Consider the following 55,856-nt stretch of genomic DNA (forward strand, 5'->3'; position numbering starts at 1 on the left):
AATCGACCATCTGAACGGCTATGTCTTGCGCCGTGGACGCGCGCTCGGTATTCCGACGCCGGTGAATCATCTGCTTCTGACGTCGATACAAGTGCTGGATAATCGGCAGGTCGCCGATAGGTAGGTCCGCACATGAAGGCTCGTTTCCGCATTCACCGCTCGATAGTCCGTCTCACTCGCCTGCCGCCTCGCGCTGTCGGCCGGGCGCGGATGCGATGAGCGCGCCGATCTACATGTGGCTGCTCGCCGTACCGCTTGCCGGGTTGATCGCGTATGGCGTCGCGATCGTGCTTCTGTTCTGGCTGCAAGGGCGCCTGATTTATCCGCCCGAGCGAGTGCGCCGCCCCTCGGGTGCGCCGCAGGGCGATGGGCGCATCGGCAACGTCCGCTTGCGAACCGTCGACGGTGTCGAGTTGATGTGCGGCTACGCAGCCCCCGCGCACGCGGATTCCGCCATCGTCGTTCTGTTTCATGGCAACGGCGAGGACATCTGGCAGCGCGAGCACATTGCTCATGATCTGCTCGACGCCGGATACGGCGTCCTGCTTGCCGAATACCGCGGCTACGGCGGCTCGGCGGGGCGGCCGCACGAGGCGGGTCTGTACGCGGACGGGCGTGCCGCGCTGGAGTTCGCCGCGCAACGCGCGCGCCGCGTCGTCGTGCACGGGTATTCGCTCGGCACGGGCGTGGCGGTGCAGATCGCGATCGAATACGCGCTTACGGCGCTGATTCTGGAGGCGCCGTTCACCAGCATCGCCGATGTCGCGGCGACGTGGTTTCGCTGGCTGCCGGTTCGGCGCCTCGTGCGCGACCGGTACGACAGTCTGTCGAAGATCGGCGCGGTGCGCGCACCGGTGCTGATCTACGGAGGGAGCGCGGACGGTGTGATTCCCCCCGCCCATTTTTCGCGGCTGCACGCGGCGCTCGACGCGCCAGGGCGGCTCGTGATGCTCGACGACGCAAACCATGTCGACGCATGGGAGCGCGGCGGCCGCGACCATGTATTGCGCTTCCTGCACGAACACCGTTCGCACAGCCCGCGCGCGCCGCGAACGTAATCGCGCCGCGGGTCGACCGGTCGACTCCCGACCTATGACCGCTGGCTATCACCCCATGCCATCTTTTGATTGGCGCGGTAAGTCTTCGTCGCCCACACTTGCGAAATTCGGCACACGAGCAAAAACGGCGGAACATCGTGAACAGGAAAGCGGGCATGTATCGCCCCGGCGGGGTTCGCGCATGACGCCGCGAGACACACAGCGAGCACACAGCGAGAAGCGCAATGCACGATGACACAACGATCCACGATGCACGCGCAACCGGCCTCGTGCCGGCGGGCGCGGCGTTGGAACGGCTTTGCACCGGCGCGCAATGGGGCGAGGGACCGGTATGGCTGCACGAGGACGCCTCGGTGCTGTGGAGCGACATTCCGAACAACCGCATCCTGCGTTGGAACGAGGCCGACGGCATGACGGTATGGCGCGATAACGCGGAATTCACCAACGGCCATGTTCGCGAGCAGGACGGCTCGATCCTGCATTGTTCGCATGGACAGCGGGCGATCGTGCGCACGCGTTTCGGCGCCGGCCTGTCGAATCCGCTCGACGAGATCGTGGTGGACCGCTACATGGGCAAGCGGCTGAATTCGCCGAACGACGTGGTGGTCAAGCGCGACGGCACGATCTGGTTCAGCGATCCGCCGTATGGCATCGTATCGGACCGCGAGGGACATCGGGCCGAGTCGGAGTTGGGCGACAACTACGTGTTCCGGTTCGATCCGCGCACCCGCGAACTGACGATTGCGACGGACTTCGTCGAGGAGCCCAATGGCCTCGCGTTCTCGCCCGACGAAACGGTGCTGTACGTCTCGGATACGTCGGCGGCGCTCAGAAGCGACGGCGGCGGCCACCATCACATTGTCGCGTTCGACGTCGTCGATGGATGCACGCTTCACCATCCACGGATTGTCGCGGTGGTGACGCCCGGCCTTGCCGACGGTTTCCGCGTCGACGAAAACGGCTGGATCTTTACGAGCAGCGCCGACAGCGTGCAGGTCTATCATCCCGACGGCACGAGGCTCGCGCGCATCGGCGTGCCGGAGAAAGTGGCGAATCTCACGTTCGGCGGAGCAAACGGCAACGTGCTTTATATCTGCGCATCCACTTCCCTATACCGCATACGCCTGAACACGCGAGGAGCGACGTGAGTACCAATAACACCCTGCTGCTGGTGGAAAAATGCAGTCATTGCATTAGCTGGTACGACATCGAATCCGGCCGCCGTGTGCATTCGGTGGCGCTGCCCGATTTCCCGCACGAATTCGTCACCGACCGCGACAATCGCCACGCCTGGGTCGGGCACTACGGCGTGGAGACGTCCGGCCATGCGGGCCCTGGAGGCCACGCGTTGCTGCAGATCGACATTGCCGCGGGCAAGCTGGTGCGCACCATCGACCTGTCGCCGTTCAATCGCATTCACGGCTTGCAAATGGACGAGGCGGACCGCCTTTATGCGCTGAGCGAGGAGAAGGCCGCGCTCGTCGTGCTCGATCACCCGGCCACGGACGAGGCGCCGAGGCGAGCCGTGCCCTCGGGCGGCATCAAGAGCCATCTGTTCGCACTCACGCGCGACGGCCGGACGGCCTATTGCATGAACCTGCTCTCGCATACGGTCACGAAGGTCAAGCCGTGGGACCCGCTGGCCGTTCCGCTCGCCTGTCATCCCGGACAAAAGCCCGAGGGTTACTGCCTGAGCGGCGATGAACGCACGCTGTATGTGAGCAACCGCTGGAGCCGTTCGCTAACGGCGATCGATACGGAGACGATGCAAGTGGTGCGCTCGGCGCCGTCGCGCGACGACCCCACACGCATTTACCGTTGGAGCGATACGTGTCTCGTCGTGACCAACTACGGAGAACGCAGCCTGTCGATCGTCGATCCGGCGACGCTAGCGGAGATCGATCACATTCCCCTGCAAGCGCGCGCGATTGCGCTGTCGTTCGATTTCGAAAGAGGCGTCGCATTCGTCTCGCAGGACGACGATCGCGTCGGCGTGTTCAACATGCATGCGCGACGCTTCGAACGGTATATCGCGACGCAGCGCGAGCCGGACGTCTCGAAGGTCGTGCGCACGGCGCTCTAGGTCGTTCGCGCAGACCTGCGGATCGCCGGCCGGCATTCGAAGCCGCCGGCGCGCGTTGCAACCGATCGGGCAACCGATCGGCCACCGATCCGCAACCGGTCGGCCACCGATCCGCAACCGATCAAAAACCGGCCTTGGCGGCGGCGCGGATCGCGTCGATGACGATTTGCGTGGCGGGCGTGGCGCGGCGATTGGACCGCAAGATCAGGCCATACGGCGCGAGGCGTCCGCGAAAGCGTGCGGGAACGACCGCCAGCGTGCCTTGCTCCTGATAGTAGCGGGCCACCGATGTCGGCAACACGGCGATCATGTCCGCCGCGAGCAACAGCGACAAGGTGGTGAGAATCGATGAGGTTTCGATCGTGTTTTCGGGCAGCGCGACGCGGCTATGACGAAAGGTTTGATCGATGATCTCGCGCATCGGGCTCGGATGCGGCTGAATGATCCACGGGTACTCCGCCAGCTCGCCGAGCCGAACCGGCGGCGTTCTCCCGCACACCGGATGCCGCGGCCGCGTGACGAGCGACAGCGGCTCTTCCCCCAGGGTCTCGAACGTCAGGTCGTCCGCCGGCCAGCCGTTGGGAACGCGCCCGACCACCAGATCCAGTTGATCTTCCTGTAACGCCTGCACCAGCACGTCGCTCGTATCGATCTGCACGGTGATATGCAGCTTCGGATGCGCTTCTTTCAACGCCACGATCGTGGTGGTCAACAGATCGGGCGACGGCGCCATCACCGCGCCGAGGCGGACCGCGCCGACATTGCCCGACTCGATCGCCACCAGTTCCTCGCGCAAGGTGCCGAGGTCGGCGAACACCACCCGCGCATAGCGGATGACCGCTTCACCGAAGATAGTCGGATCGATGCCTCGGGCGTGCCGCTCGAACAAGGTCACGCCCAGCAGGTCCTCGAGTTCGTGCAGGGCCTTGGTGGCGGCCGGCTGGGTCATGCCGATCTCGTCCGACGCGCGGCGCAGCGACCCGTGCTCCCACACCGCGAGAATCAGTTGAAGGTGGCGCAGGCGCAGCCGGGTTCGAATACTGGCGGTGGCTGGAATCATGGAGCGATAACTGGCATGAATCGGTATATAGCATTGTTTCATTGGTAAGTTATTGGGCATTCTCGCACACTACGAAGATGGCGCCACAGGGGACAACCCGTAAGCGCCCGCCAGCATGCGCTCTCACGAGCATGCAGCCGCTACCAACCCGGTTCCTCGAACCCCGGAGACTTCGCATGAAAATCAAACATATCCGCACTCGCGTATTCGAATGGAAAGGCAAGGTCGTGCCGCCGCAGGCGCATTTCTGCACCAATGCGGTCGACATCCTGTATGAGCGCGGCGACGCGATGGGCTCGTTCCGCTTCCACGGCTGGCTGGTGGTCGAAATCGAGACGGATACGGGTGTCGTCGGCATCGGCAATTGCGCGCTCGCGCCGCGCATCGCCAAGCAGATCGTCGACGAATACCTCGCGCCGATCGCGCTCGGCGAAGACCCGTTCGATACGGAATACATCTGGCAGAAAATGTATCGCCGCACGCTCGCGTGGGGCCGCAAGGGCATCGGCATGGCGGCGATCTCCGCCGTCGACATCGCCTTGTGGGACATCATGGGCAAGGTGGTCGGCAAGCCGGTGTTCAAGCTGCTCGGCGGACGGACCAAGGAAAAGATCTGGTGCTACGCGTCGAAGCTATACAACAACGACGACCGCGACGCCTTCCTCGGCGAGGCGCAGGGCTACCTCGACGAGGGCTTCACGGCCATGAAGATGCGCTTCGGCTATGGACCGAAAGACGGCCCCAAGGGCATCGCGAAGAACCTCGAACAGGTGCGCTTGCTGCGCGAACTGGTGGGCGACGAAGTCGACATCATGCTCGAGTGCTACATGGGCTGGACGCTCGAATACGCCCGGCGCATGTTGCCGCGCCTCGCGGAGTTCAATCCGCGCTGGATCGAGGAGACCGTGATCGCCGACGATGTCGAGGGTTACCAGGAACTGAAGAAGATGAACATCATCCCGATCTCGGGCGGCGAACACGAGTTCACCGTGTACGGCTTCAAGGATCTGCTGGAGCGGCGCGCGGTCGACGTGATCCAGTACGATACCAACCGGGTCGGCGGCATCACGGCGGCGCGCAAGATCAACGCAATGGCCGAGGCGTGGTCCGTACCGGTGATTCCGCACGCGGGCCAGATGCACAACTACCATCTGACGATGGCAAGCACGGCGAGCCCGATGGCCGAGTACTTTCCCGTATTCGACGTCGAGGTGGGCAATGAGCTGTTCTATTACATTTTCGAAGGCGAGCCGCAGCCGCAGCAAAGCTTCCTCCAATTGTCGGACGAGACGCCGGGGCTCGGTTTGCGCCTGAGCGACAAGTATCTGAACGACTTCAACATCATTGAATGAGCCGGCGCACGTGCCTATTGATATGACCGACCCGACCACGATTAGCGGCGAGATGCCGATTGGCGCACGCAGGGTGCGAGGCGAAGCCGGAAGTTTCCGCGCGCTCGATCCCGCCACCGGCGCGATGCTCGAACCGGCGTTCGGCTGCGCGACAGAAGCCGACGTGGCGCGCGCGTGCGAGTTGGCTCATGCGGCGTTCGACGCGTATCGCCGCACGCCGCCCGGCATACGGGCGGCTTTCCTCGAAACGATTGCCGCCAACATGCTCGCGTTGGGCGATGTGCTCATAGAGCGCGCCTGTGCGGAAACCGGCCTGCCGCGCGCGCGCATCGAAAGCGAACGCGGGCGCACGGTGGCGCAGTTGCGCCTGTTCGCGGCGCGAGCGCGTGAAGGCGATGGGATCGATGCGCGCATCGACGGCGCGCTGCCGGAGCGCAAGCCGCTGCCGCGCGTGGATATCGGCATGCGGCGCATTCCGCTCGGACCCGTCGCGGTGTTCGGCGCGAGCAACTTTCCGTTGGCGTTTTCGGTGGCCGGCGGCGATACCGCTTCCGCGCTCGCGGCCGGATGTCCGGTGGTGGTGAAGGCGCATGCCGCGCATCCGGGTATTTCCGAACTCGTCGGCCGGGCAGTGCAGGCGGCCGTGCTCGCGAACGGCTTGCCCGAGGGCGTGTTCTCGCTGCTGTTCGACGACGGCTTCGCCGCCGGCGCCGCGCTCGTCGCGCATCCCGCGATCAAGGCCGTCGGCTTTACCGGTTCGCGGCGCGGCGGCGTGGCGCTGATGAAAATCGCCGCCGCACGCGCGGAGCCGATTCCCGTCTACGCGGAGATGAGCAGCGTCAATCCGGTGTTTCTGTTGCCGGCTGCATTGGCCGCGCGCGGCAAGGCATTGGCGACCGGCTTTGTCGAATCGCTCACGCTAGGCGTCGGACAGCTCTGCACCAATCCGGGTGTCGTGCTGGCCGTGGCCGGCGTCGCGTTCGAGCAATTCAAGGACACCGCGGTCGCGCTGCTGGCCGCGAGGCACGCGGGCGTGATGCTGACGCCGGGCATTGCGGCTGCGTATGCAAGCGGCGTCGAGCGTCTGCACGAGCATCCGGCCGTGCGCGCGGCAGGGCGTGGCGAAGCCGAGGGCGAGGGCGCCGCGGGCAGCCGGGCCCAGGCGGCGCTGTATGCGGTCGACGCCGACGCGCTGCTCGCCGATGCATCGCTTGGCGAGGAAGTATTCGGGCCGTGTTCGCTTCTGGTCGCGTGCCGGGATCTCGCGCAGATGCGTGAAGTCGCCGAGCGCCTGGAAGGACAACTCACCGCGACGCTGCACTTCGACGCCGCCGATCATGACGCCGCGCAAACGCTGCTGCCGGTATTGGAGCGCAAGGCCGGCCGCATCGTTGGAAACGGCTGGCCGACCGGCGTGGAAGTGTGCGACGCAATGGTGCACGGCGGTCCGTTTCCCGCGACGTCGGATGGCCGCTCGACGTCGGTCGGCACCGCCGCCATCGAGCGGTTCCTGCGACCCGTCTGTTATCAGAACCTGCCGCAGCGCTTATTGCCCGATGCGTTGCACGATGCCAACCCGCTGGGCCTGCCGCGCCGCGTCGACGGCGTGCCGACGCAAGCGCCAATCAAATAACGCAATACCGTTCGAAGGAGCTTGAAATGAAACCACGCATTGCAGTGCTGCTGGGAGACCCGGCCGGCATCGGACCGGAACTGATCGCCAGGTTGCTGGCGCAGCCCGACAATCGCGAGCGCGCCGAGCTGCTGCTAATCGCGGACCGGCGCGAGCTGGACGAAGGCATGCGTATCGCCGGCGTCGAATTCCCGTACACGGTGGCCGCGGATGCGCAAAGCGCGCGCTTCGCCGAGGGCGTGCCCGCGCTGATCGATTTCCGTCTGCCCGACGACGCACCGTACGCGCGGGCCGAAGCGAGCGAGCGCGGCGGCCGCTACTGTCTGGAGGCGTTCAAGCTGGCGCTCTCGCTGACGCAGCGGAATGTCACCCAGGCCGTGCTGTTCGCGCCGCTCAACAAGACCTCGTTGCATCTTGGCGGCATGCGGGAGAGCGACGAACTGGAGTGGTTCGCGCATCAGTTGGCGTATCGCGGCAGGTATTGCGAGTTCAACGTGATCGACGAGCTATGGACTTCCCGCGTGACGTCGCACATGGCGCTCAAGGACGTCAGCGCGAGGCTGTCGGTCGAGCGCATCGTCGAGGCGATCGATCTGATCGACGGCGGGCTCAAGGGCGCGGGCATCGCGCGTCCGAGAATCGCCGTATGCGGCTTCAATCCGCACAACGGCGACAACGGCGCGTTCGGACGCGAGGAACTGGACGTGATCGCGCCGGCCGTGGAGTTGGCACGCATGCGCGGTTACGCGGCCGAGGGGCCGTACCCGGCGGACACGATCTTCGTGCGTGCGTTCGAGCAGCAAGCGTTCGACGGCGTGGTGACGATGTATCACGACCAAGGACAGATCGCGATGAAGCTGATGGGATTCTGGCGCGGCGTGACGGTTCATGGCGGCTTGCCGGTGCCGATCACGACGCCGGCGCACGGTACGGCGTTCGACATCCAGGGCCAGGGGCGCGCCAATGTCGGCGCGACGCAGAAGGCGTTCGATATCGCTTGCAGGATGGCTTCGCAACGTCTTTGATGTGCTCGGGGACGCTCGTCCCCGTTGTTCCCACGATTGCCGATCGGACCCGCGAGCGGATCAGTCGCCGATCCGATAGAAGGTGATCGCATTGTGAGCGAAGATCCGTGCGATCGCCGCATCGTCATAGTCGGCCAGCGCTTCGAGCACGGCCTCCACGATAGTCGGAAAGCTCGCGCTGAGCGACGACACGGGCAGGTTGCTCGCGAACATGGCACGCTCGGGGCCGAAGATCGCGACAGCGTCGCGAATCACGCGGCGATTGCTGTCGGCGTCCCATCGTCCGCCCGCGAGGCCGAACTCCGACAGCTTGACGTAGACGTTGGGGTTGGCCGCGAGTGCTTCGAGACCGCGACGCCACTCCGCCAGCCCCGCTTCCGATCGATCCAATGGCAGGCCGGTGTGATTGAGCGCCATGCGGATGCGTGGAAACGCCGCCGCGACTTCCGCGGCTTGCGCGAGATGCCAGAACGGTACGCGCAAATCCCACGACAGGTCGTACCGTTCCAGCGCGGCGAGTCCGTCGAGCCAGCGCGGGTCCTGCATCGTGCCCGCTTGTCCCGTCACGCGCTCTTGCGGCGAACGCGCGGTCACGGGCTTCGAACGGATGCCGCGCACTCGCGGCCAGGCCATGTGAGCGGCCAGCACCTCGTCACGATCGGGCTGCACGAACGACACATGCGGCACGACGACCGAGGGCGTTCCGCTGCGCTCATGCACCTCGTGCAGCCAGCGCGTTTCGTCGACCTGCTGCATGCGCGAGCGTTCCGCCTCGATATGCACGCTGGCGACGACGCGGTACGGGTACGTGTCGCGCTGGTAGTCGTCCGCGAGATAGTCGCGGCGCAGCTTCTCGTATTCGCCGAGAAAGAATGCCGGACCGTGATAGGCGTCCTGCAGCCAGGGATAGTGGCCGCTTGCGAGATCCCAGAGATGGTGATGCGCATCGACGATAGCCAGTTGCGTTCCGGCGCGATGCGAGGGTTGCGTTGACATGACGGGAGCCGACTGAATCGAAACGGGTTGGGCTGGGGTTGGCTTGCTGTTGACGCATTCGGCGCGCTTTCGCGCGCCGGGTTCGGGCTCCGATCTACTCGTCGCACTTCGCGGGCAGCGTTGCGGCAATCAATCCTGCCAGCACCAGCGCCGCCGCGAGACTGTAGACGCCGATGCTCGCGTTGTACTTCTGTATCAGCACGCCGACGAGGTAGGGTCCGCAGAAGCCGCCCAGATTGCCGAGTGCGTTGATCACGCCGCGCGCGCCGCCGGCCACCTCGGCGCTGAACAGTCGGGGTGGAATGGTCCAGAACACGCCGGCCGCGGCCTGAAGGCAAACACCGCTGCCGATCAGGAACGCGTACGAGACCCAGGGCGTGCCCTGAAACCAGACGGAACCGAACATGCACAGCGCGAATGCGACGATCGGCAAGGCGACGAACAGTTTCCGCTTGCCCAGGCGGTCGGACAGATTCGAGATCGCCAGCATGCCGATCATCGTGCCGACGTAAGGCAGGATCGCCAGCAAGCCGACCTTCGTCATGCTGCCGTGCGTGAGATTTTTGAGGATCGTGGGCAGCCAGAGCGTGTAACCGTAGATACCCATCTGGTAAAAGAAATTCAAGCCGATGAGCCGCCACATCACGCCGTCCGCGAGAACCTGGCGCAATGACGCGCTCTTTGCCGCGTGGCCCGCGGTGCGTTCCTGCTCCGCGCGCAATTCGCCGAGAATGTACGCGCGCTCCGCCTCGGAAATCCACTTGGCGTCGGCGGGGCGGTCGCTTGCGAAGGCCCACCACACGAACAGAAACAGCAGCGACAGAATGCCTTCCACGATGAACAGGTAACGCCAGTTCAACGTTGCGATCAGCATGCCGGAGAGCGGCGCGGTCACGATGCCCGCTATCGGCACGAACAGGATCACGAGGGCGTTGGCGCGTCCGCGCTCCTTGTCCGGGAACCAGTTGCTGACCATCGTCAGCACGACCGGCAGCATGCCGCCTTCGGCCACGCCGAGTAGAAAGCGCAAAATCAGAAGCTCGGTATTGCTGCGCACGAAACCCGTGAGTACGGAAATCACCGCCCACGACACCAGCGACCACGCGATGAATTTCTTGCCGCTGCCGTGCACCGCCAGCCGGCCTCCGGGAATCTGCAGGAACAGATAGCCGAGAAAGAAGATGCCGCCCGCCATGCCGACCATGCTCGCGCTGATGCCGAGTTCGGCGCTCATGCCGCCCGGCATCGCGAAGCCGATATTGACGCGGTCCATATAGGAAATGATGCAGGCCATCAGGATCGGTGGAATGATCCGTGCCCAGCGCCTGCTCGGAATGGCCTGCGCGTGTTCCATCGGTACAGCGCTGCTGAAAGCGTCCATGTTGTCTCCTCCTGCGCGCCGTCGTGATTTGATATCCGCGGCGCTGATTAGGGTTTTTACAGCGCGAGTATCGCGAGTCCGTCCGGTTCCTTGCCGACCGCGAAACCATGACGCAGCGTCAGCGTGGCGAGATCCAGCACGCCTACGCTGTTGTCGTTCAACGCGACGTAGGCGAGCCCGCCGTCCGGATGAAACGAGACGGCGATCGGCTTGGCCACCGTGTCGACACGGCCCAGCGCCTCCAGCGATTCGGGATCGAACACGCGGATGCTGCGCTCGCCGTAGTTGACGACCAGCAAGCGTCCATCGCGAGTGAGATAGAGGCGGGTCGGGTCTTCGCCGGTTGCCACGGTGCGCGTGACTTTCATGGTCGCGGCGTCGATCATCGAGAGCGTGTGATCGTCGCGGCTGGCGACGAACAGCACGGTTTCATCGCGGCTGAGACAGCATCCTTCGGGACGGCCGCCCGCATTGACCGCGAGCGGCGGCAGGCTGGCGTCGTAGGGATGCACGCGCGTCACCGTGTGCGACAGCAGGTTGCTGATGTAGGCCCGTTCGCCATCGCGCGACACGACGAACAGGTGACTCTTCACGCCGCCGCTCGGCACAGCGCGATCGGGCACCTGGCGCGCGTGCGGATCGGCGAACACCAGCAGCATATTGTCGTGCTCGCTCAACGCGTAGACGCGGTCGCGGCTGTCGATCTGCAAGCCGTGAATCCGCGAATACGGTTCGCAATCGAGTGTCAGCACGTGCTCGCCGCGTCGAATGTCGATCACGAATACCTGATGCCCGCCGCGGCCCGGATGCGCGAATGTCTGCACGCCATAGTGCCCGACGTAGCCGAAACGTCCTTCACGATCGACGACGAATTCATGGGGATACTCGGGAAGCGCGACGCTGAACCGCTGTTCGCCTGTTGTAAGGTCGTAGCCACCGAACGCGTGGCCGAATTTCTCCACCAGAACGGCGGTGAGTGTGTGCGGCATGCCTGTCTCCTGACGTTGCGCGTATTTCTCACCCCTCTTGCGTTGCCTGTTCAATGAGGGCATACGGCGGGGGTAATGGATGCAGGCAAAGTATCGCCAGTTTCGCAATGAGCGACCACTGAATAATTTGGATCGAGATAGTCGCGGAGGTTATCGCTCCCGAGATGGAGAGGAAGGAGGAATGAGCGCAAACCGACGATCGGCTCGCCACTCGCAAACCGGTCGCGGGTAGTCGGATCTTCGACAGCGAGATTGCAGCTACAGCCAGCGCCAGATGCCCGCGGGCCAGCCTGAAAGTGGAAGGTGAGCCCAGCTCGCCGCGAGCCAGACAACGAGGCCGCCTAACAGCGCGTGCAGGCCAAATCCGCCTAACCGCGCGCGGCCGGCAGCGATCGCCGCGAACGGCAGATAGCTCGTTTTCGCTTCCCACGCCGGCCAAAGATCGGGCTGGAGCCGCTGCTTCTTGCGGTCCTGTAATGCCGAGCCGACGAGCGCGAGCACGACGATCGCCACGGCAACGACGATGTTCTTCGCGACCGGGAACACCGCGACGTGACACACGCCCCAGAGCGCGAACGACCACATCATCGGATGGCGCGTCACCGCGTACACGCCGCGCGCCGCGTCAGGGAACGAACCGGGCCGGCCGCCGGTGGGAAACGCCGGGTTGCGGATAAAAGAGCCCATGAGCAGGATCGAGGCGATCAGCATGACCACGGTCACGACCGCCCACAGACCGTCTCCGACCGGCCAAAGCGGCGCCGTGAGCGGCGCCTTTCGATAGGCCACGACCAGCCAGGCGAACGTCAGGAGTGCAACCACCGAATAGACGCCCTGGAACGGCGCTTCGCCAATGGCATCGATCAGCCGCCGGCGCAGCAGATGCGATAAGACCAGATGACTGCCGACGAAGGCGGCTGCCGCCGCGACCACTGCATCGATGCTTCCCATTGACTCGGCTCCTCAAGTCAGTCACCAGCGGATCGTATTGCCCTGAAGAATACTAGTTGGTGCGCGGCAAAAGTCCACCCGCCGGTCACACCAGGGGCACCTGCTGACGACACACGCCGAGAACCAACTGCCGAAGCCAACGATGCACGGGGTCGTTCTCCAAACGCGGATGCCACATCTGGTAAATCGTGAAACCGTCGGTCGCCACCGGAAGCTCGAACGAATACGCGTCGACGGATGCGGCGTGTTGCCTGTTCATGAAGGAGGCGGGCAGGAGCGCCACCAGATCGGACGCGCGAGCCACTGCCAACGCGGCCGGAAAGCTCGGCACGATCGCCACGGTGGTTCGTTCCAACCCTAGCCGGGCAATCGCGGCGTCGAGAGAATCGATGACCTGGCGACCGTGCGGCGCGACTACGTGGCCGAACGCCGCGTATTGCTGCGGGGTCACGTGTCGTTTCGCTTCGAGCGGATGCCCCTTTCTGACCACCCCCAGGTAGCGGTCGCGAAACAATGCCTGAACGCGTATTTCAGGCCCGGCTTCCTCCAGCACGCCAATCTCGAGATCGGCGGAACCGTTGCGCAGATACTCCGCGTTTCTTTCCCATCGCGATGAAAAGTGCAAGCGCACGAGCGGCGCAATGGCGGTCACTTCGGCGATCAATGGCGCACCGAAGGCTTCCACGAAAGCTTCATTGGCGCGAATCGTCAGTGTTCTGCGCAACGTTGAAAAGTCCGGCGCAACCGGCGAAGGACGGAGCAGGGTCCGCGCCTCACGAACCATGTTTTCGGTTCGCTCGCGAATCTCCTCGGCATACGGCGTCAGCACCATCTGGCGCCCGGCGCGGACCAATAACGGATCGCCGGTTACAGCGCGAAGTCGAGTCAGCGTGCGACTCATGGCTGACGCACTCAAATGCAACGACCGTGCGGCGCGTGTCACGTTTTTTTCGCTGAGCAACGCATCGAGCGCGAAAAGCAGATTGAGGTCCGGTTCAGGCATGGGTTGATCGTAGTAAGCCGAGGGGGGATAGGGCGTCCGATGCATATCTTAGTTGCATTCGGCGCGGCTTCCGCCATTGCTCATGTACCGCTACATTGGCTTTGACGATTTGCTCAAGAGGACCCCATGCAAAACACACTTTCACGGAAAACCGTTCTTCTGATCGGCGCTTCCCGCGGCCTTGGATTGGCGATGGTTCAGGAATATTTGAAGCGCGGCTACCGGGTCATCGCCACCGGGCGAGCCGCGTCCACGGAAAGGCTTCGGCATATCGCGGAAGCCTCGGCCGGCGCGCTCGAAGTGGACACCGTCGATATCACGATTCCCGAGCAGGTCGCCGCTTTGCGCGCCCGCCTTGCGAATCGGCGCATCGACGTGCTGTTTGTGAACGCGGGCGTCAAGAACGACGATCGCGAAACGATAGCGGACGTCTCGACGGAAGAATTCATCCGGGTGATGGTAACGAACGCGCTGAGTCCGATGCGCGTGATCGACGCGTTTCAAGACCTTGTTCCGCCGACTGGAACCATCGGCGTGATGTCGTCGGGGCAGGGCAGTATCACCAATGCCGCCAACGCGAATTACGAAGTCTACCGAGGGAGCAAGGCCGCGCTCAATATGTTCATGCGCACCTTCGCGGCTCGCAGCGCCAGCTATTCGCGCAGCCTTCTGATCATGGCGCCGGGATGGGTCCAGACAGACATGGGTGGTCCGACCGCGCGCTTGACCATCGAGGAAAGCATTCCGAACCTGGTCAATACGATCGAGGCTTATGAAGGGCGCTCCGGCTTGCATTATCTCGACTATCTCGGGAGAACCGTTCCATGGTGACGAGCCACATAACGGAAAAGCGTGCGCTGATTGCGGGCCTGTCTTTGCCCGTTGCAATGATGTGCGCCTGTCGCGGTGCTGCTGCTTCTGTTTTCGCTTGCGCGCTTAATGTTTCGTCAGCATCCGCGGTGAGCCACGCGGCACGCTGATAGCGTGGGGTCTTTCCTGGATTCCACGGCTATGACGCGAATCTCCGGCACTGGCGGCTCTCCGCATGGACCCGCTTCCTCCCGCGACGAACAGCGGCCGCAGTCGACGTCCGCCTCGGGTTCTCGCAGGCTCGCGTCCGCCGCGTCGTCCGCTTTACCCGCGAGGCGTGTCGCGCGCGCGCAGGCCGGCGCGTCGCAGCCCGCAACGGCGAACCTGCCGCCGCGCGGACGTGCGCCCGCAAAACGCAGCCGCGACGAAAGCGGGCTCGAAGCCGGGGCGGGCGCGAGCGGTTCGGGGCCCGCTGGCGCGAAGACGCGCCGCCGCATGGGCTGCGACGTGCTGGCCGCGTCGCTCAAGATGCTGGCCGACAATCCGCTGAACGGACTGGCCAAGGTCGCGAAACAACTCGAAGTACCGGCTAATTTCATCGCGCGTTACGTCGGACGCGACGGGCTGAGAAAGGGTCCCGAAGTGTTTCAGGCATTTCCCGACTATCCGGAGTACGCCGCGTCGATCCAGGATTCGTTGCGGCGCATGGGTCGTCCCGAGGACGCCGAAGCGCTCGCGGCCGAACCCGCAACGGAGGGCCGAGGCCGTGAGCGCAAGCAGGTTACCGCGCAAATGGTGTTCGACGCCTTGTCGGCCTCGCAGCGCGACGGCGGCCGCAAACCGGCCGGCACGATGCGCGAATGGGTCACGGTGGAAGGCTGGCAGCAGCGCAATCTCGCCGACCGCCTTGCGAAAACAGCCGACTACCCCGAGTGGCGCGAGCAAATTCAGGCTTGCGCGCGGGCCCTGGGCATCCTGCCCGCCGACCATCAACTGCCCGAACCGGCGGCCAAAGCCCGGCGAGGGTTCGGCGCGGATCAACTGGTCCGCGCGCTGCGTCTCGTGCTGGAACGCAGGCAGGCGGCAGCCGGAGGCGAGCCTCGTCTGCCGGCGTGGAAGCAGCATCTGCGCGACAGTCTCGGCCTCGATACGGACACCGTGTTCAACTGGATCACCTCCGAAGGCCGGTTGCGCCGACCGGCGTCCAGCGTGTCGCAACTGCCGGGCTACGAGCAGGCCAGTGCCCGGATTCGCCAATTGTTGACCGAGCTGGGCCACGCCGACCTCGTCACGGCGCTGCCCGAAGGGGCGGGACAGCGGCAACGCATGTGCGCTTCGAAGATCGTGGAGGGGCTGGCGGCACTGGCCGACAACCCCGGCATATCGATGAAGGCCCTCGAACTGACGCTGGGCATTACCTATACGCAACTGGTCCGTTACCTCGGCATCGACGGCGCTCCGATGCCGCTCGAGCGGATCGCCGATATGCCGGACTACGCGTCCAACGTGGGAGCGCTTCGCGATGGCCTGCTGCGGCTCGGCCGCCCGGAAGTGGCGGCCGCCTTGCCCACGCCGCGAAGAGTCGCCGACGTCGCGAGTTCTTCCGGCATGTCCGCGCACGAACTGCTTAGCGTGGCCGACGCGCGTCTGCACGACGTCGTGGACGTCGCGCGAGCGCTGCGCGCCGAACCCGGCAAGCCGTTGGAGGACATCACGCGCGCGGGCGGCAGCATCAGGCCGCTCGCGCGCATCCTGCTCGACGAACAGGGGATGGTGCGTGAGGTCCCCCATATCGAGCCGATGCTGACGGGCGCCGACGCCGGCACGCGCATGCGTCTTAACCGTCTGCTCGACCGGCTCGCCGCGGCTATCGCGCCTGCCGCCGCGGCGTCCCCGGCCCAGCATGCGCCGATGAAGCCGGTCCTGCTCACGGCCTGGGGCAATGCGCCGGATCGCATGCTGATCGTGGACCGCGAGACCACTCAGCCGACGGCCGGCTCGCGCGCCCGGCTCAGGGGAATCTACGCGGCGAACCCTGGCTTGATCCAGGCACAGCGCAGCTATGAAGGCGAGCGCGTTCCCCAGGTGTTGCGTTGGCTCAGCACGGTACTCAAGCGGAGATTCCCCGAGGGTCATGAGATCCAGTGTTTTTTCCGGCCCGCCACCGGGAGCGGGCCGGGGACGATCGTCGTGTCGTCGAATCTGCGGGACGTCAATGAGCGGCTTCAGGCCTTTCTCCAAAGCGAGGATCTGGAGGTGCTGCTCGACGAAGCAGGCGCGCAGGGTCCCGCGGATCAGACGGATCGCGGATGGCGTCATCGCACGAAGCTCGCGGCCCGTATCAATCCGGCGGCGGACCCGCATCCCACGCCGGAATCCGACGAAGTTTTCGCGGCGATCGCGGCCCGCCATTTCCATGTGCCGTTGCGCGGTGAAGTATTCAACGGCATGTCGGTCAATCTGCACGCCGAGCGGCGCATTCAGAACGAGCTTGGCAAAACGTTTCAGGAGTCGGTCGACCTGAAGCGGCTGGCGGGCACCATGCGGCCTTGCGGCAGTTGCGCGGACGAACTGGGCGCCGCGCCGGAGGTTCATCGCGGGCCTTACTGGATGAACCGCTCCGCTCGGGCCGGCACGTCGAGCGACGAAGCGATGGCGCGTGACGCGCAGGCAGGCGCGGGCACGTCGATCACGCTTGCGCGCAACGGCCGGCTGACCTTCGAACACGACACCGACAGCGATTCGGATGCCGAGCCGGCCGAGTGACTGGCGAGGTTCGTCGCCGCTCGCCGACGTGGCCGAACTGGATGCACGACAGAACCCGCTTGGGGCAAATACATCAAAACAAGCTCGGGACAAACTCAGGACAAGCGCAACCGACAGCGGCATCACCGCCGCGCCGCGCCTTCACGGCCGCGCGGCAACTTCGTCCAGGTGCTCCAGCAAATCGGCGGGATCGTCATAGACGCGCAGCGCGCCGGCGCGCTCCAGTTCATCGGTGCCGTATCCGCCCGACAGCAATCCGACGCCTAGCGCGCGGCACCGCTGGGCGGCGAGCATGTCCCAGATGCTGTCGCCCACCACCACCGCTTGCTCGATCGGTACGCCGAGGCGCGCCGCGGCGGCGATGAACAGGTCCGGGTCCGGCTTCGCGTATTTGACGTCGTCGCGCGTGACGACAACCGCCTTCGCCGGATCGACGCCCAGCGCCTCCAGATTGATCGCCGCGGTTTCCATGCGGCCGCTGGTCGCCACGGCCCACGGCGTGCCGGCCTGCGTCAGCGCGGCGAGCAACTCGCGCGCCCCCGGCAGCGGACACACCTGGGCGCGCAGCCGTTGATAGGCGTCGGCGTGAGCGCGGCGCAGCCGTTCGCCCAGTTCGGCGCTGATTTCGTGGTGCGTTTCCCGCAAGAGCTGGTTGGTGAAGAGGCCGCCGCTCATGCCGATCTTGCGATGAATCCGCCACACGGACAGCGGAATGCCTTCGCTGTCGAGTGCTTCCTTCCAGGCCAGCACGTGCTGATAAACACTATCGACGAGCGTTCCGTCGAGATCGAACAGAAACGATGTCTGAATTCGCATGATGGACTCCGTGGGTAACCGTTTGCGCCAATAATAGTGCAGCATTCCGGCTGAAGCATACAGGCTCCCTTCGGCGACACGTCGCCGCCGGTGTCGATTCGCGCGCGCAGGCTGCGCTGGTTTTCATGCAAGAGGACATCCGTTCATGGACAACGACGCACATGCCTTTAACGGGCTGCGCCCGCGACTGCAAAAGATTGCGTATCGAATGCTGGGGTCGGTCGCCGAGGCCGAGGATATCGTGCAGGACGTCTGGCTGCGTTGGCATGCCGCGGCGCGAGAACATATCGAAAACGCGGAAGCGTGGCTGGTCGCCGTCACCACGCGCATGTCGATCGACCGGCTGCGCGCGGCGAAGATTCAGCGCGAACACTACACGGGCATCTGGTTGCCCGAGCCGCTGTTGACCGACCCCCCGGCTACGCCCGAGGAAGCCACCGAGCGCGCCGACGAGGTCTCCGTGGCTTTTCTCGCGCTGCTCGAGCGGCTGACGCCGGAAGCACGGGCGGCCTTTCTGCTGCGCGAGGTTTTCGACGCCGACTACGACGAAGTCGCGCAAGCCATCGGCAAAACGGAGGCGGCGTGCCGTCAACTGGTGAGCCGTGCCAAGGCGCAACTGCGCGACGAACGTCCGCGTCACATGGTGCCGCGCGAAACGCATCTTCGCCTGTTGCGCATGTTCGCGCAGGCGCTGGAGCGCGGCGAGTTTCCGGCGATCAACGCATTGCTGGCCGAGGACGCGACGCTGTTCGGCGACGGCGGCGGCAAAGTCCAGAGTTTCCCGAAACCGCTGGCGGGCGGCCGGCGCATCGCGCAGCTTTTCTACGCGTCGTCGCGGCGTTATGGCAGCGAACTGAGCGTCAAGCTCGTGGTGCTCAACGGCCAATGGGCGCTGCTGCGCTTTATCGAAGGCCAACTCGAATCGGCACAGTCGTTCGAAACGGACGGCGAGCGCATCGTTCGCATCGACGTGCAGCGCAACCCCGAGAAGCTCGCGCGCATCGCGGCGGTCCACGCCGGCGGCTGAGCGCCGGGTGTCCCGTGAACGCGCGTTTATGTCGATATTGGTGCCTGGCGGACAACACTGTGAGCCCGCCCGCCCGCCTACCGCGATGCCCCGCGGCCACCTACGATGACCTCGTGCGGCTCATCGCCGCTCAGGTCACCCGCCATGCAGGGTGTTCGCTCATCGTCGCCGGGAGAAAATCATGTCGCAGCGCCTCAACTATATTCAGCAATCGCCCGAACTGTTCAAGAAGTTTTTCGAAGTTAGCAATCTGCTCAAAGATTGCGCGATCGAAGAATCGATCCGCGATCTGGTATCGATCCGCGCATCGCAACTCAATGGCTGCGCCTTTTGCCTCGACATGCACGTGAAGGAAGCGCATATCCACGGCGAGCGCGAACTGCGCCTCCATCACATCGCGGCGTGGCGCGAGTCCACGCTTTTCGCACCGCGCGAACGCGCCGCGCTCGCGTGGACGGAAGTGCTGACCAGGCTGCCCGAACACGGCGTGCCCGACGAAGTCTACGAGCGCGTGCGCACCCAGTTTTCCGAAAAGGAACTCTCGGACCTGACGTTCGAAGTGATGGCGATCAACGGCTGGAACCGCGCCAACGTCGCGTTCAGGACGGTGCCGGGTTCGTCCGACAAGCTCCTCGGTCTGGACAAGGCGAATCTCGCCTGAGCGGACGCGCTTCGCCGTCTCCGCCGCTCTTTCCCTGGTTCAGGCCCCCAGGCCCGCATGGGCGGGCCGCGTCGTTCAGGAACAACCATCATGCGAAATTTGAAACATACCGCTCTGGCAGCGCTCGTCGTCGCGGGCTTGTCGATGGGCGTGGCCCGCGCCGAGGCGCCTCACGCCATCGTCACGCCGTTGACGACGCAGCCGCTTGCCGACTATCCCGGCAAGGAAGTCACGATGATCACCGTCGAATATCCGCCGGGTTCCGTGGACCCGGTCCATCGGCATCATGCGCACGCCTTCGTGTACGTGCTGGAAGGGTCGATCGTGATGCAGGTGAAGGGCGGCAAGGAAGTCACGCTGACGCCCGGCCAGACCTTCTATGAAGGTCCGAACGACGTGCACACGGTCGGACGCAACGCAAGCGCGACACAGCCGGCCAAATTCGTCGTCGTGTTGCTCAAGGACAAGGGCGCGCCTATCCTCGTTCCCGAAAAGTGAGCACATCGGCGAGCCGCATTAAAACCGGCGGCGTTTTTCACCGGGTCTGTCACAAACAGTAGCGCTGATACGTCTAGTCGCTATGGACTTCACGACTCGCGCTCCCATGCCAGATCAATCACCACGCCGCCCTCTTGTCGGCGCCGACGACCCGTTCGCAAGCAGCTTCGCGACCAGCTATGCCGGCGTCGTTTCCTTCCTGGCCGTTGCCAACGAAGGCAGCTTCGCCCGCGCGGGCGACCGGCTCGGCATCGGCCGCTCGTCGGTTAGCCGCAACGTGCAGAAACTCGAGGCCCAACTCGACGCGCGCCTTTTTCTGCGCACCACGCGCAGCACGTCGCTGACGCGCGAGGGCGAACTGTTCTACGAGAACTGTCAGCCAGGCATAGCGCGCATCGCACAAGCGCTGGAGGACATGCGCGAACTGCGCAACGGGCCGCCGCGCGGCCATCTGCGGATCGCCTCGACGCCGGGCTTCGGCCGCAAGATCGTCGCGCCGCTGTTGCGGGGCTTTCATGCGGGCTATCCTGAGATCGCGCTGGAATTGTTGCTCAACGATCGGCCCGCCGACTTCACCGCCGATCGCGTCGACGTGTCGTTTCGCGACGGGCGCATGGAAGACAGCGGAATCGTCGCGCGCCAGTTGATTCCGATGCAGATGCTCGTCTGCGCGTCGCCCGCTTATGCACGCGTACACGGCTTGCCGCGGCATATCGACGAACTGGACAAGCATCGTTGCATCAATTTCCGGGCCGCGTCCGGTCGTATCAGGGAATGGGCGTTCAAGGTCGACGGCCTGTCGCAGCGGCGCCAACTCGCCGCGCAGCACACGTTCAACGACCCGGATCTGATCGTGCAAGCGGTGCTGGATGGACTGGGCATCGCGCAGTTGCCCGCGTATCAGGTGTGCGACCTGCTGCGCGACGGACAGTTGCTTAGCTGTCTCGCGCAGCATGCGCCGGACGACGGCGGCCATTACCTCTGCTATCTCAGCCGAAAGCAGCTTCCGGCGCGCGTTCGCGTGTTCATCGACTACATGACGGAACACACGCGAGCGCTCGACTTGCAGTGCCTGACGACGATGGCAATGACAACGGCAACCACAACCACGTTATCGACGGTCGAATGACGGCGCCTCGCCCGCGATGCCTGGATTGATGCGCCCGATGCAACACGGTGCGTGCCTCGGCGGCGCTACCGCATGACGCAATACATGCCTACGATGCTTGATGTACGGATGAGACGCGCGTCGCGGACCATCCGGCAAAGCACCGGCAGGCGCATCGCGTAAGGCGCTGTGAAGCCGGAGTCGACAAGTTGGCGGCGGCGCAAGAGCCGCGCGCAAGCGCATGGAGAAGCATCATGAAGATCGTCGTGATCGGTGGAACCGGGCTCATCGGCAGCAAAGTCGTCAAGAACCTTCGCGCGCGCGGTCATACCGTCGTCGCGGCGTCGCCCGCATCGGGCGTGAACACCATCACTGGCGAAGGGCTAAACGAGGCGTTGACCGGCGCGAATGTGGTGGTCGATCTGGCCAACTCGCCGTCGTTCGAAGATGCCGCCGTGCTCGCATTCTTCGAGACGTCCGGGCGCAATCTGTTTGCGGCGGAACTTGCCGCGGGCGTACAGCACCACGTCGCACTCTCGATCGTCGGCGCGGACAAGCTGCCGCAAAGCGGCTATATGCGCGCCAAGGTCGCTCAGGAAACGCTGGTCCGCGAATCGGGCGTGCCCTATACGATCGTCCGTTCAACCCAGTTCTTCGAATTCCTTGGCGGCATCGCGCAAGCGGGCAGCGAGGGCGAGACCATACGGCTGTCGTCCGCCTTGTTTCAGCCGATCGCATCGGACGACGTGGCCGCGGCCGTCGCGGACTTCGCCGCCGGCGAACCGAACAACGGCATCGCGGAGATCGCCGGCCCGGAACGCGCTCGAATGGCCGACATGGTGCAGCGTTTTCTTTCGGCGACGCACGATTCGCGCAAGGTCGTCGCCGATGCGCACGCCCGGTATTTCGGCGCCGAGTTGCAGGACGACTCGCTCGTGCCAGGCGCCAACCCGCGTCTCGGCAAGCTGAATTTCGACGCGTGGTTCAAAGAGGCGCAAGCCACGCAATAAGCCATGAGCCGACGAGGCGCGCCATGACCACCTTGCGTCCACCGCCGCTGTCGCTGCTAGACAAATATCACGGGCAAGACACGCAAACGCTCTATTCGACCACGGTCACCGTGACGGGCGGCGACGCGGGGCACGGGCGCGCGTCGGGCATCGCCCGTTCCGACGACGGCAATCTCGCCGTCCACTTGCGATTGCCGAGGGCGCTGGGCGGGCCTGGCGGCGGCACCAATCCCGAGCAACTGTTCGCGGCGGGTTACGCCGCCTGCTTTCACGGCGCGCTGAGCTTGCTGGCGGCGCGGGCGGGCATTCCGATTCCCGACGCCTCGGTGGACGTCACCGTCGATTTCGGCCGCGATCCGATGGACGGCCTGTTCATCCTGACCGCGCGCACCCTGATTCGCCTGCCCGGTGTCGAGCGCGCCGTCGCGGAGGAACTGGTGCGCAACACCGAACGCTTTTGCCCTTACACCAAGATGGCGCGCCAGGGAATCGAGAATGTCGTCGCGCTCGCGCAGCCGGACGACGCCGGCCAATCATGACGCCAGCGCCGCTGGAGCGGCTTGGTTCAACGTTCGGGCTTCACCCGAGCGAGGGCAAAGGCCGATGCCGCCGCCGCTTACGCCGCGCATGAACCGAATTCCATCGGGTCTGGACGCGGCTACAATGCGCCTGAGTTCAGTCCTCCTCGTCGCTCGCCGAGGACATAGGACAGTGCGCAACAATGCGTCGAATGGCGTATCGGGTTAACACGCGATGCCTTCACGCGACCGTCCGGGAATAAAAATCACATGCCGGCGGTTGTAGTCACTGTCGGTCACGGATTGCGGTTACTGCGGGAATTCATTTCACAATGGCCGATCCCCTCATCGCGAAGCGCTTCGAAACGCTCGTATTGCCTCATATGAATTCGGCCTTCAACGTCGCGCGATGGCTGACGCATGACGACCAGGACGCTCAGGACGTGGTCCAGGAGGCGTATCTGCGCGCGTTCAGGTTTTTCGGCGGATTCCGCGGCGACGATGCCCGCGCATGGCTGTTGAGCATCGTGCGCAACACCTTCTACACGTGGTATCAGCAGAACCGGGGTCATGCGCCGGACACGCTGGAGTTCGAGGAAGACATGCACAGCCTCGAGGCCGGCACGGCCAACCACGACGACGGCCCCGAAGCCATGCTGATACGCAGCCAGAGTCAGAAGCGCGTGCATCAGGCGTTGCGGGGCTTGCGTCTGGAGTACCGTGAGGTGATCGTGTTGCGGGAGCTGGAAGAATTGTCGTACAAGGAAATCGCCACCATCGTGGGCATCCCGATGGGGACGGTGATGTCTCGCCTCGGGCGCGGCCGTCAGCAACTCGCGGCGCTGCTCGCGCCGACGGACCAGGAGGCGTGATGGATCACGAACAGGCGGTCGAACTGCTGCCCGGCTATCTCGATCAGGAATTGAGCCTCTCGGAGGCGCTCGAATTCGAGCGTCATCTGGCCGGCTGCGAACAGTGTCAACGGGAATGTGAACGTCACCGTCAGGTGAGTGCGCGACTCAGGCAGGCCGACTTGCGCGTCGAGGCGCCGGCGGAACTGGTCAAGCGCGTCAAGGCGTCGTTGCCGGGACGGCCGACGCCGTGGCAAAGGCTGGTTGAGCGTTTCGGTTGGCGCAGTGGCGATGGCGCCGTGCAATGGGCGCCGCTCGGCGCGATGGCGATCAGTCTGATCGCGTTGAGCTGGAGCGCGGGTTTGTATCTTTCGGTGCCCTCGGGCGAGACGCGTTTTACCCAGGAACTCGTGAACAACCATATTCGCTCGCTTCAGTTCGACCACCTCTCCGATGTGATTTCAACCGACCGGCATACCGTCAAGCCGTGGTTCGACGGCAAGCTGGATTTTGCGCCGCCTGTCGTCGATCTGGCGCAGCAAGGGTATCCGCTCGTCGGTGGGCGGCTCGATTATCTGAACGGGCGGCCGGTCGCGGTGATGGTCTATCGCTACAAGCTGCATCCGATCAATCTTTATGTGTGGCCGGGCAACGACGCGGGCGCGGCGCCTCGCGTCTACCAGCAGCGGGGCTATCATCTCGCGCACTGGAGCGCGGCGGGCATGAATTACTGGGCGATTACCGATGCCGGCGACGCGGAACTGAACGGCTTCGTCACCGACTTGCGTGCGCATCCTGCTTCGTAGCCGTTGCATCCGGCGTGCTTCCTGGTCGCGGAATAAAACGAACGAGGCGGCAGTCTACCTCTTGCAAGCAGACAGGAAGTGCCGTTGGATGATCCGGCGGTCAACCTCCTGACTTTCAGCCAGGAGGACATCATGTCGTCAGATTCGCCGTTCGATCCGTCGCGCCGCGGCGCGTTGAAATGCCTCGCCTTCGGTGGCGTGGGCACGCTGTTCGTTTTAGCCGGCGGTGTGCTCACGCCGGTCGAGCTAGCGCTCGCCGCGGACGCGAAGGATTCGCCCGCCGCTTCGGGTGTTCCGCTGTTTCTGCAAATCAGCGACACGCACATAGGCTTCAGGAAGGAAGCGAATCCGGACGTTGCGGGCACGCTCAGGCAGACGATCGACTTCGTCAACGCGATGCCGGTGAAGCCGGCGCTGACGATTCACACCGGCGACATCACGCATCTTTCCAGGCCCGAGGAGTTCGACCTGGCGGCCCAGTTGCTAGCGGGTTTGAATATCACCGAGTTGCATACGGTGCCGGGCGAGCACGATGTCACCGACGGCCCCGGGACCGAATACTTCAAGCGTTTCGGTCAAGCCTCCGACAACAAGGGTTATTACAGCTTCGACCACCAGGGCGTGCACTTCGTCGGTCTCGTCAACGTGATGCATTTCAAGCCTAACGGTCTGGGCGGGCTCGGCGGCGACCAACTCGCCTGGCTGGAAAACGATCTGAAGGGCCGCTCGTCCAGCACACCGGTTGTGGTCTTCGCGCACATGCCGATGTGGACGATCTACGAGCCGTGGGGGTGGGGCACCGGCGATGCCGGCGAGGCGATGAGCCACCTGAAGCGCTTCGGTTCGGTCACGGTGCTGAACGGCCATATTCACCAGATCGTTTCGAAGGTGGAAGGCAATATCACTTTCCATACGGCGCGTTCGACGGCCTTTCCGCAACCCACCGCCGGCAACGGCCCTGGACCCATGCCGCTGACCGTGTCGAGCGATCAGCTTCCCAGGATGCTCGGCGTGACCAGCATCAGGATCACGCGTCATCCGCTCAAGGCCGCGCTCGCCGATACGACGCTCGTCTGATTCCCGATACCTCGCTGACAGGATTCGCTCATGTTCAAGACTATCTTTCGCCGCGCCGCCGTGGCCGTGGCCGTGCCCGGGATTGCGGTGCTCATCGTGGGGCTGGCTTTCGGCTCCACTGTCGCCCAAGCCCAGGACACCGATACGGTGGTCATCAAGAATTTCATGTTTTCGCCGATGTCGATCACGGTCAAGGCCGGGTCGACGGTGACCTGGAAAAATCTCGATGGCGAACCGCATACGGTGGTCAACGATGCCGGCATCTTCCGTTCCGCCGCGCTCGATCAGGACGACACGTATCAGTTCAAGTTCGACAAGCCAGGTGTGTACAAGGTGTTTTGCGGCATACACCCGAATATGAAAGAGACGATCACCGTGCAATAGCGGCGTGTGGTCGAACGGCGCGCGGCTGCCGGCGGCACATCGACGCCGGTAGCCGGGCATAGCGCTCGATCACTGCTTCTCGTACCACGAGTAGGTAGCCAGCGTGCTAACCGGCGTGCCGATCTGCAAGGTGACGTCGCGCAGCGAGGTCAACTCGATGTCGCGCACGTCGCCCATGTAGCGGCGCGAGTCGCCATTGTCGTTGAGGTAGGCGACCACCGTTCCGCTCACGCCCGCCACGTTCGTGCTGGTCAGCGGCTGGCCCCAGATGTCGAAGAACTGGCCGAGCGTGAAGGTCTTGAAAGTGGGCGTTTCGATATGGATGATGCCGGTCTGGTCGTGCGTATGCATCTCATAGTTGCACTGCGACAGGACGCCCACGTTCATGGGCAAGGCGAGCCACTTGCCGTCCTTGAAGATCGCGAGATGAGCATGCACGTGATACAGCGCGCTCATGTTGGGCGCGCAGGTCAGACCGTCCACCGGCGCTCCCGTGCCGCCCGTCGACGTGTTGCCGTTCGGCCAGAAGGCGTCGCCCAACACACCGCCGAAGGCGAGCGTGATCGGCTTCGGATCGATCGGCGGCGGATCGGTCCATGCGTAGGTGGGAATCTGGGTCAACGGCGTGCCGATTTCAATGGTCACTTCGCCATGCGCGGGTAGCACGAGGCCGGCAAGGTCGCCCGTGTATTGCGTGAGGGTGCCGCCATCGTTCACATGGACCGTGACGGGCGAGCCGCTTACTCCGGCAACGTCGGACGTGCCGAGCGTTTCGCCCCAGATCGAGAAGAACTGACCGAGCGTGTACGATGCGCCGCCGCTTGCGTCCATGCGAATCTTGCCGCTCGAATCGTCCGTGTGCAGCGGATACACGCAGCCCGTCTGCGCCGACATGGTCGGCTTGACCACGCCGATGTTGGCCGGCAGCGCGAGCAGGCGGCCGTTCTGATAGATGGACAGATGCGTGTAGGTATAGGCATTGCCGGGCAGGGCGCAGTTGAGTCCGCTCACGCTTTGGCCGAGTCCGCCCGATGAGGTGGACCCCGAAGGCCAGAAGGCGTCGCCGAGCGTCGTGCCGTCGATCGCCGGTGTGGCGGCGGCCAGCTTCGGCTGGCTAGTGTCGGGACTGGATGCGCCTGAGGCGGGAGCGGACGCGCCCGTCATACTGCCCGCGCCGCCGCCGCCGCCACCGCCGCCGCAAGCCGTCAGTATCAGGAAGACGCCGATAGCGAGGAATCGTGAACCCAGCCCTGCCAACATGTCGTACTCCGCCTTGTTGGTTAAAAGAGGAATTCGTACAAGCCGATTTATTCGGAAGCTGGCGCCCCGCGAGTAACGATGGGTTGACCGGGACGACCCACGGTCACGCGTCGCGGACGGCAATCGAATGCCGCCAGAGGGGTCACGCATTCACGCGAAATTGCGTGACACATGCGGGCTTAGCGTAACAGATGCGCTCACGAACCGAACCAACTGAACCACAACGTTTCGCGCCTTTTCATGTCGCATTTACGCGTGTCGGAGGTGGGTTCGCTGCGAGGCGGTGAAATACGATGGGTGTGACTGAACATATGCCCGGCGCGCCTCGATGGCGGCCGGCATTTTCTACTGGCTGGCGTGCGTGGAATATTCCACGGCGCGCAAACGCTCCGCCGACGAAGGCATGCCGGAGCAACGGCTTTGCGCGCGCGTGGCGGCGTGGTGGTCAGTCGGGAATCTCAGGCTCGACCAGTCTTGCCAACTGAACCAGCGACTCCTGCCAGCCGAGATAGCACATCTCCACGGGAATGACCTCGGGCACGCCCTCCTGCACGATGGTCAAGTCGGTGCCGCACGACACCTGCCGCAATGAAACGGTGACCTGCATCTGGCCGGGCAGGTTCGCGTCGTCGAAGCGGTCCGAGTAGCGGATTTTCTCGAACGGCACCAGTTCGAGGTACTCGCCGCCGAACGAGTGGCCGTGGCCGGTGCTGAAGTTACGGAAGGACATCTTGTGCGTGCCGCCCACGCGCGCATCCATGTGATGGACCTGACAGGTGAACCCATAGGGAGGCAGCCACTTCGCTATCGCATCGGGTTCGAGAAAGGCCCGATAGATGCGTTCGGGAGTGGCGCGCAAGACGCGATGCAGATGGATGGTTCCGGTAGTCATGGTGAGATCGCCTTTCACTGGAGAAGTTGGACACACTCCTACGACGATTCATCTACACCGATATCGACATGGATCGAGATCGGGAGAAACCCGCAGGCGCCGCCACGCTACCTCGGCGCTGCGATGCAGCACATGGCATACCGGTCGCGCGGAGCGGACAGCGAACAAGGACGCCGCTGTCCGCGCGCGATCTTACTTGCGCTTGAGCTGCGAGAGATCCCGCACCGCGCCGCGGTCGGCCGAAGTCGCCAGCGCGGCGTAGGCCTGCAACGCCTGCGACACCACGCGCTCACGGTTCAGCGGCAGCCAGGCCTGGTCGCCGCGTGCCTCCATGGCTTGCCGGCGGCGCGCCAATTCCTCGTCCGGCACCGCGAGGTGCATCTTGCGGCTGGGAATGTCGATCTCGATCACATCGCCGTCTTCCACCAGACCGATCGTGCCGCCTTCGGCCGCTTCCGGCGACGCATGCCCGATCACGAGCCCCGACGACCCGCCCGAGAAACGGCCGTCGGTAAACAGCGCGCAGGTCTTGCCCAAGCCCTTGGATTTCAGATACGACGTGGGGTACAGCATCTCCTGCATGCCGGGGCCGCCCTTGGGGCCCTCGTAACGGATCACGACCACGTCGCCCGCCACCACCTTGTCGCCGAGAATGGCTTCGACGGCGTCGTCCTGGCTCTCGAACACGCGCGCGCGTCCGGAGAAAATCCATTGCGATTCGTCGACACCCGCGGTCTTGACGATGCAGCCCTTCTCCGCGAGGTTGCCGTAGAGCACGGCGAGGCCGCCGTCTTTCGAATAGGCGTTCTGCTTGCTGCGGATGCAGCCGCTCTTGCGGTCGGTATCGAGCGACGCGAAGGTGGCTTCCTGGCTGAACGCGACCGTGGTCGGAATGCCGCCCGGCGCCGCGCGGAAAAAGGTCCGCGCTTCGTCGCTCGCGTCGCCGGCGACGTCCCATTTGGCGATGGCGTTGCCCAGCGTGCCGCTATGCACGTTGCCGCACGACAGATCGAGCAGATCCGCGCGTGCGAGTTCGCCGAGAATGCCGAGAATGCCGCCGGCGCGATGCACGTCCTCGATATGGTATTTGTCGGTGGCGGGCGCCGCTTTACACAAGCACGGCACTTTGCGCGAGATGCGGTCGATGTCGGACATCGTGAAATCCACGCCGGCTTCCTGCGCCGCCGCCAGCAGATGCAGCACGGTATTGGTCGAGCCGCCCATCGCCACGTCGAGCGCCATCGCGTTCTCGAAGGCCTGCTTGCTGGCGATGCTGCGCGGCAGCACCGAACTGTCCTCTTCCTGATAGTAGCGGCGGCACAGGTCCACCACCAGGCGGCCGGCCTGTTCGAACAGGCCCTTGCGCCATGCATGCGTGGCGACGATCGTGCCGTTGCCGGGCAGCGCCAGGCCGATCGCTTCGGTCAGGCAGTTCATCGAGTTTGCGGTGAACATGCCCGAGCAGGAGCCGCAGGTGGGGCACGCGCTGCGCTCGACTTCGGCCACTTCGGCGTCGCTGATCCTGGGGTCGGCCGCCTTGATCATCGCGTCGATCAGGTCGATCTTGGCGATCACCTGGCCGTCGGTCGGCGATTTGACCTTGCCCGCTTCCATCGGACCGCCGGAAACGAACACGACGGGAATGTTCAGGCGCATGGCTGCCATCAGCATGCCCGGCGTGATCTTGTCGCAGTTGGAGATGCAGACCATCGCGTCGGCGCAGTGCGCGTTGACCATGTATTCGACCGAGTCGGCGATCAACTCGCGCGAGGGCAGCGAATACAGCATGCCGCCGTGACCCATGGCGATGCCGTCGTCCACTGCGATGGTGTTGAATTCCTTGGCGACGCCGCCGGCCGCTTCGATCTCCTTCGCCACCAGCGCGCCCAGGTCGCGCAGATGCACATGGCCCGGCACGAACTGGGTGAACGAGTTCACCACCGCGATGATGGGCTTGCCGAAATCGCCGTCCTTCATGCCGGTGGCGCGCCACAAGGCGCGGGCGCCGGCCATGTTGCGGCCGTGCGTCGAAGTTCGTGATCGGTAATCAGGCATCCAGGTTCTCGCGTATTGGGGTGATTGGAATGGGTATCGCACTCGACTCAGCCAACGCGCCGTTTTGAGCGCTGCCGAGGGCTCGCGGCCCGGAACGGCGTGCGGGGCGTGCGTTGGGAAAGTACGAATAGTGCGAGAGTACCGTTAAGACGTCCAATATCTTTTTCGGGGGCGATTAGGTCGAAAAAGGTATTAATTGGCCGCTGCGACCCGCGCGAGCGCAAACCTCTCGTTCATGTGAGCGCCGGCGTGAAGGCGGTGTAGCGCGGATCGAGGTCGCGCGCCGGACTCAATGCGTCCAGATGTGCCCCAGCGCGGCGGCATGGTCGGCGGCATGTTCCGCGAGCAGCCGGCGCATGGTCGCCAGCAGTTCCGGCACCTCGACGGGCTTGCGCAGAAAGCCGTCGTACCGCACGAACGCGGGCGGGCTCGGCTCGGCCGACACCAGGATAAACACCGTGTCGGCGAGACCGGGCGTGTTGCGGATTTGCTGGCACAGCGCACTGCCGGACATCACGGGCATGCGCCAGTCGGCAACGACGACATCGACGTTGGCCGAGCGCAGGATATCGAGCGCGGCCCTGCCATCCGGCGCGGCTTTCACATCGAATCCGTCATGCTCGCAGCAGATTTCCCAGGCTGCCAGCGTCTCGGGTTCGTCGTCGACCAATAGCACCGTCGTCATGTTTCACTCCGTCCTGGGCGGTATCCGCGTGGACGTCAGGAAGGGTTCCTGGCTGCTGCGATCCGTGGCTGCGATACCTTTGTACATACTAATAAATCCAGCATGTTTTTGAAGCGAAATTTTTCGCGCGACGACGGCTCGAACAATCGGAACGGGGCGCGGAACCGCGCCACGATGCGCGCATAATGCAGAGATTCCTTTCTTTGGAGAGGTGGAGGCACATATGGCTACGTTTGCTATCGACGGCGTGCGCATCAACCCTGCAACCGACCGTGTCACACACGTGCGCTGGGCTCCCATCGACCTGAAGACGCACGACTCGCTATCTCCGAGCGCGGTGGTCGAGGTGGCTGAGGTGGTCAGGGCGATTCAGGCGGGGAACATTTGCTGGTCCCTTTTCACGCTTGGCGGCGCGAGATTTCTGGGTCCCAAGATCAAGATCGTCGCGCATACCAACGGCCCTGACGGGATCGACACCGAGGTCCCCGATGGGAGCATCGAAAAGTCCATCGACGATCTTCCGCAGGTCTGACGCGGCGCCGATACCGGCAGCCGGTCCGTAGGGAAGTCACGCAAGCGCGGGTTGAGGAGGAGGCCGGCTCAAGCCGGGCCGCTTCCTTGATCCGCCGATTGACGCGGCCGGCTCCGCCGGCGGTGTCGATCCGTCGCGGCATGCCGTTCCGGCGGGGCGATCAAACCTCGAATTTCAAGCGGGTTTTCGTGCTGGCGGTACGCCGGTTTGCGCCGGCTGCCGGACGACGAGCACCGGGATCTGACTGTGCGTCAGGACCTTCTGCGTCTCGCTGCCGAGCAGGAACGCGCGCATGCCGCTTCGACCGTGGGACGCCATGACGATGAGATCGCAGTTTTGCCGCGCTGCAACGCTGATGATTCCCTCGTAGGGATGCGCGCGGTTCATCGCCACGGTATCGCACTCGACGCCGGCATGCGCAGCCGCTTCCGCGACGACCGCGAGGTAGCCGTCCGCCTGCTGCCGGGCGATCTGAATGATGCGCTCCTCGTTGTCGGCGATCATTTCGGTGCCGTAGGCGAGGACGTGAAATTCAGGAATGACATGAAGCCCCGTGAGCTTGGCTCCATTTTCCACGGCGAGCGACACCGCCATGCGAATGGCGGCCTCGGAGAGCGCCGAGCCGTCGGTCGGCACCAGCAGATGCTTGAACATACGTTTTCTCCCCGCGCCTGGACCCTTCGCATTGACAGCGTGTTTCCGGCCCTAGCTACTGCTTCAACTGTAGTTCGTCCGCGCGCGAAAACAAGGCGGCACGCGCGCTCGCTAACGGTCGTGCTCGAGCGCTTTCAGATAGGCGTCGCCGGCGTCCTGAGCAGCAGCGCGCATCGCGTAGGTCTCGTTCGACACCAGCGAACGCTTGACCTGTTCGGCGCCGAAGTCGACCAGTGTGATGACCCACACATAGGCGCCGGACTGCTCGGCCGTTTGCACGAAAGCACGCACCTGCTTGCTGTCGTTTGCCTTCATTTTCATGGTGAGCTCCTGAGCAAGAACCGCGCAACGAAAGCGGCTCTCGCAACGTGTGCCCGCTGGATTTACGGGAGTTTGCCGATAACCGCGCCGATTTCGCTCTTCGTGAAGGCACGCAGCGTTTGCGTGCGGACGTTGCCCGCGGAGCCGAGCGCGAAGCCGAACGCGGCGAAGTTTTGCTCATCCTGTGCCTCGACGATGGTGACAATGTCGTATTGCCCCAGCGTCCAGAAGACCTCTTTCATTTCGCAGCCAAAGCTTTTGGCCAGCTCCGCCACCTGGCCGGCGCGCTGCGGGCTGTTCTTGATGGTGCGGATACCCTGATCGGTGAACTGTGCAAGAACCACATACGTTGCCATGACGATTCCCCTTACGATTAGTACGAGTCGGGATTCATACGCGCAAGCACGCCCGATCGTCATACTCGAAAGCGTTCCGCGCGTAACCTGATTTTAGGCAATCGAAGCGTGTGTCACGGCGGTTTGGCTTGCCTCGCAGTGGGGAAGGCGTGAAGCGCAGACACAGGGCCCGCGCGATGCTGCCGGCGCAGCGGGAACGTTCGCCGCGCCCTCGCATCGGTTCATGGCGCGATGCCGAAGCCGAAGTAAGCTCGCTGCGAACTCACACGGTCGACGTTGCCGGAATCAGGGCGGCCTGGCCGCGATGCGCGCCGGTCTCATCGCGCAGTTGCCAGACCACCGCGTTTTCGATCCAGAAGCGCTTGCCCGACCTGGTCACGCGCATGCCGCGATAGGCGGCGACGAATCCATCGCGTTGCACCTGTTCGAGAAAGGCTCGACGTTCGTCGCGATCGGGTGCTTCCGCCGATAAGCGCGACGGCAGCGCCGTCAATTCGTCCCAGCCGTATTCGAACAGTCTCTGAGCCGTCAGGTTGCCGTACACGAACACCGGGTCCGCTTCGGTGTTGTGCGCGAGCACGCCGAATGGCGCACTTTCGTAAAGCCATCGTGCCGCGTCTTCGATCGGCACCTGCGCGGGAACAAGCGGCTTGCCGAGGAGGCGTGCGTAGCTATGGGAAAGCAGGTTAAAAAATTCGCGATCAGTCTGTAGGTTCATGTTCGTCGTTCGCTGCGTGGCGGTCATATGCATCTTCTCCTTGAGGCGCTCCAGGCCGACGGCAGTATAACGGCGTGCCCGTGCGCTCGCGCGGCATCCGATTCGCATAGGTCATGAGGATGGAACCCCACGCTTTCGACTAGGGGTTTCCGCTTATCGCGTGAGCCGCCCAACGCGTCGTTAACCGAAGTATGCGTAGGGCCGGCCAGATATCGGATGTGCCCGCGCGCAGCAACAGGAGAGATGTCATGAGCTTGCCCGTTCGTACCGCCGCCGTCGCTCAGTCGACCCATTCCAATGCGCGTGAAGCCGTTCGGGAAGTGCACGCCGCGCTCAATGCGTGCGAGGGCGCATTGGTTTTATTCTTCTGCTCGAGTCATTTCGACCTCGAATCGCTCGCGGATGAAATCGGCCATTGCTTCGAAGGCACCGAGGTCATCGGTTGCACGACGGCCGGAGAAATCGGCCCGGCCGGTTATCTCGACCACAGTCTCGTCGCGGCCGTGTTGCCGCGCGCCTCGTTCACCGCCGTGACCGGGCGTCTGGACAATCTGCGCGACTTCACGATCGCACGCGGCCAGGCCTGCGCGCTCGACGCGCTGCATGACCTCGAAGGCCGGGCGCCCGAAGCCGACAGCACCAATACGTTCGCGCTACTGCTGATCGATGGGCTTTCCGTGCGCGAAGAACCGGTGACGCGCACGCTGCAAAGCGCGTTGGGTGATATTCCGCTGGTCGGCGGCTCGGCGGGCGACGATCTGAAGTTCGAACAAACGCGCATATTCCACGACGGGCGGTTCCATCGCGACTGCGCGGTGCTGGTTCTCGGGTCGACGCCGCTGCCGTTCAGGATCTTCAAGACGCAGCATTTCCGTTCCGGCGATGAACGGCTCGTCGTGACGGGCGCGAATGCGGAGTTGCGCACCGTAAGCGAAATCAACGGACTGCCGGCCGCGGCGGAATACGCGCGGCTGATCGGCGCACGCGTGGAGGATCTCTGCCCCGGCCACTTCGCGGCGGCGCCCGTTGTCGTGCTGATCGACGGAACCGACTATGTGCGTTCGATCCAGAAACTGAACGCCGACGGCAGCCTCACTTTCTATTGCGCGATCGAAGAAGGTCTCGTCCTGCGCGTCGCTCGTGGGCTCGATCTCACGGAAAATCTGCGCACCATGTTCTCGGGGCTTCGCAGCGAACTCGGCGAGCCTCAACTCGTGCTCGCGTGGGACTGCATTCTGCGACATCTGGAAATGGTGCAACAGGGTACGCGCGATGTGGCCGGGCGTTTGTTCCAGGACAATCGATCGGTGGGCTTCAGCACGTATGGCGAGCAATACGGCGGCGTGCACGTCAACCAGACCTTGACCGGCATCGCGTTCGGTGGCGGAGGGGAGGTTGAACGTGCCTGACGCCTCGGCTGTCGCCGCCGTATCGGATGAATGCGTTGCCCTGCAAGCGGAAATCGTGCGCTTGAACAAGATGGTCCGATCGTTGATGGACCGCGCGGAGCGCAGCACGATTGTTTGCGGGTCGGACTTCAGCCTGTTCCAGATGGCCGTCACGCTCGAGGACCAGGTCCGGCATCGCACCCGCGAACTCGAGGACGCCCTGCGCGACAACAAGAAGATCACGCATGCGCTGGAACGCACCCAGCTTCTGATGAAGCAGGAAATCGAGGAACGCCGGCGCGGCCAGGTCGAACTGGAGCGGGAAAAAGAGGCGCAACGGCGCCTGATCGACCAGTTGGCCGACGCGCATGTCAAATTGCTGCAATCGGAGAAGCTTGCGTCGATCGGACAGCTCGCTGCCGGCGTCGCGCATGAAATCAACAATCCGATCGGCTTTGTCGATTCGAATCTTGGAACGTTGAAGAAGTGGGTGCGCAGTCTGCTCGACGTCATGGCGCTGCAAGATTCGCTGCTGACCGGGCTCGATCCCGAGAGCCGGGCTCGCCTCGATAAAGCGCGCAAGGATGCCGATCTCGAGTACCTGATCGAGGACATCAGCGTGTTGATCGATGAATCGATCGAGGGCACCTCGCGCGTGAGGCGGATCGTGCAGGATCTGCGCGATTTTTCCAGGGCGGGCAGCGAGGACTGGTGCGTCGTCGACTTGCATGCGGGTCTGGAGGCAACGTTGAATGTCGTGCGCAACGAGATGAAGTACAAGGCGGAGGTCGTCAAGGATTACGGGGACTTGCCTTCGATCGAATGCATGCCCTCGCAGATCAACCAGGTGCTGATGAACCTGCTCGTCAATGCGACGCAGGCGATTTCCGAGCGCGGCACCATCATGATCCGCACGCGTCGCGATGGGGACGGTGTGTCGATCGCCATCGCGGATACCGGCATAGGCATGTCCGCCGAAGTGCAGGCCAAAATATTCGATCCGTTCTACACCACGAAACCGGTTGGACAGGGCACCGGGCTCGGTCTCTCGGTTTCGTATGGCATCGTGGAAAAGCACGGCGGCAGGATCGCCGTTGAAAGCAAGCCGGGGGAGGGAGCGTGCTTCACGGTGTGGCTTCCGCTCACGCAGAACCGCGAGACCACCGGGCAGCCTCGACCCCTTTAGCGGGATGTTTGGCAAGATCCCTAGCCAAACCCGGATGGTAGAATCATGTCCCACTCCGCCGATCACTCGCGAGAGGAATTCTCTTCCCATTCGACTTGCCGCGACCCGCCAGGAATGCGATGAGTGACACCCTGCAAGCGCCGTTTGCCGTTCTCTTCGTGGACGACGATGAGATGTCGCGCCAGCACTTCACCCGCGCGGTGAGCGAAGACTATCGCGTGCATATCGCCCGTGGCGCCGACGAGGCGATGGCGGTGCTGAAAGAGCACGCGGCGGAGATTGCGGTATTGGTCACCGACTTCCGCATGCCGGGCCGCGACGGCGACGATCTGCTGCGGCAGGTGGCGCAGGACTATCCGCAAATCGTGCGCATACTCGTGACCGCCTACGCCGACAAGCACATGTTGTTGCAGACGGTCAACAGCGGCGATGTATTCCGCATTCTCGAAAAGCCGCTGCGAACGGAAACCGTGTGCGAGGTCCTGCAATTGGCAATGGCGCGCTACACCGAGCGCGAAACGCGTCAACAGCGGCTATCGGCGATGGACGAGACGCTTGCCTTCCTCGCTCACGAACTGAATACGCCGTTGGCGACGATCTCGCTTTTTGCGCGCGCCGTCGAAGCCGATGTTGCCGAGCAGTACGACCCGGAACGGCAAAAAGAAATCGCCCACGCGGCGAGATCGATGCTCAGCAACGCGCAGTACTGCCTCACGCTGATCTCGTCTTTCTGGGCGACGGTGCATAAAAGCGGCGGCCAGCAGTCCTCGGCGGGCGGTGGAGTCCGCGAGGTGAAAGCGACGCGATTGATCGCCACCTTGCTCGATACCTATCCGTTCGTCGCGTCGCAGCGGGAGTGGGTACAGGTCGACGTGCAAGGCGATTTCGTCGTGCACGCGATGCCCAACTGCGTGGCGCTCGTGCTCTCCTCGTTGTTGTCCAACGCGCTGCGCGCACTCGACGGAACAAGCGCGGCTTCGTTGCGCCTCGAAGTCGTGGCGAGCCCCGAACCGGAGATCCGCATTCGCGACAATGGGCCGGGAATCGCACCGGAAATCAAGGCGCGTCTTCTGCTGGACCCCGTCACGACGTATGCAGGAGCCGGCGGGCACGGCATGGGCATGATCTTTTGCAACCGCATCATGCGATCCTTCGGCGGCAGTCTGCGAATCGAATCCACCTTGGGCGCGGGCACCACGGTCACGATGGTTTTTCCCGCTTCGAAAAGCCGGGCGCGGGCCGCTGACGAAAAGCAATCATCCGGCAGCGAGATTGCGTCGCCATGAGATCGAAGTGACGGGCATCAGCTATCCGTCGCTCAACACGTCGCGCTGACCGCCGCGTGCTCTCGCCGAAACGAAATACGCATGCAGCGCGTCGGCCGAGCGCTCGCCCAACATCGAAATCCGCGCGAGCCAGTCGGCCTCGACGGGCCATTCGCCTTCAATCATCCTCGGATAAATCTGCCGCGCGAATTGGTGCAGCGCCTTTGCGCCGATATTGCCGCTGACGCCAAGAAGAAGATGCAAGGCTTCGTGTGTCGATTTGAGATCGTGGGCCGCGGCGCTCGTGGCAAGCCGCGCCACCAGCAGGCGAATCTGTTCGATGCCGTTGACGAAGGTTTGATCCAGCAAATCGAGCGCCACCAGTTCGTCGAGATGTTTCTCGTCGAGCAGCGCGCTGTCCGCGATTGTCTCGCGCTTGCCGATCGGCATGATTGGCGGTTGCGAAGGATCGGCCCGCGTCGGCGCCTTCAATGCGCGTTGCCGGGCAAACTGCCTTGCAAGCGAGGCATACAGGGAACCGACCTGCACGGGCTTGACCATGACCTCGTTCATGCCCGCGGCGAGGCATGTCTGCACGGCCTCGATATCCGATTGGCTGGTCAACGCGATGATGGGAACCTCGGCATACGAGTCGGCGCGAACGCGAATCAGCGCGGTGGTTTCCACGCCGCCCATTCCCGGCATGTTCATATCCATCACGATGGCGTCGATGCTGCTGTGCTGCTGCAATCGAGCCAGCACGGCCTGTCCATGTTCGGCTTCGACGACGGTCGCGCCGCATCGCTCCAGATACGCTTTGGCAACGAGCCTGCTGTAGGTGTCGTCGTCCGCCACCAGGATCGACTTGCCGGCGAAGCCGTCGAAGCGCTGGCTCAACGGGTACTTTCGACTGCCGTTTTCGAACAGCGTGTGCAAGGAGGTGATCAGTTCGGGCACGCTGCTGGATTTGCTGATGACTTCGTCCATGCCCGCTCGGCGGGCGAGGGCCCGTGCCACGTTTCCGGGCTCGGCCGTATAGGCGGCGATCAGCACATTCCAGTTCGGATACGCATGCCCGGCGCGAATCTTCTCGGTGGTCGTGTAGCCATCCGGAACCGGCATGTTGATGTCCATCAACACGAGGTCGTAGTGCGAGGGCTGCCGAAGCGTGGTCAATGCCGCTTCACCGTTTTCGGCCTCGCTCACGTGGGCGCCCACTTTCGACAATGCGCGCGCGGTTTTCGCCCGCTGGGCGGCGTCGTCGTCCACGACCAGAATGCGCTTGCCGGTAAAAACCGGCTCGGCGCGTTCAAAGATCTTGCGCTCGTAGTCCGCGACTTCGCTTTCGGAGACGACGGGAAATCGCAGCGTGAATTCGGTGAATTCCCCGACTTCGGACCGGCAGCCGATCGAGCCGCCGAAAGCGCGCATCGCACGCTGACAATAGGCGAGTCCCAACCCCGTCCCCGCGGAATTGCCCGCCGTGCGGAAAGGCTCGAAAAGATGCGGCATGATCTCGGGCGAAATGCCGGGGCCCGTGTCGCGAACCATGACCGTCTGCCTGTCGACCGTGAGCGTGAGCGTGGCCGTTGGATGCGTGGCGATGTGATGCAGGGCGTTCTTGATCAGATTGAACAGCGTGAACAGATAAACGGTTTCATCGACCTTGAAGGTGAAGTCTTCCAGCACCACGAGCCTGACCTTGCGGCGCTCCTTGTCATCGCCGAAACCATATTCGTCCAGCGCTTTACGTGTCGTGGCCGCGGCGCTCAAATAGGTGAGGTGATCCGAGCGGATGGGTTTTGCGCTGACTTCGTCCAGCGTCATGGCGATAATGCGCAGGCCCCGCTCGATCGACAATTGGCCGTGGGCCAGATGACGATAAAGCGCGGCCGCATTGTCTTGCGACGACACCGGCGAGTGGTTGGACTCGGTCGCCGCGGGCAGCGCCTCTTCCACGCGATCCAGAACGTGCCTCAACTGGCTGAGGGGATTGCGCATTTCATGGGCAATCGAGCCCGCGAGGGTCTGCAATGCCCGGTTCTTTTCGACAAAGATGCGTCCCTTGCTGATCGCATGACTGAAGGCCATGCTGCACAAGACCACGACCGGCAGCAGTGCGAGGTCGGACTGATTGGCCGCGGTGAGAACGATCGGCGCGGGAGAGGTGAGCACCGCGGCGAGCGAGCCGGCAAATACGCCTATGCCGATGCAGGCCATCAGCAAAAATGGGCTATCGATGCACAGCGCCATGATGAAGATCATCATGACCTCGGTCATCATCCACATGGTGGAGAATGAGTTTCGGATCGCGAGGAACGTGCAAACGAATGGCAGGACGTAGATCAGACAGCAATGCCAATAGATCAGCAGGTAGTGGTTGAACCGCCTCGGCCAATGCGCCTGGAAAATCAGGGGAATGCAGATGAGCGCCGCGCTTAGTCGAAGGAAGAGGTTATCGTAAGGCTGCGGCAGGACATAGGTCCAGACGAGGTAATAGATGGGATGGCACAGGAGGCCCAGTGCGCCGCCCCATCGAATTGCAAACCGGCTTCGTTCCAGCACATCCCGCATGCTCTCGCGCGATATCACCATCAGGCCTCCAATGACACTCACGATCCCATCAGTTCATGCTTGCCGCGATGTTGGACGTCCAGGACGATCGGCGAACCGTCTTTGCCGTGAAAAGGCCCGACCGAAAACCCGTACTTCTTCAGAAGACCGTGCGTATAGGAAACCGACCACACGGGAGGGCTGCCGATAATGAAATCGGAAGCGATGCCTTCCTGCCAGGCGGCGTAGCCTTCGGCGAAACAGGTGTAGCAATCGCGGGTGGTCGGCAGTCTGAACGGGAACGTGGTGTCGAGTCCGGCGGGGCCACGCGCGAAGCACTCAATATATAGCGTATGGTCGCGTGACGCGAGTTCCGCTTCGACGCTCGCGGCCCGCGGATGCGAATCGTCGATCCAGAACTGCGCCCGCTTGAGATCGGCGGCGGTGAGGTAGGGCACGCTGGTACTGCTGGCGAGGATCGCGCCGTCGAAATGCGGCAATGGAGTGTCGGGACTGAAGGTGTGCACCGAAACCCGGGTTTTACCGAGCAGATCCGCTGCCAGCAGCTCCCTGGCTTGTTCCGCGAGCAGGTTCGCCTTGTCCGGCAAGTCGATCAGAACGAGTTCTTTCGGCGCGTCCTTGTAAAGCATGTATTTGGCCACGGTAGTGCCGAGCCGCCCGGCCGCGCCGAATAGCGCGAGCTTCGTTTTGCCGAATTCGAGGTCGAGTTCATTGCAGCAGTGAACCGCCCAGTCTTTCAGCATCGCCGCGGTGGCCGCATGGCCCGTCGTGATGTGAGGCGGCTTGGTATGGCGGGGAAGCGCGCCGTAGTTGCAGGCATAAGGCGTGGAGGCGCCCATCGCCACCATGTTCAATCCCGCCTGCTTCGCCAGTTCCAGAGCCGGAAAAAATTGCGTCTCCCGAAACCGCTTGATGCCGCGCGGGCTTCCAAGCCACAACTCGAGCGGAACCGGACACGCAATATTCGCCCCTATGACTTGCGATGCCGAATAGATGGGCGATGCAATAAAAGGCTCGGTTCTCCAAAGCTCTTCTTCGAACGACGCGTTTCGGTGTTTTACGTTGTGAAATGAAAACGACAGCGTATCCCAGTCTGTAGCGTGAAATAGAAACCCGACGCCGCCTTGTCCGGCCGGCAGATTCTCTCGTATCTCTTCCGGGCGAATGACGCGTTTCAGCGCCAGCGGTGCACTACTCGAGTGCGGATCGGAGCCGGCCCGTTGAGCGGAATCGGTCGGCGCTTCTTTGTAAAGAGAAGTTCTCATTTGGTTTTCCCGTGGGTTGAACTCGCGCTGGAAAATCAGCGCAGCGGCGCCGGTCAAGATGGACCGGCGCTCCTTCAACTTTAGAGAAATCCGCTACTGTGTGTCCGTTTGTTCGTTCGCGAGCATGCCGGCGCCGATATCCCGCTGCCGACCGCCGTGCCCGCCGGCCTGCGGATCGCGACAGAGGCCGTCGCGCTCGCGGACGTGGGCGCTTATTGGACAGATATCGACAGTCTGCGGCGCACCGTTTTCATTCCCCGCCGCGACGATTGACGGCAGGGCCGCACGCTCATGGATTCCCGTTCGACTGGACTCGCGGTCCGGCATTCGCGCTTGCCTGCTCCTCCAGCCACTCGTGCCACACGGCCATCAGGACCGCCAGGATGACGGGCCCCATGAACAGGCCGACCAGGCCGAAGGCCGCAAGCCCGCCCAGTACGCCGAACACGACCAGCAGAAACGGGATCTGGGTCGCGCTGCTGATTACGAGCGGACGGATCAGGTTGTCCACCCAGCTCACCACCAGCGCGCCCCACAGCAAAAGGCCCACGCCGGCGATTGTTTTTCCGGTGACGAGGAGCCATACGCCGATCGCCCCCCAGACGAACGGCGTGCCGAACGGTATCAACGCGATCAGCACGGTAAACGCGGCCAGCAACACCGGCGCCTCCATCCCGGCAACCCAGTAGCCGAGGCCGGCAAGCGCGCCCTGCGCCAAGGCCGTCAGCACGAGCCCGTAGACAACCGCCTTGGTCGTGCCGCCGATGGAGGCGAGGTAGGCGTCGAGACGGTTGCCGAGAAAATGCCGTAATACGCGGCGCACCTGGTCCAATGCGCTTTCGCCGTCCCGATACATGAAAAACAGCGTCAACAGCGCAAAGCCCAATTTGGTCGCATTGCGGCCCACGCCGCCGACCAGTTGGCCGGCCTCGCCGGTCCACTGCCCGGCCCACTCCGCGACTTGTGCGCGAAACGCCGCAGGATCGGTCGATACCTGGTTCAGTAGCTCCTGGAGCCACTGCCCGAGCCACGGAATGCGAGCAATCAGTTCCGGCAGTTGGTGCGGACCGTGAGCGAGGAATACCGCGACGGCCTGATAGGCGGCGACCAGTTCGCCTCGCAACAGCACGATCAGCCAGATCAACGGCACGACGCACGCCGCCGTGAGCACGACGGTCATCAGCAGCGCGCTGGCGTTGGCGTTGCCACGCATCAGCGAGCGCAAGCGGCGATAGGCGGGCCAGGTCACGTAGGCCAGAATGGTGGCCCATGCGGCGGGCACGAGGAACAGGTGCAGCACCACGTAGCTCAACACCACGAGCCCGCCGAGAAGAAACGCGAGGATGATGCGCTTGACCAGCGGCATCGGATGACTTTCGTCCATGAAACGCCTTTGCTGTATGTCCGTTCTCATCACGTGCGGATGAGAGCGAACCTGTGTCCGGCAACGAGCAGCCGCAAATGGAGCGGCATCCCATTTCTTCGATGTCGTTGATGAAAGGTTATCGTAATGACAGTGGGCCGGGAAGGGGCGACGCTCAGGGACGATTCAAGCGTTGAACAATTCGCTGCGCGCCGCGTCGATGATCATCGCGACCGCCGGATGACTGATGCGGCGCTCGATCGAGATCGCAAAGAATTCTTCGACGATGGTGTTGATCTGCCCGACCATCGTCAGCTTATGTTCCGCCTGTAACTGGTTCTCCAGCACGGTTGGCGCGAACAGCAGGCCGCGGCCCTCGCGGCCGAACGCCATCGCCATTGCCCCGTCGTCGAATTCGCCGACGATGCGCGGCGAAATCGCGCGCGACGCCAGCCAGTGATCCAGCTTGCGGCGCACCGCCGATTCCGTGCCGGGCAGCAGCAGCGGCAACTGGCCGAGCGACATCGGAAAGCGTTTGCGGCCGCCTTGCAGCAGCGCCTTGGCGCCGAAGCAGCTAAGCGTCGAACGGCCGAGCCGGTGATTGAACGCCTTGATGTTGACGTCGGCGGGAATGGGCGCGTCCGCGATGATCAGGTCGAGGCGGTGCACGGCCAGTTGCGCGAGCAGCGCATGCAATTTGCCTTCATGACAGATCACACGCAGCGAAGCGGGCGCGCTCAGCGCCGGTTCCAGCAGCCGGTACGCGATCGCCTTCGGCACCGAATCCGCGATGCCGACGCGGAACCGCGATTGCGTGCCGACCTCCTTTTCGCGCCGCACCGCGCTTTCGAGTTCCGAGCCCAGCGAGAAGATCTCATCGGCGTAATCGAGCGCGAGCCGGCCCGCGTCGGTGAGTTCGATCGAGCGGCCGCTCTTCTTGAAGAGCTTTTTATCCAGCGCTTCCTCGAGCAGTTTGATCTGGCCGCTAAGCGTCTGCGGCGTGATGTGCAACTGCTCGCCGGCGCGGACGATTCCGCCCGCATGCGCCGCGACCCAGAAGTAATACAGATGCTTGAAGTTCACACGTGCCTCCCTTGACCACGCCACGTTACGTTTTTCTCGAAGCATCAGCAACAAAAATACGAATTTTCCGTTGTCTCGGATTCGGTTAGATTCAAGCCTCGCCCCGAGGCGTCAGCGGGCGGCTAATGACAGATGACAGAGGTGACATATGGCATCGGTTGCACAATTTCTGCGGTCGAAGGCTTCCCAGACCGTGTGGTCGACCCAGGCATCGGCGTCGGTGTACGACGCGATAGCAATCATGGCTCACCGCCAGGTCGGCGCGCTCATCGTGGCGCACGAGGGGCGCATAGCCGGCATCGTCACGGAGCGGGACTACGCGCGAAAAATCGTGCTGATGGACCGTTCATCGCGCAATACGCCGGTGCGCGACATCATGTCGACGGCGGTGCGCTACGTCAGCCCGGAGCAGACAACGGAGGAATGCATGGCGCTCATGACGGCGCACCGCATACGTTATTTGCCGGTGATCGCGGCGGGGCAGGTGATCGGCATGGTGTCGATCGGCGACCTGATCAAGAACCAGATGTCGGAACAGGAACACACGATCCGGGAACTGGAGCATTACATCCACGGCAATGGTTTGCAGACCGCGCATGGCGGATTGCAGGCCAACCGGCTGCAAGTTTAACGACCGAAAAAATATTACTGTCCGTAAGGTCGTCGCGAGGAAGGATGACGCGCAATGCGGGCAGCCCACAGGCACATCAAGAGAGGTTTTATATGTACACGCATACCATCGATCAACTGCGACGAGTTGCCAGTAAGGTGACGCGCGGGACCGCGGCGCTCGGTCTCGCGGGCGTGCTCGCACTCGGCGCGGTGGCGTCGAACGACGCCGAAGCGAAGCGGGTGGGCGGAAGCCAAAGTATCGGGCGCCAGTCGCAAATGGCGTCGCCGTCTGGTCAAGGGCAACGAAGCCAGCAGGCTCAACCGGCGCAGCAGTCCGCTGCGCAGGCGCCTGCCGCCGCGCCGGCGCGTAATCGCTGGATGGGCCCGCTCGCCGGCCTCGCCGCCGGCTTGGGCATTGCCGCGTTGCTGTCGTCGCTCGGCCTGGGTGAGGGGCTCGCGCAAATGCTGTCGAATGCGCTGCTGATCGGCGCGGTGATTTTCGCCGGCGTCATGCTATTCCGCTTCATCGCCAATCGGCGTCGTCCGGATCTGGCGTACGGGCACGGCGCGGGACATGGCGCAGGGCAAAGCGCCGCGAACCGGCAGCAGACCAACGGCTCGCCGTTTCTGAATCGAACCGGTGAGACGCAGCCCGACACGAACTTTTTCGGCTCGCAACGCGCCTCGACGGGAGCGATTGGAATGGCGGGGGCGGTGAATGCGCCGGCGACTTCGCTCCAGTTGGATCAGGCCGAGTTGCTGGTTTCGGCAAAGACCATGTTCATGCGCCTGCAAAGCGCATGGGACCGCAACGAGCAGGGCGATCTGTTCGAGCTGACCACGCCGGAGATGTTCGCGCGAATCAAGCAGGATCTGGAAAGCCGCGGTAGCCAGCCGAACCGTACCGAGGTGCCGCAACTCGACGCCGAAGTGCTGGGTGTGGAGAACAATGCGGATGAGACTTTGGTCAGCGTGCGCTTTCACGGCCAGATGCGCGAAGACGGCGCTCAGAACGCCGAGCCGTTCCAGGAGGTTTGGAACATTGTTCGCGGCACGCATGGCGACCAGGCGTGGCGACTGGCCGGCATCCAGCAGTTGGATCGCTAACGGCGGCATTGCGCTCGATAGCAGGTGACGGATCGAACGCGGCGGCGGGCGTGCATCAATGGATGGACGCCCGCCGCTTAACTAAAAGACTGGCCAGCGAAATGGCCGCATTCCTGATGAACCGCGCTCATTCGTGACGCGCTCCCGCCGGTGGGTAACCGAACTCGCGCGAATACGCTCGCGAGAACGCCGCCGCGCTGCCAAATCCCACACGCAGAGCCACCGACTTGACGCGGGCGCCTTCCGCGAGCGCCCGATGCGCGAGCTTCAAACGCCACGCGCTCAGATAAGCGGCGGGCGTCGTCCCCACGGTTTCACGGAACGAAACCATGAAGCGGCTGCGGGACATACCCGCGATTTCCGCGAGTTCCTCGATCCGCCAGATGCGCGCAGGCGCGTCATGCAGGGCGACCAGCGCCCGATGAAGCGCAGGATGCGAGAGTCCCGCGAGGAGTCCCGGTTGCGTCGCGCCATTGTCGATCGCGCGTCTGAGGATCATCAATACGATCACCTCGCATAGACGGCCAAGGGCGGCCGTTCGTCCGCAGCGCGCGTCCAGCGCCTCTTCCACAAAAGCGTCGGTAATCGCCCGAAGCGTTGGCGCTTCGCTCAGGCCTACCTGAATGTCTTCAGGCATTGCCGAAACGATCGGATTGACCGCGCCGCCGAAGTACACGGACGCGGCCACGAGCACGTTGGATGGCGACGCCTTGACCGCCCGTTCACCGGTAAGAAGCGCGACCTGTTCGGCTTGCCGATGCGAGTTGCCGAGAACGAGCAGCAGGGCATCGGCATCCGGCTCGCGCGATTCCGATAGCTGAACGGAGAGATCGAAAGCGCGGAAGAAAGCCGACAGACGATCGACTTTGGGTGTCGGGCTGGGACGTTCGATCATGTAATGTGGATTTTTCATGCGTTTGAGTGTGAGAAAGTCTAACTCAGGCGCCGATCCGGCGCGCGCCCGCCACCCACTGTCGAAGGAGATTCTCCATGCTGGTTCCCCGTCAGAAAGCCCCCGAACTGACTGTCGAGACGCTGGCCCACGGTCAGTTCCGTCTCGCCGCCGAGAAGCCGGAACGCATGACGCTGATCTGTTTCTATCGGGGCCTGCATTGCCCCATCTGTGCGACCTATCTGAAAGAACTGGAGCGTCTGACGCCCAGCTTCGCCGAACGGGGCGTCACAACGATTGCGATCAGTTCGGACGACAGAGACCGCGCGACGGCGATGGCCGAAAAAATTGGCGCAGGCAATTTGCGTATCGGCTTTGGACTGCCGCTCGCCGACGCCCGCCAATGGGGCTTGTATATATCGACGTCGCGAGGCAAAACCTCGATCGGCATCGAGGAGCCCGCGCTGTTCTCGGAGCCCGGCGTGTTTCTGTTGAAGCCGGATCAGACGGTCTATTACCTCTCGATCCAGTCGATGCCGTTCGTGCGGCCCAATTTCAGCGAGCTATTGCAGGCGCTCGATTTCGTCATCAAGAACGACTACCCGGCTCGGGGTGAGTACGTGGGCGAGGTGTGAGGGCATGAGCCAGGCCCGCGTTCCGTGTTGCTGATCGACGGCGCACGCGCCGCGCCGCAGTCATCCGGCGATCGGCTCCGCGCTATCGCCGGGGAGCAGCAATTGCGGGACTTGCGAGAACGACCATCCGTCCGGCAGGCGATCGAGTATCCAGATCATGTCGAACCGGTCGCTGGGCCAGATGGCGGGAACCGCGGGCGCTCGGGGCAGGTGTTCGATCAGCGACGGCAGGACTTTATGCTCCCACGCGATCAGCACGATACCCGGTTGAGCCAGCGCGTCCCGCATGAGCGCCGGCCCGTCGTCCTTCTGATGCGCCGTGACGTACTTCACGCGCGAGGTTGCCCGCAGCAGCGCAACCAGCGGCGCGACGGTCTGCATCGCGCGCTTGCTCCTGCTCGCCGGGCCGGTTCCCGGAGCAAACACGGCGGACGGCGTCAGTCGCGCCGCACGCGCCTCGTCGATTGGACAGAAGAAGCGCGCCAAGGCGCCGGCACGCTGCCAGCCGCGAACCGCGAGGCTCTCCTCGTCCGACGTGCCGTCCGCTTCGACGCCGATGCCTTCGTCGGCCCCCGGCTTTTCCGCGTGCCGAATGAAGATGATCCGCTCAGGTGCCATGTTGCCTCCGCGATATGACTGGCTGGGCGCATGAGTTGCGAACGCCGCCGCCGCATTTGAAGCACGAAGCGCAAGCCGCGTGCCACGTAAGCTCGGCGGCGCGACAGCGTCTACGCTTCATCTTCCCAATCGCGCCATTCGACGTCGTGCGTCTCGAGGTAGCCGTTCACGGCTTGTCCGACGGTGGGGAAAAAGTGCTGCTCGCCGATTGCGTCGAACAGGCCATAGTGTTTCAGGCTGTCCTTCACGGGCCCCTTCATCTCCGCGAAGCAGAGCGTCACGTTCAACGCGAGCAGTTCGTCGCGAAGCCGCGCGAGCGTGTCGGCGGCGGTGAGGTCGACGTCCGTCACCGGTTCGGCGGCGATCACGATCCACGCGGTCTGGGTCGGCGCCTCGCGGACCGCCTGTAGCATGCGCTCGCGAAAGATCTCCGCGTTGGCGAAGAAAAGCGGCGCGTCCCATCGCAACAGCACGAGCCCCGGAATGCGGCGGGCCTCCGGATGCCGGGCGAGGTCGTGATAGCCCTTGATCCGGTCGACGCGGCCGAGCACGGCGGAATACGGACGCCAGCCGCGCCACAGGAACCCGAGAATCGCGAGCGCCAGCGCAATGCCGATGCCGTTCACGACGCCGATCAGCGCGACGCCGGCGAGGCACGCGATGGATTGCACGAACTCGCTCGGTCTGAGCCGGTAAAGCCGCCACACGCCGCGCACTTCCAGCAGCCCGAGGCACGCGGCGATCACGACCGCGGCAAGCGCCGCCTGCGGTGTGTCGCGCAGCGCCCGCGGCGCGAACAGCAGCAGTCCCGCAACGACCAGCGCGGCGACCACGCCGGTCGCCTGGGTTTTCGCGCCGGCCGCTTCCGCGACCGGCGTGCGCGAGCCGCTCGCGCTCACGGCGAAGCCATGCGCGACGCCCGCCGCGATGTTGGCGAGCCCGAGCGCGACGAACTCCTGATTGCGGTCGACGGCTTCGCCGCTGCGCGCCTCGTAGGTCCGCGACAGGATGCTGATGTCGGTGAACGAGACGAACGCGATGGCGGCCGCGCCGCCGGCGAGCGTCGTCCATTCGTCGAGCGCGAGCGCGGGAATGTGCAGCGCCGGCAGTCCTTGCGGCATGTTGCCGATCACCGCCAGCCCGAAGCGCGGCGCGAGATTCAGCGCGGCGACCGCAAGCGTCGCGCCCGCGACCGCGACGAGCACGCCGGGCATCTTCGGCCAGTAGCGCTTGCAGCCGAGGATCACGGCCAGCGCCGCAACGCCGATCGTCAGCGCCATGCCGTTGATCTTGCCCGCGGCCACGCCGCTCGCCAGCTCGCGCACTTGCGCGAGGAACGACGCTCCCTGCACCTGGAAGCCCAGCAGCTTGGGTATTTGTCCGACGACGATGGTCAGCATGATGCCGTTGAGGTAGCCGTAGCGAATCGGCAGCGACAGCAGTTCGGTGACAAAGCCCAGCTTCAGCATGCCGACCGCCAGGCAGATCGCGCCGGAGAGTAGCGCGAGGCCGCCGGCGAGCGCGATCGCGTGTTCCGTGTTGCCGTGCGCCAAGGGCGCGATGCTTGCCGCGATCAACGCGACCAGCGCCGAGTCGGGACCGAGCACGAGAATCCGGCTCGGGCCGAACAGCGCGTAGGCGAGCAGCGCCGCGAGCGACGCGTAGAGTCCCGAGACGACGGGCAAACCGGCGGCTTCCGCGTAAGCCATGCCGGCGGGCACCAGCACGGCGCTGAGACTGAGGCCCGCGATCGCGTCGTGCGGCAGCCATGCAAGCCGGTAGCCGCGCGCCACCGCCAGCCCGTTGACCCAGCGCGAGACGATACGCCCGGTACGGCTCGACGGCCGCTCGGACTCGCCGGTGTCAGGTTTCATGAAAACCCTCTCACTCGAAATTGATTCGATGGTCGCTCAATTTCTTGCGTGAGGCGAGACGTATCGCTAGCGGACTGGTTGCACCGCAGCGAGCGCTGTTATTCCGTTTCGCTGTCGTCGGTGTCCGCATTGGCGCTGACCGACTCCTGGTTCATTGCCGCGGCCGCGAGTGTCGTTGCAAGCTCGGGATGCGCCTCTTTCCGCTCGCTGTAGCGATCGGTCAGGTAGTCGGAACGGTCGCGCACCAGCAGCGTGAACTTGTACAGCTCTTCCATCACGTCGACCACGCGATCGTAGTAAGCCGAGGGTTTCATTCGGCCGCTGGCGTCGAACTCCTGCCACGCCTTCGCCACCGACGACTGATTGGGGATCGTCACCATGCGCATCCAGCGGCCCAGAACCCGCAGCGCATTGACCGCGTTGAACGATTGCGAGCCGCCGCACACCTGCATCACCGCGAGCGTGCGGCCTTGCGTGGGACGCACGCCGCCGCTTTCGAGCGGCAGCCAGTCGATCTGGTTCTTGAAGACGGCCGTTAGCGTGCCGTGACGCTCGGGGCTGCACCACACCTGTCCTTCCGACCACTCGGAGAGCTTGCGCAACGCCGCCACCTTCGGATGATCGGCTGTCACGCTGTCCACGATCGGCAGATCGTGCGGATCGAACACGCGCGTGTCGGCGCCGAAATGACGCAGAATGCGTTCGGCTTCGAGCGTGAGCAGCCGGCTGTATGACGTGGGGCGCAGCGAGCCGTAGAGCAGCAGAATCCGCGGCGCGTGTCGCGAAACCACGGGCGCTTCGAGCTTTTGCAAGTCCGGCGTGTCGAGGTGCGGGGCGCTGACGTTGGGAAGATCCTGCGTCATGAGCGGGTTCTCCGTCCTTCGCTATCGATGACCTGTTCGCCGTCTTCCTTCGTGAAAGAACCCTTTTGCGCGGCGGGCAAAATGTCGAGCACGATTTCGGACGGCCGGCACAGACGCGCGCCGAGCGGCGTCGCGACGAACGGGCGATTGATCAGGATCGGATGCGCCAGCATCGCGTCGAGTAGTTGCTCGTCGGTCAACGACGCGTCGTCGAGTCCCAGTTCCGCGTAGGGCGTGCCCTTTTCACGCAGCGCGGCGCGTACCGTGAGGCCGGCGCGGGCGATCAGATCCTTCAGCGTCTCGCGATTCGGCGGCGTTTTCAGGTACTCGATGATTTCCGGCTCGATGCCGGCGTTGCGGATCATGGCCAGCGTATTGCGCGACGTGCCGCAATTCGGGTTGTGATAAATCGTGACGCTCATAGCGGTTGTCCCTTGTTGCCGAGTTTAGCTTCGTACCAGTGCTGCGAACGATTGACGACGCCGACCACCAGCAGCATGACCGGCACCTCGATCAGCACGCCGACCACCGTCGCCAGCGCCGCGCCCGAATGAAAGCCGAACAGGCTGATGGCCGTGGCCACCGCAAGCTCGAAGAAATTGCTCGCGCCGATCAAACTGGATGGACCCGCGACGCAATGCGCGACGCCGAGCCGGCGATTGAGCAGATAGGCGAGGCCTGAATTGAAGAACACCTGGATCAGGATCGGCACCGCGAGCATGGCGATGACGAGCGGCTCATCGACGATCGCCTGTCCTTGAAAAGCGAACAGCAGCACGAGCGTCGCGAGCAGCGCGCTGATCGAATACGGGCCGAGGCGCGCGACGGTCTGCCGGAAATGCGCCTCGCCTTTCGCGAGCAGATGCCGGCGCAGCCATTGCGCGAGCACGACCGGAATGATGATGTACAGCGCCACCGAAATGATCAGCGTGTCCCACGGCACCGTAATGGCGGACAGCCCGAGCAGCAGCGCGACAAGCGGCGCGAAGGCCACGATCATGATGGAGTCGTTCAACGCCACTTGCGAAAGCGTGAAATACGGATCGCCCTTGCAGAGTTGCGACCAGACGAACACCATCGCCGTGCAGGGCGCGGCCGCCAGCAGGATCAGGCCGGCGATGTAGCTGTCGAGCTGATCGGCGGGGAGCCACGGCGCGAACACATGGCGGATGAAGATCCAGCCGAGCAGCGCCATCGAGAACGGCTTGACCAACCAGTTCACGAACAGCGTGACGCCGATGCCGCGCCACTGGCTTCTCACCTGCGTCATCGCGGCAAAGTCGATCTTGACGAGCATCGGAATGATCATCACCCAGATCAGCACGCCGACCGGCAGATTGACCTGCGCCACTTCCATGCGGCCGAGCGCCTGAAAGAGTTGCGGGAGCATTTGCCCGAGCGCGATGCCGCCGACGATGCACAGCGCCACCCACACCGTCAGATAGCGCTCGAAAAAACCGATCGCCGGCCGAGCGCTGGCGCTCGCCGTTTCAGTGCTGCTCATTGGATTCCTTTGCGGGTTTTTCGCCGATGGCGCAGCAATCGGACAAATCGCTCGCGGCACAGGTCGCGCCGGCGCAGCAGTTGTCGGTGAGAAAGCCGATCAGCCCCGTCATCGCGTCGAAGTTCGCCGTATAAATAACGAACCGCCCCTCTTGCCGCGGCTTCACCAGGTCTGCGTGAGACAGATCTTTCAGGTGAAACGACAGGCTCGATGGAGAAAGGCCGACTTGCTGCGCAATCTCGCCGGCGGCCATGCCGCCCGGGCCGGCGACCACCAGCAGGCGAAAGATCGCGAGGCGCGAGTCATGGGCGAGGGCGCCGAGGGCGCGTACAACGAGGGTCGAGTCCATGCCCGCCACGATAAGCCATTTGTTTCGTCATTTCAAGAGTTCTTGAATTGACGAATCGAAGAGGCGATGCAGGCCATTGACGACCGCCGCGGCGCCGTTAAGCGGACATCGTTCACGTCCTCAGCAATAAAACAAACCATCTGGACGGTTTACACGGGGAATCGCCGATGTTAGTCTGCGTCCTCGGATGCTCGCGCATGTTTTGGCGCGGCTGCGTGAACCTGCAATCGCGCTTCCAGAGGAACAATGGACAACCCCACCCGCTCAGAACGTTCTCGCCACGCGGCCATTCAGGCGGCGCTCACCATCGTCGCTCGCGACGGTCCGGGACGTCTGACGTTTGATGCTACCGCGCGCGAAAGCGGCATGAGCAAGGGTGGATTGATGCATCAGTTCCGCACCAAGAGCGAGGTGCTGAGAGCGTTGCTCGACCACCAGACCGAGTACTTCGAGCAATTCTCCCGGGACTATCTGGCTGCGCTCGGCTCCGCCGCGCGCGAAGCCGATCTATTGGCACAGATCGCGACATTGCGTGAAACGGTTACCCAGCCGCACTCCGTCGCCCTGGCCGTACTTGCCGCGCTCGTGGAAGATCCGACGCTTTTGTCTCCCGTTCGCAAGGGCAATGCGGCGAAGGTCAAACGTATCAGGAGCGAGGCAGCCGATCCCGACCTGGCGCTGCTGCGCTGGGCCGCGGCCAATGGCCTCGCATTGACGGCTCTGCTGGGGCTTTGTCCGTTTTCGGTAAAGGAGCGTGCGCGGTTGTTCGATCGCCTGCTGGATGAACGCCAGTGGTCGGCTATTGCTCACGTCAAAGGCGGGCCACGCGCCGTACCTGTATCGCGCCGTTCCAGCACTTCGCCAAACGAACGCGAATTGATTGTTGAGCGTTAAAAACTTCTGACTCAGGCGTCGCCGGGCATCAGCCACGGGCAAATCCCAAGCTTCAGATACAAAACAAACCGTATAGCTGGTTTTAACGAAGTAATTTGCCGTACCCCACAGGGAATCGAAACTGGAGATCTGAATGTATAAGTCAATGAAGCCGCGGCATCTGCTGATTGCCGCCATTTGCACCGCCTTGATCGGCTGTTCGAGCGTGAAGCCCGTTGCGTATTCGGGGATCGCCTCGTCGTCCTCGTTGCAACCGAATCAGCAGGATGAGTCCGGGCGAGTGCCTTATCGCTTTGCGACTCAGGTGGATTGGCGCAAGTACGGCCGGGTGATCATCGATCCGGTCGTGGTTTACCGTGGCGCCGACAATCAGTTCGGCGACATGCAAGACAAGGATAAAGCGGCCCTCGCCGGTTACATGCAAACAACGTTTGCCGAAAAGCTGCGCACGCGTTTCGAACTGGCGAACGAGCCGGGCCTGAGCACGCTGCGCCTGAAGCTGACGCTGACGGGCGCGGCCACCACGACGCCGGTGATCAGCACCTTTTCGCGCTTCGACATTGCGGGCGGCATTTACAACGTCGTTCAAACGGCCCGTGGCAAAGAGGGCGCTTTCACGGGCTCCGTCAGCTATGCGGTCGAAATCTACGACGCCTCGACCAACCGCCTGCTCAATGCCTACGTAACGAAGCAATACCCCAATCCGTACAACCTGGGCGCGAGTTTCGGATCGCTCAGCGCGTCGAAAACCGGCATCGATAAAGGGGCCGACGCGCTCGTCGCGCAATTCAAATGAACCAGGTTTGCCACGCGACATAACCGGTGGAGGCGGCCGGCTCGCGCGGCATTGACCGGTCTCCACGGCGCTGCATGAACGTGGCCGCGCCGGCCGGGTATAAGGCGCGCGCTTCCCGGAGCGTGCGGCCGCTAGCGAATGCAAAAAATGAAAAAAGCCAAATTGATTGCATGTCACGAATGCGACTTTCTCCAGTGGGAGACGCCGCTCGTCGAGAACGGTGTCGCGCGATGCCAGCGATGCAATGCAACGCTCTACCGCTGCTTGCCGGCAACCTATGATCGCGCGCTCGCCCTCACCCTGGCTGCCGCCGTGCTGTTCGTGGTGGCGAACTGCTTTCCGATCGTCGGCCTGTGGGTCAATGGCGTGCTGGTCGAAACCACGCTTTTCGGGGCGGCTTATTCGCTGTACCTGGACGGCATGTGGCCGATTGCCGGACTCGTGTTCGTCACAACGCTTCTGATGCCGGCGTTGAACATCGCGTCCGTGATCTATGTGCTCATACCGTTGCATATCGGCGGCCTGCCTCAACGTTCCGAGATCGTGCTTCGTGTGCTCCGCCATGTTGCGCCGTGGGGAATGATCGAAGTGCTCATGCTCGGCATGCTGGTCGCGCTCGTCAAACTGCAGCACATTGCCTCGGTAGTGCCCGGCGTCGCGATCTGGGCATTCGGCGCGGTCATGGTGCTGCTCGCGGCAGCGGCCGTGACATTCAATCCGCGCGATATATGGGCGCGCCTCGATGCGGTGCAGGGCCGCGGCATGCCGCCTGCGCTCGCTTCCCACGCCACACAAGTGACCGCCGCGCGTGCGGGTCTGTTCGTGTGCCACGATTGCGGCTTGCTGTCGAAGCCGCTCGTTCACGGTCACGTCGGAACCTGCCCGCGTTGCAGCGCGGCGCTGCATTTGCGCAAGCCCAATAGTCTTTTGCGCACCTGGGCATTTCTGTTTGCCGCGATGATCCTTTACATCCCGGCCGTTCTGTTGCCGGTCATGGTCACCAGTACGCTGTTCGGCGCGCAATCCGACACAATCCTGAGCGGCGTTGTTTATCTCTGGACCTCGGGATCATGGCCGCTTGCCGCTATCGTTTTTGTCGCAAGCATCGTGGTGCCCATGCTCAAGATTCTGTCGTTGGTCTACCTCGCGTGGAGCACCCAGTTGCGCTCTCCGCTGATTCCACACACGCGAACGCGTATTTACCGCGTCGTGGAGAGGGTCGGCCGCTGGTCGATGCTCGATATTTACGTCATTACCATTCTGGTTGCGTTCGTGCAGTTCGGCACCGTTGCCTCGGTCGATGCGGGTCCTGGCGCCATCGCATTCGGCGCGGTCGTGGTGCTCACCATGTTCGCCGCGCTGTCATTCGATCCCCGGCTGATATGGGACGCCGTGGAGCCGGAAGGTGAATAGATCGTCAGCGCAGAACGGAACCGCTATTCCCGAAGCCGTCGCGATCGAACCATCGAAGTGGCGCATTCAGTTGATCTGGCTGGTGCCGCTGATCGCCGTACTCGTTGCCGGTTGGCTGGTGGTGCGTTCCGTGATGCAAACGGGCCCGACCGTCACGATCCGCTTTTCGACCGGTGAGGGCATCGAGGCCGGCAAGACCAGGATCAAGTTCAAGAACGTCGACGTGGGCATCATCAAAAGCGTCGAGCTTTCCGACGACCACAAGACCGTGCTGGCCAGCGCGGAGATGTCGCGCAACGCTTCCAGCATGCTCGTCGACGATACGCGGTTCTGGGTTGTCCGGCCGCGCATTGCCGGCGGTACGGTATCGGGTATCGGAACGATATTGACCGGCTCTCACATCGGCATGGATATCGGCACTTCGAAAACAGCGCGTGGCGATTTCGTCGGACTGGAGTCGCCACCGGCTCTCGCATCGGGCACGCCGGGGCGGGAGTTCGTGCTGAAGAGCGAGAACCTCGGTTCACTCGATATCGGCTCGCCGGTTTTTTTCCGGCGCCTTCAGGTCGGGCAGATCGTTTCATACGCGCTCGACGCGGACGGCGTCGGCATGACGCTGCACGTTTTCATCAATGCGCCCTACGACAAGTACGTCACCAGCGACAGCCGCTTCTGGCACGCCAGCGGCGTGGATATGACGTTGGATGCGAGCGGCGTGAAGATCAACACCGAATCGATGGTGTCGCTTCTGATTGGCGGCCTCGCATTCGAGACTCCGCCTGACGCGACGCCCCGAATCGAAGCAGAAGCGCGGCACGAGTACAAACTTTTCGCCGACC

At 63.7% G+C, this 55,856-nt stretch carries 57 protein-coding genes (1 of these 57 running past the window's edge); 31 read left to right on the forward strand and 26 right to left on the reverse strand.

All coding sequences use genetic code 11. The features are described from left to right. Position 1 precedes the first annotated feature (1 nt). The 4 genes from CUJ90_RS25755 to CUJ90_RS25770 all read left to right on the forward strand — a co-directional run bounded on the left by CUJ90_RS25755 (position 2) and on the right by CUJ90_RS25770 (position 3,141). Complete coding sequence (locus tag CUJ90_RS25755; protein ID WP_347143489.1) at positions 2-124, forward strand: ketopantoate reductase family protein; 123 nt, start codon at positions 2-4, stop codon at positions 122-124. Positions 125-215: 91 nt separating this feature from the next. Beyond that, positions 216-1,058 carry an alpha/beta hydrolase gene (locus CUJ90_RS25760; protein ID WP_083081499.1) on the forward strand — a complete coding sequence of 281 codons (843 nt, stop codon included), beginning with the start codon at positions 216-218 and terminating at the stop codon, positions 1,056-1,058. Positions 1,059-1,282: 224 nt separating this feature from the next. Continuing rightward, complete coding sequence (locus CUJ90_RS25765) at positions 1,283-2,206, forward strand: SMP-30/gluconolactonase/LRE family protein (protein WP_083081497.1); 924 nt, start codon at positions 1,283-1,285, stop codon at positions 2,204-2,206. Then, positions 2,203-3,141: a YncE family protein gene (locus CUJ90_RS25770; protein WP_073428932.1), complete on the forward strand. Its 939-nt coding sequence runs from the start codon at positions 2,203-2,205 to the stop codon at positions 3,139-3,141. Before CUJ90_RS25765 ends, CUJ90_RS25770 begins: the two co-directional genes overlap by 4 nt. Before the next feature lie 121 nt (positions 3,142-3,262). Here the strand turns inward: CUJ90_RS25770 and CUJ90_RS25775 are convergent, their stop codons facing one another. After that, on the reverse strand, positions 3,263-4,201 hold the full coding sequence (locus tag CUJ90_RS25775; RefSeq protein ID WP_073428931.1) for a LysR substrate-binding domain-containing protein: 939 nt from the start codon (positions 4,199-4,201) through the stop codon (positions 3,263-3,265). A 176-nt stretch (positions 4,202-4,377) separates the two neighbouring features. Here CUJ90_RS25775 and CUJ90_RS25780 point away from each other — a divergent pair, with 176 nt between their 5' ends. Genes CUJ90_RS25780 through CUJ90_RS25790 form a run of 3 tightly spaced genes read left to right on the forward strand, consistent with a single transcriptional unit; the run spans position 4,378 to position 8,211 of the window. After that, entirely contained in the window at positions 4,378-5,553 is a 1,176-nt protein-coding gene (locus CUJ90_RS25780; protein ID WP_083081495.1) for an L-rhamnonate dehydratase, read from the forward strand. A 22-nt stretch (positions 5,554-5,575) separates the two neighbouring features. Next, positions 5,576-7,186 (forward strand): aldehyde dehydrogenase (NADP(+)), encoded by a 1,611-nt coding sequence (locus CUJ90_RS25785; protein WP_083081493.1) that lies wholly within the window; start codon positions 5,576-5,578, stop codon positions 7,184-7,186. A gap of 26 nt (positions 7,187-7,212) precedes the next feature. Beyond that, positions 7,213-8,211: a 4-hydroxythreonine-4-phosphate dehydrogenase PdxA gene (locus CUJ90_RS25790; protein WP_083081491.1), complete on the forward strand. Its 999-nt coding sequence runs from the start codon at positions 7,213-7,215 to the stop codon at positions 8,209-8,211. Between the two features lie 60 nt (positions 8,212-8,271). Here CUJ90_RS25790 and CUJ90_RS25795 read toward each other — a convergent pair whose 3' ends face one another. From CUJ90_RS25795 to CUJ90_RS25815, 5 genes are all read right to left on the reverse strand, one after another. Next, positions 8,272-9,207 carry an amidohydrolase family protein gene (locus CUJ90_RS25795; RefSeq protein ID WP_083081489.1) on the reverse strand — a complete coding sequence of 312 codons (936 nt, stop codon included), beginning with the start codon at positions 9,205-9,207 and terminating at the stop codon, positions 8,272-8,274. Positions 9,208-9,301: 94 nt separating this feature from the next. Then, positions 9,302-10,588, reverse strand: a complete 1,287-nt coding sequence (locus CUJ90_RS25800) for an MFS transporter (protein WP_073428926.1) — start codon at positions 10,586-10,588, stop codon at positions 9,302-9,304. Positions 10,589-10,644: 56 nt separating this feature from the next. Further along, entirely contained in the window at positions 10,645-11,577 is a 933-nt protein-coding gene (locus CUJ90_RS25805; protein WP_083081487.1) for a YncE family protein, read from the reverse strand. A gap of 258 nt (positions 11,578-11,835) precedes the next feature. Further along, positions 11,836-12,528 carry an NnrU family protein gene (locus tag CUJ90_RS25810; protein WP_114164163.1) on the reverse strand — a complete coding sequence of 231 codons (693 nt, stop codon included), beginning with the start codon at positions 12,526-12,528 and terminating at the stop codon, positions 11,836-11,838. A gap of 85 nt (positions 12,529-12,613) precedes the next feature. Next, on the reverse strand, positions 12,614-13,531 hold the full coding sequence (locus CUJ90_RS25815; RefSeq protein ID WP_083081483.1) for a LysR family transcriptional regulator: 918 nt from the start codon (positions 13,529-13,531) through the stop codon (positions 12,614-12,616). A 126-nt stretch (positions 13,532-13,657) separates the two neighbouring features. Between CUJ90_RS25815 and CUJ90_RS25820 the strand changes: the two genes are divergently transcribed. Then, a complete protein-coding gene (locus tag CUJ90_RS25820) occupies positions 13,658-14,362 on the forward strand; it encodes an SDR family NAD(P)-dependent oxidoreductase (protein WP_083081481.1) in 705 nt (234 codons plus the stop codon). Positions 14,363-14,542: 180 nt separating this feature from the next. After that, positions 14,543-17,107: a hypothetical protein gene (locus CUJ90_RS25825; protein WP_083081479.1), complete on the forward strand. Its 2,565-nt coding sequence runs from the start codon at positions 14,543-14,545 to the stop codon at positions 17,105-17,107. Between the two features lie 141 nt (positions 17,108-17,248). Here the strand turns inward: CUJ90_RS25825 and CUJ90_RS25830 are convergent, their stop codons facing one another. After that, positions 17,249-17,923 (reverse strand): HAD family hydrolase, encoded by a 675-nt coding sequence (locus tag CUJ90_RS25830; protein ID WP_073428920.1) that lies wholly within the window; start codon positions 17,921-17,923, stop codon positions 17,249-17,251. Between the two features lie 145 nt (positions 17,924-18,068). On the opposite strand from CUJ90_RS25830, the gene CUJ90_RS25835 reads away from it, so the two are divergent. From CUJ90_RS25835 to CUJ90_RS25880, 10 genes are all read left to right on the forward strand, one after another. Then, positions 18,069-18,950 carry an RNA polymerase sigma-70 factor gene (locus CUJ90_RS25835; RefSeq protein ID WP_083081477.1) on the forward strand — a complete coding sequence of 294 codons (882 nt, stop codon included), beginning with the start codon at positions 18,069-18,071 and terminating at the stop codon, positions 18,948-18,950. A 181-nt stretch (positions 18,951-19,131) separates the two neighbouring features. Further along, on the forward strand, positions 19,132-19,611 hold the full coding sequence (locus tag CUJ90_RS25840) for a carboxymuconolactone decarboxylase family protein (protein WP_073428918.1): 480 nt from the start codon (positions 19,132-19,134) through the stop codon (positions 19,609-19,611). 90 nt (positions 19,612-19,701) lie between these two features. Next, positions 19,702-20,109, forward strand: coding sequence for a cupin domain-containing protein (locus CUJ90_RS25845; RefSeq protein ID WP_073428917.1), 408 nt, complete (start codon positions 19,702-19,704; stop codon positions 20,107-20,109). 106 nt (positions 20,110-20,215) lie between these two features. Further along, positions 20,216-21,238 carry a LysR family transcriptional regulator gene (locus CUJ90_RS25850; protein WP_073428916.1) on the forward strand — a complete coding sequence of 341 codons (1,023 nt, stop codon included), beginning with the start codon at positions 20,216-20,218 and terminating at the stop codon, positions 21,236-21,238. A 233-nt stretch (positions 21,239-21,471) separates the two neighbouring features. Further along, complete coding sequence (locus CUJ90_RS25855; RefSeq protein ID WP_114164164.1) at positions 21,472-22,227, forward strand: SDR family oxidoreductase; 756 nt, start codon at positions 21,472-21,474, stop codon at positions 22,225-22,227. A gap of 23 nt (positions 22,228-22,250) precedes the next feature. After that, on the forward strand, positions 22,251-22,766 hold the full coding sequence (locus tag CUJ90_RS25860) for an Ohr family peroxiredoxin (RefSeq protein WP_083081473.1): 516 nt from the start codon (positions 22,251-22,253) through the stop codon (positions 22,764-22,766). A gap of 311 nt (positions 22,767-23,077) precedes the next feature. Beyond that, on the forward strand, positions 23,078-23,617 hold the full coding sequence (locus CUJ90_RS25865; protein WP_073428913.1) for a sigma-70 family RNA polymerase sigma factor: 540 nt from the start codon (positions 23,078-23,080) through the stop codon (positions 23,615-23,617). Then, positions 23,617-24,402, forward strand: a complete 786-nt coding sequence (locus CUJ90_RS25870; protein WP_083081471.1) for an anti-sigma factor family protein — start codon at positions 23,617-23,619, stop codon at positions 24,400-24,402. Before CUJ90_RS25865 ends, CUJ90_RS25870 begins: the two co-directional genes overlap by 1 nt. A 132-nt stretch (positions 24,403-24,534) precedes the next feature. Then, the gene (locus CUJ90_RS25875; protein ID WP_083082980.1) at positions 24,535-25,479 is read left to right on the forward strand and encodes a metallophosphoesterase family protein; all 945 of its coding nucleotides are present in this window, start codon (positions 24,535-24,537) and stop codon (positions 25,477-25,479) included. A gap of 30 nt (positions 25,480-25,509) precedes the next feature. Continuing rightward, a complete protein-coding gene (locus CUJ90_RS25880) occupies positions 25,510-25,863 on the forward strand; it encodes a cupredoxin domain-containing protein (protein WP_083081469.1) in 354 nt (117 codons plus the stop codon). A gap of 69 nt (positions 25,864-25,932) precedes the next feature. Here the strand turns inward: CUJ90_RS25880 and CUJ90_RS25885 are convergent, their stop codons facing one another. The 4 genes from CUJ90_RS25885 to CUJ90_RS25905 form a co-directional block, all read right to left on the reverse strand. Continuing rightward, positions 25,933-27,123, reverse strand: coding sequence for a hypothetical protein (locus CUJ90_RS25885; RefSeq protein WP_208645258.1), 1,191 nt, complete (start codon positions 27,121-27,123; stop codon positions 25,933-25,935). A gap of 445 nt (positions 27,124-27,568) precedes the next feature. Continuing rightward, a complete protein-coding gene (locus tag CUJ90_RS25895) occupies positions 27,569-28,015 on the reverse strand; it encodes an SRPBCC family protein (protein ID WP_073429001.1) in 447 nt (148 codons plus the stop codon). Positions 28,016-28,207: 192 nt separating this feature from the next. Further along, positions 28,208-30,070 (reverse strand): dihydroxy-acid dehydratase, encoded by a 1,863-nt coding sequence (gene ilvD / locus CUJ90_RS25900; RefSeq protein WP_073428910.1) that lies wholly within the window; start codon positions 30,068-30,070, stop codon positions 28,208-28,210. Between the two features lie 289 nt (positions 30,071-30,359). Then, positions 30,360-30,755 (reverse strand): response regulator, encoded by a 396-nt coding sequence (locus CUJ90_RS25905; RefSeq protein ID WP_114164165.1) that lies wholly within the window; start codon positions 30,753-30,755, stop codon positions 30,360-30,362. Between the two features lie 223 nt (positions 30,756-30,978). Here CUJ90_RS25905 and CUJ90_RS25910 point away from each other — a divergent pair, with 223 nt between their 5' ends. Then, on the forward strand, positions 30,979-31,287 hold the full coding sequence (locus tag CUJ90_RS25910; protein WP_073428908.1) for a hypothetical protein: 309 nt from the start codon (positions 30,979-30,981) through the stop codon (positions 31,285-31,287). A gap of 174 nt (positions 31,288-31,461) precedes the next feature. Here the strand turns inward: CUJ90_RS25910 and CUJ90_RS25915 are convergent, their stop codons facing one another. The 4 genes from CUJ90_RS25915 to CUJ90_RS25930 form a co-directional block, all read right to left on the reverse strand. Beyond that, a complete protein-coding gene (locus CUJ90_RS25915) occupies positions 31,462-31,941 on the reverse strand; it encodes a universal stress protein (RefSeq protein ID WP_073428907.1) in 480 nt (159 codons plus the stop codon). Between the two features lie 111 nt (positions 31,942-32,052). After that, a complete protein-coding gene (locus CUJ90_RS25920) occupies positions 32,053-32,256 on the reverse strand; it encodes a hypothetical protein (RefSeq protein WP_114164694.1) in 204 nt (67 codons plus the stop codon). 68 nt (positions 32,257-32,324) lie between these two features. Beyond that, positions 32,325-32,618, reverse strand: a complete 294-nt coding sequence (locus CUJ90_RS25925) for a GYD domain-containing protein (protein WP_073428906.1) — start codon at positions 32,616-32,618, stop codon at positions 32,325-32,327. 262 nt (positions 32,619-32,880) lie between these two features. Then, positions 32,881-33,336, reverse strand: a complete 456-nt coding sequence (locus CUJ90_RS25930; RefSeq protein ID WP_114164695.1) for an MEKHLA domain-containing protein — start codon at positions 33,334-33,336, stop codon at positions 32,881-32,883. A 248-nt stretch (positions 33,337-33,584) separates the two neighbouring features. On the opposite strand from CUJ90_RS25930, the gene nosP reads away from it, so the two are divergent. The 3 genes from nosP to CUJ90_RS25945 all read left to right on the forward strand — a co-directional run bounded on the left by nosP (position 33,585) and on the right by CUJ90_RS25945 (position 37,196). After that, positions 33,585-34,745: a nitric oxide-sensing protein NosP gene (gene nosP / locus CUJ90_RS25935; RefSeq protein WP_114164166.1), complete on the forward strand. Its 1,161-nt coding sequence runs from the start codon at positions 33,585-33,587 to the stop codon at positions 34,743-34,745. Then, a complete protein-coding gene (locus tag CUJ90_RS25940) occupies positions 34,738-35,910 on the forward strand; it encodes a histidine kinase (RefSeq protein WP_073428998.1) in 1,173 nt (390 codons plus the stop codon). The genes nosP and CUJ90_RS25940 overlap by 8 nt, the downstream gene beginning before the upstream one ends. A 119-nt stretch (positions 35,911-36,029) precedes the next feature. Continuing rightward, complete coding sequence (locus CUJ90_RS25945) at positions 36,030-37,196, forward strand: hybrid sensor histidine kinase/response regulator (RefSeq protein WP_073428904.1); 1,167 nt, start codon at positions 36,030-36,032, stop codon at positions 37,194-37,196. A 21-nt stretch (positions 37,197-37,217) separates the two neighbouring features. Here CUJ90_RS25945 and CUJ90_RS25950 read toward each other — a convergent pair whose 3' ends face one another. Next, positions 37,218-39,770, reverse strand: coding sequence for an ATP-binding response regulator (locus CUJ90_RS25950; protein WP_114164167.1), 2,553 nt, complete (start codon positions 39,768-39,770; stop codon positions 37,218-37,220). A 17-nt stretch (positions 39,771-39,787) separates the two neighbouring features. Further along, on the reverse strand, positions 39,788-41,014 hold the full coding sequence (locus tag CUJ90_RS25955) for a hypothetical protein (RefSeq protein ID WP_114164696.1): 1,227 nt from the start codon (positions 41,012-41,014) through the stop codon (positions 39,788-39,790). A gap of 108 nt (positions 41,015-41,122) precedes the next feature. Here CUJ90_RS25955 and CUJ90_RS32700 point away from each other — a divergent pair, with 108 nt between their 5' ends. After that, positions 41,123-41,287, forward strand: a complete 165-nt coding sequence (locus CUJ90_RS32700) for a hypothetical protein (RefSeq protein ID WP_161553724.1) — start codon at positions 41,123-41,125, stop codon at positions 41,285-41,287. 16 nt (positions 41,288-41,303) lie between these two features. On the opposite strand, the gene CUJ90_RS25960 is transcribed toward CUJ90_RS32700, so the two are convergent. After that, positions 41,304-42,398 (reverse strand): AI-2E family transporter, encoded by a 1,095-nt coding sequence (locus CUJ90_RS25960; protein WP_114164168.1) that lies wholly within the window; start codon positions 42,396-42,398, stop codon positions 41,304-41,306. Positions 42,399-42,563: 165 nt separating this feature from the next. Beyond that, positions 42,564-43,460, reverse strand: coding sequence for a transcriptional activator NhaR (gene nhaR, locus CUJ90_RS25965; RefSeq protein WP_073428901.1), 897 nt, complete (start codon positions 43,458-43,460; stop codon positions 42,564-42,566). 148 nt (positions 43,461-43,608) lie between these two features. On the opposite strand from nhaR, the gene CUJ90_RS25970 reads away from it, so the two are divergent. Both CUJ90_RS25970 and CUJ90_RS25975 read left to right on the forward strand, forming a co-directional pair. Continuing rightward, complete coding sequence (locus CUJ90_RS25970) at positions 43,609-44,091, forward strand: CBS domain-containing protein (protein ID WP_073428900.1); 483 nt, start codon at positions 43,609-43,611, stop codon at positions 44,089-44,091. 92 nt (positions 44,092-44,183) lie between these two features. After that, positions 44,184-45,179, forward strand: a complete 996-nt coding sequence (locus CUJ90_RS25975) for a Tim44 domain-containing protein (RefSeq protein ID WP_114164169.1) — start codon at positions 44,184-44,186, stop codon at positions 45,177-45,179. Positions 45,180-45,306: 127 nt separating this feature from the next. On the opposite strand, the gene CUJ90_RS25980 is transcribed toward CUJ90_RS25975, so the two are convergent. Beyond that, on the reverse strand, positions 45,307-46,074 hold the full coding sequence (locus tag CUJ90_RS25980; protein WP_073428898.1) for an AraC family transcriptional regulator: 768 nt from the start codon (positions 46,072-46,074) through the stop codon (positions 45,307-45,309). Between the two features lie 95 nt (positions 46,075-46,169). Here CUJ90_RS25980 and CUJ90_RS25985 point away from each other — a divergent pair, with 95 nt between their 5' ends. Next, positions 46,170-46,706 carry a peroxiredoxin-like family protein gene (locus tag CUJ90_RS25985; RefSeq protein WP_114164170.1) on the forward strand — a complete coding sequence of 179 codons (537 nt, stop codon included), beginning with the start codon at positions 46,170-46,172 and terminating at the stop codon, positions 46,704-46,706. Between the two features lie 60 nt (positions 46,707-46,766). Here CUJ90_RS25985 and CUJ90_RS25990 read toward each other — a convergent pair whose 3' ends face one another. From CUJ90_RS25990 to CUJ90_RS26015, 6 genes are all read right to left on the reverse strand, one after another. Further along, a complete protein-coding gene (locus tag CUJ90_RS25990) occupies positions 46,767-47,324 on the reverse strand; it encodes a phosphoglycerate mutase family protein (protein ID WP_114164171.1) in 558 nt (185 codons plus the stop codon). Between the two features lie 110 nt (positions 47,325-47,434). Then, positions 47,435-49,198: a SulP family inorganic anion transporter gene (locus tag CUJ90_RS25995; protein WP_114164172.1), complete on the reverse strand. Its 1,764-nt coding sequence runs from the start codon at positions 49,196-49,198 to the stop codon at positions 47,435-47,437. Positions 49,199-49,296: 98 nt separating this feature from the next. Then, positions 49,297-50,061, reverse strand: a complete 765-nt coding sequence (gene arsH / locus CUJ90_RS26000; protein ID WP_073428894.1) for an arsenical resistance protein ArsH — start codon at positions 50,059-50,061, stop codon at positions 49,297-49,299. After that, on the reverse strand, positions 50,058-50,483 hold the full coding sequence (gene arsC, locus CUJ90_RS26005; RefSeq protein WP_073428893.1) for an arsenate reductase (glutaredoxin): 426 nt from the start codon (positions 50,481-50,483) through the stop codon (positions 50,058-50,060). Before arsC ends, arsH begins: the two co-directional genes overlap by 4 nt. Beyond that, entirely contained in the window at positions 50,480-51,565 is a 1,086-nt protein-coding gene (gene arsB / locus CUJ90_RS26010) for an ACR3 family arsenite efflux transporter (RefSeq protein WP_114164173.1), read from the reverse strand. Before arsB ends, arsC begins: the two co-directional genes overlap by 4 nt. Then, positions 51,552-51,914 (reverse strand): ArsR/SmtB family transcription factor, encoded by a 363-nt coding sequence (locus CUJ90_RS26015; RefSeq protein ID WP_114164174.1) that lies wholly within the window; start codon positions 51,912-51,914, stop codon positions 51,552-51,554. The genes arsB and CUJ90_RS26015 overlap by 14 nt, the downstream gene beginning before the upstream one ends. A gap of 246 nt (positions 51,915-52,160) precedes the next feature. On the opposite strand from CUJ90_RS26015, the gene CUJ90_RS26020 reads away from it, so the two are divergent. From CUJ90_RS26020 to CUJ90_RS26035, 4 genes are all read left to right on the forward strand, one after another. After that, complete coding sequence (locus tag CUJ90_RS26020; RefSeq protein WP_114164175.1) at positions 52,161-52,808, forward strand: TetR/AcrR family transcriptional regulator; 648 nt, start codon at positions 52,161-52,163, stop codon at positions 52,806-52,808. A gap of 133 nt (positions 52,809-52,941) precedes the next feature. Further along, positions 52,942-53,604: a DUF3313 domain-containing protein gene (locus tag CUJ90_RS26025; protein WP_083081445.1), complete on the forward strand. Its 663-nt coding sequence runs from the start codon at positions 52,942-52,944 to the stop codon at positions 53,602-53,604. A gap of 147 nt (positions 53,605-53,751) precedes the next feature. Continuing rightward, positions 53,752-55,017, forward strand: a complete 1,266-nt coding sequence (locus CUJ90_RS26030) for a paraquat-inducible protein A (protein ID WP_083082969.1) — start codon at positions 53,752-53,754, stop codon at positions 55,015-55,017. Then, positions 55,010-55,856, forward strand: the 5' portion of a protein-coding gene (locus tag CUJ90_RS26035; protein WP_114164176.1) for a PqiB family protein. Its footprint extends 767 nt past the window's final position; 847 of the gene's 1,614 nt are visible here — the first part of the coding sequence; its start codon is at positions 55,010-55,012; its stop codon lies beyond the right edge, outside the window. Before CUJ90_RS26030 ends, CUJ90_RS26035 begins: the two co-directional genes overlap by 8 nt.

The organism is Paraburkholderia terricola, from assembly GCF_003330825.1.
Taxonomy (GTDB): Bacteria; Pseudomonadota; Gammaproteobacteria; order Burkholderiales; family Burkholderiaceae; genus Paraburkholderia; species Paraburkholderia terricola.

Bases quoted from the DNA above. Each gene is read 5' to 3' on its own strand.
- CUJ90_RS25800 (WP_073428926.1), bottom strand. From the start codon at position 10,588: ATGGACGCTTTCAGCAGCGCTGTACCGATGGAACACGCGCAGGCCATT.
- ilvD (WP_073428910.1), bottom strand. From the start codon at position 30,070: ATGCCTGATTACCGATCACGAACTTCGACGCACGGCCGCAACATGGCC.
- CUJ90_RS25850 (WP_073428916.1), top strand. From the start codon at position 20,216: ATGCCAGATCAATCACCACGCCGCCCTCTTGTCGGCGCCGACGACCCG.
- arsC (WP_073428893.1), bottom strand. From the start codon at position 50,483: ATGAGCGTCACGATTTATCACAACCCGAATTGCGGCACGTCGCGCAAT.
- arsB (WP_114164173.1), bottom strand. From the start codon at position 51,565: ATGAGCAGCACTGAAACGGCGAGCGCCAGCGCTCGGCCGGCGATCGGT.
- CUJ90_RS25905 (WP_114164165.1), bottom strand. From the start codon at position 30,755: ATGACGACGGTGCTATTGGTCGACGACGAACCCGAGACGCTGGCAGCC.
- CUJ90_RS26015 (WP_114164174.1), bottom strand. From the start codon at position 51,914: ATGGACTCGACCCTCGTTGTACGCGCCCTCGGCGCCCTCGCCCATGAC.
- CUJ90_RS25930 (WP_114164695.1), bottom strand. From the start codon at position 33,336: ATGAACCTACAGACTGATCGCGAATTTTTTAACCTGCTTTCCCATAGC.
- CUJ90_RS25945 (WP_073428904.1), top strand. From the start codon at position 36,030: ATGAGTGACACCCTGCAAGCGCCGTTTGCCGTTCTCTTCGTGGACGAC.
- CUJ90_RS25970 (WP_073428900.1), top strand. From the start codon at position 43,609: ATGGCATCGGTTGCACAATTTCTGCGGTCGAAGGCTTCCCAGACCGTG.
- CUJ90_RS25880 (WP_083081469.1), top strand. From the start codon at position 25,510: ATGTTCAAGACTATCTTTCGCCGCGCCGCCGTGGCCGTGGCCGTGCCC.
- CUJ90_RS25915 (WP_073428907.1), bottom strand. From the start codon at position 31,941: ATGTTCAAGCATCTGCTGGTGCCGACCGACGGCTCGGCGCTCTCCGAG.
- CUJ90_RS25995 (WP_114164172.1), bottom strand. From the start codon at position 49,198: ATGAAACCTGACACCGGCGAGTCCGAGCGGCCGTCGAGCCGTACCGGG.
- CUJ90_RS25885 (WP_208645258.1), bottom strand. From the start codon at position 27,123: ATGTTGGCAGGGCTGGGTTCACGATTCCTCGCTATCGGCGTCTTCCTG.
- CUJ90_RS25865 (WP_073428913.1), top strand. From the start codon at position 23,078: ATGGCCGATCCCCTCATCGCGAAGCGCTTCGAAACGCTCGTATTGCCT.
- CUJ90_RS25910 (WP_073428908.1), top strand. From the start codon at position 30,979: ATGGCTACGTTTGCTATCGACGGCGTGCGCATCAACCCTGCAACCGAC.
- CUJ90_RS25990 (WP_114164171.1), bottom strand. From the start codon at position 47,324: ATGGCACCTGAGCGGATCATCTTCATTCGGCACGCGGAAAAGCCGGGG.
- CUJ90_RS25955 (WP_114164696.1), bottom strand. From the start codon at position 41,014: ATGAGAACTTCTCTTTACAAAGAAGCGCCGACCGATTCCGCTCAACGG.
- CUJ90_RS25960 (WP_114164168.1), bottom strand. From the start codon at position 42,398: ATGGACGAAAGTCATCCGATGCCGCTGGTCAAGCGCATCATCCTCGCG.
- CUJ90_RS25760 (WP_083081499.1), top strand. From the start codon at position 216: ATGAGCGCGCCGATCTACATGTGGCTGCTCGCCGTACCGCTTGCCGGG.
- CUJ90_RS25835 (WP_083081477.1), top strand. From the start codon at position 18,069: ATGGACAACGACGCACATGCCTTTAACGGGCTGCGCCCGCGACTGCAA.
- CUJ90_RS25785 (WP_083081493.1), top strand. From the start codon at position 5,576: ATGACCGACCCGACCACGATTAGCGGCGAGATGCCGATTGGCGCACGC.
- CUJ90_RS25795 (WP_083081489.1), bottom strand. From the start codon at position 9,207: ATGTCAACGCAACCCTCGCATCGCGCCGGAACGCAACTGGCTATCGTC.
- CUJ90_RS25875 (WP_083082980.1), top strand. From the start codon at position 24,535: ATGTCGTCAGATTCGCCGTTCGATCCGTCGCGCCGCGGCGCGTTGAAA.
- CUJ90_RS25765 (WP_083081497.1), top strand. From the start codon at position 1,283: ATGCACGATGACACAACGATCCACGATGCACGCGCAACCGGCCTCGTG.
- CUJ90_RS25825 (WP_083081479.1), top strand. From the start codon at position 14,543: ATGACGCGAATCTCCGGCACTGGCGGCTCTCCGCATGGACCCGCTTCC.
- CUJ90_RS25985 (WP_114164170.1), top strand. From the start codon at position 46,170: ATGCTGGTTCCCCGTCAGAAAGCCCCCGAACTGACTGTCGAGACGCTG.
- CUJ90_RS26020 (WP_114164175.1), top strand. From the start codon at position 52,161: ATGGACAACCCCACCCGCTCAGAACGTTCTCGCCACGCGGCCATTCAG.
- CUJ90_RS25895 (WP_073429001.1), bottom strand. From the start codon at position 28,015: ATGACTACCGGAACCATCCATCTGCATCGCGTCTTGCGCGCCACTCCC.
- CUJ90_RS25790 (WP_083081491.1), top strand. From the start codon at position 7,213: ATGAAACCACGCATTGCAGTGCTGCTGGGAGACCCGGCCGGCATCGGA.
- CUJ90_RS25975 (WP_114164169.1), top strand. From the start codon at position 44,184: ATGTACACGCATACCATCGATCAACTGCGACGAGTTGCCAGTAAGGTG.
- CUJ90_RS25775 (WP_073428931.1), bottom strand. From the start codon at position 4,201: ATGATTCCAGCCACCGCCAGTATTCGAACCCGGCTGCGCCTGCGCCAC.
- CUJ90_RS25870 (WP_083081471.1), top strand. From the start codon at position 23,617: ATGGATCACGAACAGGCGGTCGAACTGCTGCCCGGCTATCTCGATCAG.
- arsH (WP_073428894.1), bottom strand. From the start codon at position 50,061: ATGACGCAGGATCTTCCCAACGTCAGCGCCCCGCACCTCGACACGCCG.
- CUJ90_RS25840 (WP_073428918.1), top strand. From the start codon at position 19,132: ATGTCGCAGCGCCTCAACTATATTCAGCAATCGCCCGAACTGTTCAAG.
- CUJ90_RS25830 (WP_073428920.1), bottom strand. From the start codon at position 17,923: ATGCGAATTCAGACATCGTTTCTGTTCGATCTCGACGGAACGCTCGTC.
- CUJ90_RS25980 (WP_073428898.1), bottom strand. From the start codon at position 46,074: ATGATCGAACGTCCCAGCCCGACACCCAAAGTCGATCGTCTGTCGGCT.
- CUJ90_RS26030 (WP_083082969.1), top strand. From the start codon at position 53,752: ATGAAAAAAGCCAAATTGATTGCATGTCACGAATGCGACTTTCTCCAG.
- CUJ90_RS25805 (WP_083081487.1), bottom strand. From the start codon at position 11,577: ATGCCGCACACACTCACCGCCGTTCTGGTGGAGAAATTCGGCCACGCG.
- CUJ90_RS25780 (WP_083081495.1), top strand. From the start codon at position 4,378: ATGAAAATCAAACATATCCGCACTCGCGTATTCGAATGGAAAGGCAAG.
- CUJ90_RS26025 (WP_083081445.1), top strand. From the start codon at position 52,942: ATGTATAAGTCAATGAAGCCGCGGCATCTGCTGATTGCCGCCATTTGC.
- CUJ90_RS25845 (WP_073428917.1), top strand. From the start codon at position 19,702: ATGCGAAATTTGAAACATACCGCTCTGGCAGCGCTCGTCGTCGCGGGC.
- CUJ90_RS25815 (WP_083081483.1), bottom strand. From the start codon at position 13,531: ATGCCTGAACCGGACCTCAATCTGCTTTTCGCGCTCGATGCGTTGCTC.
- CUJ90_RS25860 (WP_083081473.1), top strand. From the start codon at position 22,251: ATGACCACCTTGCGTCCACCGCCGCTGTCGCTGCTAGACAAATATCAC.
- nosP (WP_114164166.1), top strand. From the start codon at position 33,585: ATGAGCTTGCCCGTTCGTACCGCCGCCGTCGCTCAGTCGACCCATTCC.
- CUJ90_RS25950 (WP_114164167.1), bottom strand. From the start codon at position 39,770: ATGGTGATATCGCGCGAGAGCATGCGGGATGTGCTGGAACGAAGCCGG.
- CUJ90_RS25810 (WP_114164163.1), bottom strand. From the start codon at position 12,528: ATGGGAAGCATCGATGCAGTGGTCGCGGCGGCAGCCGCCTTCGTCGGC.
- CUJ90_RS25820 (WP_083081481.1), top strand. From the start codon at position 13,658: ATGCAAAACACACTTTCACGGAAAACCGTTCTTCTGATCGGCGCTTCC.
- CUJ90_RS25925 (WP_073428906.1), bottom strand. From the start codon at position 32,618: ATGGCAACGTATGTGGTTCTTGCACAGTTCACCGATCAGGGTATCCGC.
- CUJ90_RS25920 (WP_114164694.1), bottom strand. From the start codon at position 32,256: ATGAAGGCAAACGACAGCAAGCAGGTGCGTGCTTTCGTGCAAACGGCC.
- CUJ90_RS25855 (WP_114164164.1), top strand. From the start codon at position 21,472: ATGAAGATCGTCGTGATCGGTGGAACCGGGCTCATCGGCAGCAAAGTC.